At 48.4% G+C, this 43580-nt stretch carries 47 protein-coding genes (1 of these 47 only partly in view); 35 read left to right on the top strand and 12 right to left on the bottom strand.

The features are described 5' to 3' along the window. Nucleotides 1-397 precede the first annotated feature (397 nt). From ACFRAM_RS23405 to ACFRAM_RS23390, 4 genes are all read left to right on the top strand, one after another. Nucleotides 398-1795, top strand: a complete 1398-nt coding sequence (locus ACFRAM_RS23405) for an ATP-binding protein (protein WP_379468595.1) — start codon at nucleotides 398-400, stop codon at nucleotides 1793-1795. 118 nt (nucleotides 1796-1913) lie between these two features. Continuing rightward, the gene (locus ACFRAM_RS23400) at nucleotides 1914-3188 is read left to right on the top strand and encodes an MFS transporter (protein WP_379468591.1); all 1275 of its coding nucleotides are present in this window, start codon (nucleotides 1914-1916) and stop codon (nucleotides 3186-3188) included. Nucleotides 3189-3234: 46 nt separating this feature from the next. Then, a complete protein-coding gene (locus ACFRAM_RS23395) occupies nucleotides 3235-3900 on the top strand; it encodes an oxidoreductase (RefSeq protein ID WP_379468589.1) in 666 nt (221 codons plus the stop codon). Between the two features lie 104 nt (nucleotides 3901-4004). After that, nucleotides 4005-4385, top strand: a complete 381-nt coding sequence (locus ACFRAM_RS23390) for a RidA family protein (RefSeq protein WP_175372241.1) — start codon at nucleotides 4005-4007, stop codon at nucleotides 4383-4385. Nucleotides 4386-4578: 193 nt separating this feature from the next. On the opposite strand, the gene ACFRAM_RS23385 is transcribed toward ACFRAM_RS23390, so the two are convergent. Next, the gene (locus tag ACFRAM_RS23385; RefSeq protein ID WP_379468586.1) at nucleotides 4579-5214 is read right to left on the bottom strand and encodes a hypothetical protein; all 636 of its coding nucleotides are present in this window, start codon (nucleotides 5212-5214) and stop codon (nucleotides 4579-4581) included. A gap of 249 nt (nucleotides 5215-5463) precedes the next feature. On the opposite strand from ACFRAM_RS23385, the gene ACFRAM_RS23380 reads away from it, so the two are divergent. Then, nucleotides 5464-8544, top strand: coding sequence for a DEAD/DEAH box helicase (locus ACFRAM_RS23380; protein WP_379468584.1), 3081 nt, complete (start codon nucleotides 5464-5466; stop codon nucleotides 8542-8544). A gap of 27 nt (nucleotides 8545-8571) precedes the next feature. Next, nucleotides 8572-9291, top strand: coding sequence for a hypothetical protein (locus ACFRAM_RS23375; RefSeq protein WP_379468583.1), 720 nt, complete (start codon nucleotides 8572-8574; stop codon nucleotides 9289-9291). A gap of 680 nt (nucleotides 9292-9971) precedes the next feature. Here ACFRAM_RS23375 and ACFRAM_RS23370 read toward each other — a convergent pair. Together ACFRAM_RS23370 and ACFRAM_RS23365 are read right to left on the bottom strand one after the other, a co-directional pair. After that, nucleotides 9972-10673, bottom strand: a complete 702-nt coding sequence (locus ACFRAM_RS23370) for a GTP pyrophosphokinase (protein WP_379468609.1) — start codon at nucleotides 10671-10673, stop codon at nucleotides 9972-9974. 229 nt (nucleotides 10674-10902) lie between these two features. Beyond that, complete coding sequence (locus tag ACFRAM_RS23365) at nucleotides 10903-11280, bottom strand: hypothetical protein (protein ID WP_379468582.1); 378 nt, start codon at nucleotides 11278-11280, stop codon at nucleotides 10903-10905. 137 nt (nucleotides 11281-11417) lie between these two features. On the opposite strand from ACFRAM_RS23365, the gene ACFRAM_RS23360 reads away from it, so the two are divergent. The 4 genes from ACFRAM_RS23360 to ACFRAM_RS23345 are packed head-to-tail and all read left to right on the top strand — an operon-like array spanning nucleotide 11418 to nucleotide 14032. Continuing rightward, complete coding sequence (locus ACFRAM_RS23360) at nucleotides 11418-12200, top strand: zinc ribbon domain-containing protein (protein WP_379468580.1); 783 nt, start codon at nucleotides 11418-11420, stop codon at nucleotides 12198-12200. A gap of 29 nt (nucleotides 12201-12229) precedes the next feature. Further along, the gene (locus ACFRAM_RS23355; protein WP_379468578.1) at nucleotides 12230-13030 is read left to right on the top strand and encodes a TrmB family transcriptional regulator; all 801 of its coding nucleotides are present in this window, start codon (nucleotides 12230-12232) and stop codon (nucleotides 13028-13030) included. A 49-nt stretch (nucleotides 13031-13079) separates the two neighbouring features. Then, nucleotides 13080-13391 carry a hypothetical protein gene (locus tag ACFRAM_RS23350; protein ID WP_379468576.1) on the top strand — a complete coding sequence of 104 codons (312 nt, stop codon included), beginning with the start codon at nucleotides 13080-13082 and terminating at the stop codon, nucleotides 13389-13391. A 47-nt stretch (nucleotides 13392-13438) separates the two neighbouring features. Next, a complete protein-coding gene (locus tag ACFRAM_RS23345; RefSeq protein ID WP_175372233.1) occupies nucleotides 13439-14032 on the top strand; it encodes a xanthine phosphoribosyltransferase in 594 nt (197 codons plus the stop codon). A 173-nt stretch (nucleotides 14033-14205) separates the two neighbouring features. Here ACFRAM_RS23345 and ACFRAM_RS23340 read toward each other — a convergent pair whose 3' ends face one another. The 3 genes from ACFRAM_RS23340 to ACFRAM_RS23330 all read right to left on the bottom strand — a co-directional run bounded on the left by ACFRAM_RS23340 (nucleotide 14206) and on the right by ACFRAM_RS23330 (nucleotide 16662). Next, a complete protein-coding gene (locus ACFRAM_RS23340) occupies nucleotides 14206-15144 on the bottom strand; it encodes a diacylglycerol/lipid kinase family protein (protein WP_379468573.1) in 939 nt (312 codons plus the stop codon). A gap of 97 nt (nucleotides 15145-15241) precedes the next feature. Then, complete coding sequence (locus ACFRAM_RS23335; protein WP_379468571.1) at nucleotides 15242-15580, bottom strand: DUF4870 domain-containing protein; 339 nt, start codon at nucleotides 15578-15580, stop codon at nucleotides 15242-15244. Between the two features lie 62 nt (nucleotides 15581-15642). Next, nucleotides 15643-16662, bottom strand: coding sequence for a serine hydrolase domain-containing protein (locus ACFRAM_RS23330; RefSeq protein ID WP_379468569.1), 1020 nt, complete (start codon nucleotides 16660-16662; stop codon nucleotides 15643-15645). A 463-nt stretch (nucleotides 16663-17125) separates the two neighbouring features. On the opposite strand from ACFRAM_RS23330, the gene ACFRAM_RS23325 reads away from it, so the two are divergent. From ACFRAM_RS23325 to ACFRAM_RS23295, 7 genes are all read left to right on the top strand, one after another. Beyond that, a complete protein-coding gene (locus ACFRAM_RS23325) occupies nucleotides 17126-17314 on the top strand; it encodes a hypothetical protein (RefSeq protein ID WP_042123803.1) in 189 nt (62 codons plus the stop codon). Nucleotides 17315-17773: 459 nt separating this feature from the next. Then, entirely contained in the window at nucleotides 17774-18823 is a 1050-nt protein-coding gene (gene coxB, locus ACFRAM_RS23320) for a cytochrome c oxidase subunit II (RefSeq protein ID WP_379468567.1), read from the top strand. A 128-nt stretch (nucleotides 18824-18951) separates the two neighbouring features. Further along, nucleotides 18952-20790 carry a cytochrome c oxidase subunit I gene (gene ctaD / locus ACFRAM_RS23315; protein WP_175372271.1) on the top strand — a complete coding sequence of 613 codons (1839 nt, stop codon included), beginning with the start codon at nucleotides 18952-18954 and terminating at the stop codon, nucleotides 20788-20790. Between the two features lie 7 nt (nucleotides 20791-20797). Further along, a complete protein-coding gene (locus ACFRAM_RS23310) occupies nucleotides 20798-21424 on the top strand; it encodes a cytochrome (ubi)quinol oxidase subunit III (RefSeq protein ID WP_175372230.1) in 627 nt (208 codons plus the stop codon). A gap of 3 nt (nucleotides 21425-21427) precedes the next feature. After that, nucleotides 21428-21751, top strand: coding sequence for a cytochrome C oxidase subunit IV family protein (locus tag ACFRAM_RS23305; protein ID WP_175372229.1), 324 nt, complete (start codon nucleotides 21428-21430; stop codon nucleotides 21749-21751). A gap of 109 nt (nucleotides 21752-21860) precedes the next feature. Beyond that, on the top strand, nucleotides 21861-22769 hold the full coding sequence (gene ctaG, locus ACFRAM_RS23300; RefSeq protein WP_379468564.1) for a cytochrome c oxidase assembly factor CtaG: 909 nt from the start codon (nucleotides 21861-21863) through the stop codon (nucleotides 22767-22769). A 34-nt stretch (nucleotides 22770-22803) separates the two neighbouring features. After that, a complete protein-coding gene (locus ACFRAM_RS23295; protein ID WP_379468562.1) occupies nucleotides 22804-23268 on the top strand; it encodes a DUF420 domain-containing protein in 465 nt (154 codons plus the stop codon). A 134-nt stretch (nucleotides 23269-23402) separates the two neighbouring features. On the opposite strand, the gene ACFRAM_RS23290 is transcribed toward ACFRAM_RS23295, so the two are convergent. Then, a complete protein-coding gene (locus ACFRAM_RS23290; protein ID WP_246317119.1) occupies nucleotides 23403-24014 on the bottom strand; it encodes an HD-GYP domain-containing protein in 612 nt (203 codons plus the stop codon). A gap of 492 nt (nucleotides 24015-24506) precedes the next feature. Here ACFRAM_RS23290 and ACFRAM_RS28775 point away from each other — a divergent pair, with 492 nt between their 5' ends. The 8 genes from ACFRAM_RS28775 to ACFRAM_RS23250 all read left to right on the top strand — a co-directional run bounded on the left by ACFRAM_RS28775 (nucleotide 24507) and on the right by ACFRAM_RS23250 (nucleotide 29946). Next, complete coding sequence (locus tag ACFRAM_RS28775; protein ID WP_483875013.1) at nucleotides 24507-25235, top strand: ABC-2 transporter permease; 729 nt, start codon at nucleotides 24507-24509, stop codon at nucleotides 25233-25235. Between the two features lie 60 nt (nucleotides 25236-25295). Then, nucleotides 25296-25691 carry a GntR family transcriptional regulator gene (locus ACFRAM_RS23280; protein WP_379468558.1) on the top strand — a complete coding sequence of 132 codons (396 nt, stop codon included), beginning with the start codon at nucleotides 25296-25298 and terminating at the stop codon, nucleotides 25689-25691. A 17-nt stretch (nucleotides 25692-25708) separates the two neighbouring features. Next, nucleotides 25709-26638, top strand: coding sequence for an ATP-binding cassette domain-containing protein (locus ACFRAM_RS23275; RefSeq protein WP_379468556.1), 930 nt, complete (start codon nucleotides 25709-25711; stop codon nucleotides 26636-26638). A gap of 2 nt (nucleotides 26639-26640) precedes the next feature. Beyond that, nucleotides 26641-27543 (top strand): ABC transporter ATP-binding protein, encoded by a 903-nt coding sequence (locus ACFRAM_RS23270; protein ID WP_379468553.1) that lies wholly within the window; start codon nucleotides 26641-26643, stop codon nucleotides 27541-27543. Next, entirely contained in the window at nucleotides 27536-28825 is a 1290-nt protein-coding gene (locus tag ACFRAM_RS23265; protein WP_379468551.1) for an ABC transporter permease, read from the top strand. The genes ACFRAM_RS23270 and ACFRAM_RS23265 overlap by 8 nt, the downstream gene beginning before the upstream one ends. 37 nt (nucleotides 28826-28862) lie before the next feature. Then, nucleotides 28863-29081: a hypothetical protein gene (locus ACFRAM_RS23260; RefSeq protein ID WP_379468549.1), complete on the top strand. Its 219-nt coding sequence runs from the start codon at nucleotides 28863-28865 to the stop codon at nucleotides 29079-29081. A 296-nt stretch (nucleotides 29082-29377) separates the two neighbouring features. Next, a complete protein-coding gene (locus tag ACFRAM_RS23255; RefSeq protein ID WP_379468547.1) occupies nucleotides 29378-29599 on the top strand; it encodes a hypothetical protein in 222 nt (73 codons plus the stop codon). Nucleotides 29600-29616: 17 nt separating this feature from the next. After that, nucleotides 29617-29946 (top strand): hypothetical protein, encoded by a 330-nt coding sequence (locus ACFRAM_RS23250; RefSeq protein ID WP_379468545.1) that lies wholly within the window; start codon nucleotides 29617-29619, stop codon nucleotides 29944-29946. Between the two features lie 126 nt (nucleotides 29947-30072). On the opposite strand, the gene ACFRAM_RS23245 is transcribed toward ACFRAM_RS23250, so the two are convergent. The 3 genes from ACFRAM_RS23245 to ACFRAM_RS23235 form a co-directional block, all read right to left on the bottom strand. Then, a complete protein-coding gene (locus tag ACFRAM_RS23245) occupies nucleotides 30073-30567 on the bottom strand; it encodes a hypothetical protein (RefSeq protein WP_379468543.1) in 495 nt (164 codons plus the stop codon). A 119-nt stretch (nucleotides 30568-30686) separates the two neighbouring features. Beyond that, the gene (locus ACFRAM_RS23240) at nucleotides 30687-31493 is read right to left on the bottom strand and encodes a DUF6973 domain-containing protein (RefSeq protein WP_379468541.1); all 807 of its coding nucleotides are present in this window, start codon (nucleotides 31491-31493) and stop codon (nucleotides 30687-30689) included. 496 nt (nucleotides 31494-31989) lie between these two features. Next, nucleotides 31990-32883 carry a helix-turn-helix domain-containing protein gene (locus tag ACFRAM_RS23235; protein ID WP_379468539.1) on the bottom strand — a complete coding sequence of 298 codons (894 nt, stop codon included), beginning with the start codon at nucleotides 32881-32883 and terminating at the stop codon, nucleotides 31990-31992. Between the two features lie 125 nt (nucleotides 32884-33008). Between ACFRAM_RS23235 and ACFRAM_RS23230 the strand changes: the two genes are divergently transcribed. The 9 genes from ACFRAM_RS23230 (at nucleotide 33009) to ACFRAM_RS23190 (ending at nucleotide 42269) form a co-directional block, all read left to right on the top strand. Further along, complete coding sequence (locus ACFRAM_RS23230) at nucleotides 33009-34394, top strand: MATE family efflux transporter (RefSeq protein ID WP_379468537.1); 1386 nt, start codon at nucleotides 33009-33011, stop codon at nucleotides 34392-34394. 56 nt (nucleotides 34395-34450) lie between these two features. Next, on the top strand, nucleotides 34451-35080 hold the full coding sequence (locus ACFRAM_RS23225) for a sugar O-acetyltransferase (protein WP_379468535.1): 630 nt from the start codon (nucleotides 34451-34453) through the stop codon (nucleotides 35078-35080). Between the two features lie 41 nt (nucleotides 35081-35121). Continuing rightward, nucleotides 35122-35733 carry a sugar O-acetyltransferase gene (locus ACFRAM_RS23220; RefSeq protein ID WP_379468533.1) on the top strand — a complete coding sequence of 204 codons (612 nt, stop codon included), beginning with the start codon at nucleotides 35122-35124 and terminating at the stop codon, nucleotides 35731-35733. Beyond that, nucleotides 35717-36937 (top strand): MFS transporter, encoded by a 1221-nt coding sequence (locus ACFRAM_RS23215; RefSeq protein ID WP_379468531.1) that lies wholly within the window; start codon nucleotides 35717-35719, stop codon nucleotides 36935-36937. Before ACFRAM_RS23220 ends, ACFRAM_RS23215 begins: the two co-directional genes overlap by 17 nt. 7 nt (nucleotides 36938-36944) lie before the next feature. Further along, nucleotides 36945-37508, top strand: coding sequence for a sugar O-acetyltransferase (locus tag ACFRAM_RS23210; RefSeq protein ID WP_379468529.1), 564 nt, complete (start codon nucleotides 36945-36947; stop codon nucleotides 37506-37508). A 686-nt stretch (nucleotides 37509-38194) separates the two neighbouring features. Further along, nucleotides 38195-39697, top strand: coding sequence for a spore germination protein (locus ACFRAM_RS23205; RefSeq protein WP_379468527.1), 1503 nt, complete (start codon nucleotides 38195-38197; stop codon nucleotides 39695-39697). A gap of 23 nt (nucleotides 39698-39720) precedes the next feature. Continuing rightward, nucleotides 39721-40920 carry a Ger(x)C family spore germination protein gene (locus ACFRAM_RS23200; RefSeq protein ID WP_379468525.1) on the top strand — a complete coding sequence of 400 codons (1200 nt, stop codon included), beginning with the start codon at nucleotides 39721-39723 and terminating at the stop codon, nucleotides 40918-40920. Nucleotides 40921-40922: 2 nt separating this feature from the next. Further along, the gene (locus ACFRAM_RS23195; RefSeq protein ID WP_379468523.1) at nucleotides 40923-41171 is read left to right on the top strand and encodes a hypothetical protein; all 249 of its coding nucleotides are present in this window, start codon (nucleotides 40923-40925) and stop codon (nucleotides 41169-41171) included. A gap of 3 nt (nucleotides 41172-41174) precedes the next feature. Further along, complete coding sequence (locus ACFRAM_RS23190) at nucleotides 41175-42269, top strand: GerAB/ArcD/ProY family transporter (protein WP_379468521.1); 1095 nt, start codon at nucleotides 41175-41177, stop codon at nucleotides 42267-42269. Here ACFRAM_RS23190 and ACFRAM_RS23185 read toward each other — a convergent pair. Both ACFRAM_RS23185 and ACFRAM_RS23180 read right to left on the bottom strand, forming a co-directional pair. Continuing rightward, nucleotides 42258-42704 carry an RNA polymerase sigma factor gene (locus tag ACFRAM_RS23185; RefSeq protein WP_379468519.1) on the bottom strand — a complete coding sequence of 149 codons (447 nt, stop codon included), beginning with the start codon at nucleotides 42702-42704 and terminating at the stop codon, nucleotides 42258-42260. The genes ACFRAM_RS23190 and ACFRAM_RS23185 overlap by 12 nt on opposite strands. A 38-nt stretch (nucleotides 42705-42742) precedes the next feature. Beyond that, on the bottom strand, nucleotides 42743-43240 hold the full coding sequence (locus ACFRAM_RS23180) for a hypothetical protein (protein ID WP_379468517.1): 498 nt from the start codon (nucleotides 43238-43240) through the stop codon (nucleotides 42743-42745). 273 nt (nucleotides 43241-43513) lie between these two features. On the opposite strand from ACFRAM_RS23180, the gene ACFRAM_RS23175 reads away from it, so the two are divergent. Beyond that, on the top strand, nucleotides 43514-43580 hold the start of the coding sequence (locus ACFRAM_RS23175) for a hypothetical protein (protein WP_379468515.1). 233 nt of this gene lie beyond the right edge of the window; 67 of the gene's 300 nt are visible here — the first part of the coding sequence; its start codon is at nucleotides 43514-43516; its stop codon lies off the right edge, out of view.

Below are 43580 nucleotides of genomic sequence, written 5' to 3'. Positions count from 1 at the left end.
ATATATGTAGTATATCAAATTTTAGAAAATATTGAAAGCTATTTTAAAGATTATTATGTGACAAAAGATGACCTCTTTCTCCAAGGGTGAAGAAACAAGTTAGGATTCATGCTGTCAAATGAGGGGTAATAAGCCGTTGATGACATGTCTATATATGAAGGAAGCTGCGGAAGAAGAATAAAGAATCCGGGGACGTTCGTTCCGGGATTGATAGGCAACAATAGCATGGGAGAAGAGCGCAAATCGCATCTGGTTTGCGCTCTTCTGCTGCCGCTGAGAAGGGTTGCTTAATTACATACCGGAGGTTGTAGAAATAGCGCCTGTTATTCAATGAATCAGGTGGATTAATATGCTAGTATTACTGGTAGTTGCTAATATTTAGGCCAGGAGTGATGCTATGGAATATTTAAAAATATTTTTCGTGAACACGGCTGTGTTGATCACCATTGCCTATCTGGCCAATTTATTATACAAGCATCTCATCACGTATGCGCCAAAACGCGTGAAGCAGGTAAGCTGGGTATTGCTGGCGATTTTCGCCGGATGGATCAGCTCTTTTTTTGGATATAGACTGGATGATCATGTCATCTTTGATTTAAGGTTCGTGCCCATCATTATAACGACAATTGCTTTTCCGCAGCCCTTTCCCCTCATATTGATCGGATTTGGAACGGGGCTGACCCGGCTGACCTTCGGATGGAACGAAGCTGCGCTGGCGGGAATGCTCAATTTATCGATTCTTGGTTTCCTCTGCGCCGGGCTCAGCTTCTGGATTACCCGTTCGAATGCTTCCATAATAAAAAAAGGCTTCATCGTCATTCTGGCGGTCAATGTCATGAACGCACTGAATATCACCATATTTGGTGTAATCCCTGCAACAGAGTACATAACGGAAATTATGCCGATCACATTTCCTTCTGGATTGCTTCTCAGTATTTTATTTGCCCTCATCATCTGGGACTTCCAAATGGAGCTTTCGCGTAATGAGCAGATACGGCGTGCCAACGAGCTATTGTCCGCTCAAACAGAGGAACTGCACAAGAATGAAATCGTGCTGGAGGAAAGAGCGAAGCAATTGATGCTGGCCTCGCAATACAAGTCGGAGTTTCTGGCCAATATGTCACATGAACTGAGAACCCCTCTGAACAGTATAATCAATCTCTCGCAATTAATAGAAGAAAATGATAATTCCACTACCGGGGAAGAGATTGCTGAGTACGGCGGCATTATCCATCGTTCGGGCGAAGAACTGCTGATGCTCATCAATGATATCCTTGACTTGTCCAAGGTGGAGGCAGGCCGGCTGGATATTATCAAGGAACAGGTGAATGTAAGCGAGATTCCGGAGCTATTGTCTCTTCAGTTCAGTGTGATCGCGAAGCAAAAGGAGCTGGAATTTGTGGTCAGTGTAAGTGAAAATCTCGCGCCGACCATCATCTCAGATCCACAGCGGCTGCAGCAAATCTTGCGGAATCTGCTGTCCAATGCGTTTAAATTTACACAGATGGGCAGCGTAATGCTGAGCATCCGAGCGGAACAGCGTTGGGAAGACGGGCAGGATCTGAACTGGATGGTATTTGAAGTCAGGGACAGTGGCATCGGGATTGCCGAAGAGAAGCGAATGATCATTTTCGAAGCCTTCCGGCAGGCGGACGGGACGATTAGCCGCAAATACGGCGGAACAGGGCTGGGGTTGTCCATTAGTCATGATCTTGCCAGACTGCTCGGCGGCTTCATCACTGTTCAAAGCGAGGAGGGGAAGGGCAGTATCTTTTCACTGTATCTGCCTATTTAGGACAAGAGGAATTTCGGGAAAGGGGCTCCAATTTTATTTGTGATTTCGCCATATTGACAGGAGATTGATGCGGAGTAGAATGAAGCCAAAGCCGCATCAAAGGAGTGTTATCGTCCCCATGAGCATCATGAGAAACAGGCAACCGGTTCATCGTCCCAAGCGTATTCGCAAAGCCTCTGTACAGCGCAAGAATTTGCAGATAGCCACATTTGAGGGGATTCCTGCGACGATCTTCCAGGTCCTGCTTCAAGGGCAGTTTCTTACGGGCTTTCTGTTATATTTAGGAGCTACCTCCAGCCAAATCGGTTTTGTACTGGCGTTGACGACGCTGGTCAATATCGGCCAGATCGGTGTTGCGTTCTTGATTCAGAAGCTGCCCAGCCGCAAGTGGGCTATGGTCACTTTTGTTGCCCTTCACCGGATACTGTGGAGTTCTACCGGCCTGGTGCCGTTTATCTTCCCAAAAGAATACTGGGTAATAGCTTTTATAGCGTTATATACAACCGCTTTCATTGCAAATACAGCAGGCTCCGTGTTATGGAGCTCTGTTATCAGTGATCTGGTTCCGCCGAAGGTGCGCGGCCGTTATTTCGGAATCCGTAATACTTTTCTGAACGCTCTGGGCAGTCTGGTGATGTACGGCGGCGGCATCGTTCTCGACCGTTATCCCGGGGGCCATGGTTTTCTCATTTTGTACATTGTGGTATGGATTTTCTCAACGGCTAACATTATTGTTTACCTGTTCTACCCGGATGTACCGTTTGAGAAGTCTGAAGAAAACAAGTTTCTGCCGATGCTCAAGAAACCGCTTCACGATACACTGTTCATGAAGTCTACATTGTTCCTTGCTGGCTGGCTTTTGCTGCAAAACCTTGTTGTTCCACTGTATTCTTATGTGATGCTGCAACTGCTGAATATCAATTATCAAACTATGTCGTTGCTCAACGTATCACAGACGGTGTTCATGATGGCCAGCTTCTATGTCTGGGGGAACTTGAATGCGAAATATAGCAACAAACGATTGTTGCTTTGGACGCTTCCCATTATTGCTGTTTCCTCGCTGATCTGGGGTCTGCTCTCGGTGCTGCCGATGCTGGTGGTGCTGTTCGCCGCCCATATTGTCTTCGGGGTGGGAGTTGGTGGCTTCAATCAGCTGGCCTTCAACTTTATTATTGGCGATACACCTAAAAAAGAGCGGCCGATGTATATGGCTGTGTATGCAGCACTTACAGGGATTTCCTCGTTTTTTGGTCCGCTGATCGGCGGTAAAATCTATGAATGGATTGAGGATTGGCCGCGCTGGACACAGGTGTTCGGAACGCAGTTAGTCGTCGGATTACTGATGATCGTGCTGGCTGCAACGCTCGGGCGGAAAATTCTTAAAGATGCGTAAAGGTGATATGAGTTATGATGATTTTTTTGAAAAAGGAGGCTCTGCAATGTCACGAATAGCGATGGTGCTGGGAGCCACCGGTTTGGTAGGGAAGGCAGTGACCCAGGAGCTATTGCGCCGGGGAGCCTGGGATGAAATCAGGGTGCTGGTCAGGCGTCCCATCGGGATCAAGCATCCTTTACTCAAGCAGACCATAGTGGACTGGGAGCAGCTGTCCCGGTACAGAGAGCAGTTCCAGGGAGTGCAGGTCATGTTCTGCTGTCTTGGAACGACGATCAAAACCGCAGGCTCACAAAGCAGCTTCGAACGGGTCGATCTTGGATATCCATTGGAGGCTGCTGCTATAGCAAAGGAAGAGGGAGTGAGGCAGCTGCTGGCGGTCTCCTCGATAGGGGCCGACGCGAAGTCCCGCAATTTCTACAGCCGAACCAAGGGACGTGCTGAAGAGGGACTAATCGCGGCCGGCTTCCATGGTCTGCATCTGTTCCGCCCTTCCCTGTTGCTGGGACAGCGTAAGGAATTCAGGCTTGGGGAGCGGGTGGCGGCTCGCCTGATGACAGCGCTGGATTTTGCCATGGTTGGTAAAGCGGCCAAATACAAGGCCATCCCGGGAGAGACGGTAGCCCGGGCTATGGTGAATATTTCGCTGGCTGGTACCGCTGGTGTACATATCTATCCTAATGATGTGATACATGTAATCGGAAAGGGCTAAGACAGGCGGCTTCACGTCTTACGCAGATTGATGTTTGCATTAGATAGAGATCAGGACGTACAATGGGACCATAAATAATCCATGGATATGGGAGGAACACAATTATGAGTAAGAAACAAGTAGCAACATCCAAAGCGCCTGGTGCAATCGGGCCATACAGCCAAGCTATCGCTACGGGGAGTTGGGTACACACTTCCGGTCAACTCGGTTTGAATCCAGAGACGGGAGAACTGGCGGAAGGCGTACAGGAACAAACCCGTCAAGCTCTGAACAACGTCAAGGCTATTTTGGAAGAGGCAGGCGCTTCACTGGATCATGTAATTAAGACTACAGTGTTCCTTAAGGATATGAATGATTTTGTAGCGGTGAACGAAGTGTACAGCACGTTCTTCACAGAGCCTTACCCGGCACGCAGCGCGATTGAAGTAGCGCGTCTGCCGAAAGATGGGCTGGTTGAGATTGAAGCGATTGCCCGCAAGAAATAAACCGCACAAAAATTCCAGCAGTATAGGACAAGCTATCCTGCACCGCTGGGAGTCGACATGAAATGCAATAGAGAGTACACAAGTCAGGGAGTCGCGGCAGGAATGCTGCGACTCCTTTTTGCTGTTGTCCAGTTGTGGCCTGAATAAGCATCGGGCTTCAGCCTTCAGCTTGGGTTTCTGCTGATAGGGAATCCTATTGCTCCCAGGTGTGGCTGTGCTTTTTGTCAATAAGGGTGACCGAAAATCCTCTCAGCTGTCCGCTTTCCATGCTTGTAGTTCCTGTTGCAGGAAGCTGAAATTCAGCAGTGTAGCTACCGCTATCATGGGGCTTCAGCTCAAGGGAAGAGAGGGGAATGGAGGCCCCGGCTAGCGGGTGTCCTTCGAGCTCAGGCAATTGAAGGACTACTTTTGCCACGACTCCGTTGACACTGTAATTGCGCACAGGCAGCTGACATTGACCGTTGTAAGTTGCCCCCTCAAGCTTGTATGTACATATTATTTTTTCGGGTTTTAGTTCAAGTGCGTACACACCTGAAGCGAACATGCGCTGGTAGCTACTGACCAACCATTGAGGCACATTGGTTAGTAATATTATGAATACTATGAACAGGAGCAGCCGATGACGTGACAGAGACATGTTGAAAAAGGCAATTGAGGCTAGAAGCAAAATTAGTGATACTATACCGGAATAGTGCAGGCCGGTCCGGGTTGCTGGTGAGCTGTATAGCGGAATCCCGAAGGTATTCATCAGGATATCCAACCAGGAATCCGTCCCGGGGTAGCGGATGCTAAGCACAATAAGTGCACCGAGTAAGATCAAACCCGTCATGAATTGTCGTCGATTAAGGATTAATGGGACTTGCGATTTGATCCGTGCCACCTCCTGTTAAATAATCTCAATTATAGCATACGGACGGAATTGTCTCCGGTTGCAGAGGGGATTGCATGAAAATCTGCAGAAAAAAAGCAGAAAGGTTTTTAAATCGGCGCTTTTTCGTATATGATGATGAGATGAAGTCTTTTACTTCAAGGATATTTGATCCTTTATATATTTGAATTATTTATTAGGAGATCATCAATGAATAAGCATCTGTATGCAATATGGTTAGGAGACGTTTTATTTTGCTTCTCCGGCGAGACATCTGAGCCGAAGGTAGATGCGTGGACCCGGGTGGTCAAGCGTCTGGAGCTGCAGGGAGGACTGCGTCCTTTTGTGAGCGCAGCGCTGCGCTTGGCGGAAGTGAAATATCCAGTCTTGCCTGTGGAAGGGAAGCCGGCGCGCCGTGCGCTGCCGGGCCGTACCTTTGAAGGGCTGGCCTTGGCGCCCAAAGATGCTTTTGAATTGCTGCTCGCGTGGGACGCGGAGCAATGTCTAAGCCAGGGCGTGGAGCCAGGAGGCGAGCTGCGCTACTGGGCAGCCGCGGCCCGTTTCGCCCTGGAGCTGATGGGCACGGGCGGGTTTGTTCCCGGCGCCCAGCCGCTGCGTCCGGTAGGCTCACGCCGCCGGGGCGGCGAGCAGGCAGCTGCGGCCTGCTGGTCGCCAGTTTTTCGCAAACCGGAGGACAGGGAGTACTTTCTTCAGCTGGCAGCCTCAATGCCGGTATTGGCATTAGGAACGCACACAGCTGAAGCCAGCGAGGTCACGTCCCGCGAAGATGCGGGGGCGTATGTGCTGTATTCTTTCTTGCAGGCGATCATGACAGCCGAGATCAAGCGGGTTATCGCCGGGATGGAAGGGGAGCTGTCCCCCTTCAAAGCTAATTATCGGCGCGGCACCTCGCCACTGACGGAGCTGTGGTGGGACAGTCTACTGACCGGCAGCCGTGACATTCCGGTACAGGGGACCCAGGCCGAGGTTGATGAATTGCTGGCTGGTGTGAATGAAACCGCGGGAAGCGGAGTTCCGCATACCGCGGCCGAAGAGGAGCAGAGCGGGCAGCTTGGACTGGGTCTGCGACTGGAGCCACCGGTAGAAGACGCAGAAGTCTGGCGATTGTCTTTTTGGGCAGAGAATCGGGAAGAGGGAGAGTTCTGGCTTCCCGCTCAAGCTATCTGGGGCAGTAGAGAACAGGAATTTACGCTGTGGGGCAGGCGCTACCGCAACATCCAGCAGCAGTTTCTGACGGCGCTCGGAAGTGCGGGCAAGATATCGCCTGACATCCAGGCGGGGCTTAATCATCCCGCCCCTGAAGGCGTAGATTTAGAGCCGCATCGTCTGCATTTCTTCCTGAAGGAGACCGTGCAGCAGCTGACCGCCCGGGGAATAACGGTGCAGATGCCTTCACGCTGGAGCCGTGAGGGGCGCCGGCGTGTAGGTATGAAGATGAAGATGCAGCCTCCTGGAGGATTAGACGGTCCGCCAGCAGTTGCCCTCGGCATGGAGGAGCTGATCTCCTTCCGCATTGAGGCTTCGTTAGGAGATACCTCTATCACTGAAGAGGAATTGCAGGCACTGGTAGAGGCAGGGGTTCCTTTTGTCCGTTTTCGGGGTGAGTGGGTCGAGGTGGATCCGAAGGAGATTCGCCAGGTTCTAAGATATATGAAGCGTCATGAGAGTGGTGAGATGACTGCTGCGGACTGGATGAGGCTGGAAGCGGAAGATGGCGAAGATAGGCTTTGGAAAGGCATGTCCGTTACGGGCATGGAAACTTCCGGTCTGCTGGCTTCGATCATGCACGGCGATGTGCTGCGGGGTGAAAGCCATCCCGTCCCGCATGTCCTTCAGGGCACGCTACGGCCTTATCAGGAGCGGGGCTATCAATGGCTGGCTGCTTTGGGCAATCTCGGCTTTGGGGTCTGTCTGGCCGACGATATGGGTCTTGGGAAGACGGTGCAGGTGATTACCTGCCTACTGGATCGCGCACTTACAGCTCCTGAGGGGGAAAAGAAGGGGCCGGTGCTGATTCTGTGCCCGACCTCGCTCCTCGGCAACTGGCAGCGTGAGCTGCAGCGGTTTGCACCTTCGCTATCGCTGCACATCCATCACGGCAGTCGCCGGGTCCGCGGCGAGGGCTTTCTGGATCTGGCGGACAGCCACGACATTGTGCTGACGACGTATCACCTGGCAGGCCGGGACAGTGAGGATCTTGCAAGCGTGCAGTGGTCAACGGTTGTGCTTGATGAAGCGCAGTATATCAAGAACCACCGTACCAAGCAGGCGCAGAGCGTGATGAAGCTCTCCGCACCACATCGGATCGCGATGACGGGGACACCGGTAGAGAATAGACTTGGCGAGCTGTGGTCTATTTTCCACTTTTTAAATCCCGGCTATCTCGGCACCTATCATTCCTTCCGCCAGCGTTATGTATCCGGCGAAGGTGGAGAGCGGCTGCGCGAGCTGCATCGTTTGGTATCGCCCTTTCTACTAAGACGGCTTAAGAGCGACCCGGACATTTCCAAAGATCTTCCGGAGAAGCTGGAGCTCAAATCGTATTGTCCGCTTACGGATACCCAGGCAGCGCTCTATCAAGGGGTTGTGGATGAAATGCTTGGGGTGATCGGCGAACGCTCCGGCATGGCCCGGCGTGGTCTCGTACTGTCCTCCCTTACGAAGCTGAAGCAGATCTGCAATCATCCTCAGCTGTTCCGTCGGGATGAAGGCCGGGGTCTACGAAGTGAGCAATCCGGCAAAATGGAGGTCATGTTCGAGGTACTGGACAGTATTGCGGAGCTGGGCGAATCAGCGCTGATCTTTACTCAGTATGTTGCGATGGGCGAATTGCTGGTCAGCAGGTTATCGCGTCGTTACGGAAGAGCGCCGTTGTTCCTGCATGGCGGGATTTCGAAACGCGAGCGTGACGAGATGGTACATGATTTCCAGAATGGAGACCAGCCGACATTCTTCGTGCTTTCCTTGAAGGCCGGCGGGGTTGGGCTCAATCTGACGCGGGCGAACCATGTGGTGCATTATGATCGCTGGTGGAACCCGGCCGTGGAAAACCAGGCGACAGACCGGGCCTTCCGCATTGGCCAGCACAAAAATGTGCAGGTTCACAAGCTAATCTGTCAGGGGACGCTTGAAGAACGGATTGACGAACTGATTGAACGCAAAAAAAGCCTTTCCGAGCAGGTGGTTGGTTCTGGCGAAACATGGCTGACTGAGATGTCCAATCATGAATTGAAGGAGCTTATTGAGCTGCAGGGTCAGGACTGGATGTAGAACGGGAAGGGGAACAGGAGGGATCACATGAGTGAGTTATCAGAGCCAAAGCTGAAGTTGGAAGTCTCCCCCGGCAAAATAAATGCAGTATGGGACGTTGATGACAGGGTCAGTCTGGAGGTTCCACTCTGGGCGGCGGATGCCAAGAGAGGTATCATACGTATGCTGGCGGACCAGGCCGGTGAAGTGTATGGGCTGCTTCAGGGGCGTATAGCCGATGCGATTCTTGAAACCTATCTTTTGCCGTCTGCGGCTGAATTGGAGGGAGGGAGCTATAGCCTCCTCCATGAAGGCAAGAAGACCGAACTGCTTAAGCTGCTGAAGAACCAGTTGGCTCATGATCCATGGCTGGCTTTTGCGCTGCGGGGGATGACCCAGGTGGAGCTGCTAAACGGAGTATTTGCGCTTTGGGCAGAGGAGAAGGGGCAGGAAGCTGTCGAGGACGAACCGGTAAAGCCTAGTGATTTGGCATCCGAGCTGGCCCGGCTCGAGCGGAAAGGACCGCCGATCACCTCTGGAGAGTGGCTGGCCGAGGCGGCGGCCGAGGGCTCCCTGCATCAGCCAGGTACGTTATTCCATGAAATCGCAGAACGTGCTCTCCCCTCCGCACCGGTGACTGCGGATACGAAGGAAGAGTGGGAACGGCTTCTGCCCCAGACTCCGAAAGCCCGCGAGGGACTGCATCTGGTCATGCGGCGGGTGTCCGAAGCTGCTGTTAAGCGGGCGCAAAACATTCGCAAGGCTTGATATCGAGTTGTGGAATAACGCGGGAGATTTTGTGATGTGTAGTGCTGTAAAGTAGAGGGAAGTACGATGAAGTATAACGAGTACAGCAAAGGTTTTGCCTGTGTGGAACAGGTGAGGTAGGGGTTTAACGGGAATTTCTCACGTTAATTTGCTGAATTGGCGAGTTATCCGCTAATTATCAGGAAAAACTCCTGTTAATATTGTCATTGGGCCGGATAGTGGGGGATATTAAGCGAATTAGCTGGAGAATTTCCAGTTAAATGAAGGGTGATTGAGTTTTAGCTCTGAATAACTGGAGATAATCCTGTTATTTTTAATGGATAGGGTGCAGGTAATAAGCAGGAAGTAGAAAGTAAGCAGTGAGTGATAAGCAGTGAGTGATAAGTAGAGAGAAGTAAGTGGTAAACAGTGAGAAGTACGTGCTAAGTAGTGCAGTGGCGATAAGTAGTGACGGATTATTAGTGATAATTGGTAAGAAGTAAGCAATGAGTATAAACCAAAAGAACCCTCACCCCGCTACTCAAGCTCGGGAACGAAGGTTCTTTTTAGATAGCGCAGAAGTTGTTCAATCAATACTGTATAGGAAGCAGCCTATTGAGCCATTGAATTAATTCTTCACATCGGTTTGAAATTCTGTTCAACTACTCTGTGTATGTTAGTCTGCTCAAACAGAGCAGTTCTTAAGTATTACGCAGGCCGCTACTGCTCCCGCTGCTGTCTCCTTCGGTTAGTTCCAGGATCTCTCTGCGCAGGCGGAGCATTTTTTGATCGAGTTCATCTGCGGCGCGGGCGGCTTCTTTGAGTTCGTCCGCAACATGTGTCGGAAGCTGTTTATCGAATTTATAATACAGGATGTGTTCCATGCTTGCCCAAAAATCCATAGCAAGGGTACGAAGCTGAATTTCTGCCTTCACCCAGCGTGTCCCTTCGAGCAGGATCAGCGGGATAGCGACGATAACATGCAGGCTCTGATAGCCGTTCGGCTTAGGATGGGCGATATAGTCCTTGATCTCCAGAACGCGCATATCCTCACGCCTGCTTAAATGATCCACTAAACGGTAGATATCTTTGACAAATGCACAAACAATTCGCATACCGGCAATATCATGAATATAGTTCTCCATATTCTCAAGGCAAAGATCGTATCCCTTGCGCTCCATCTTTTGGATGATACTCTTAGGTTCCTTGATCCGGGATTTGACATGCTCGATCGGACTAAAGCCGTCCCGAACCTGCCATTCTGTTCTGATGATATCAATTTTATTCTGAAGCTCATTAAGAGCATGACGGTAAAGGGCCGGTAATGCCTTGAATTCCTCAATCTGTCTGGCAAAATCCTCATTGGCCTTCCATTGCTGAAGATCCTTTACGTGTACCTGCAACTGACTCAGCGTAAGCTGACGGCTTTCTTGTTCGTCTTCCACTGCTTCTCTCCCGATTTCGTTATGTGTGACTGACTCTATTTTAACCGATCTATATCCCCGGAAGCAAAAAAACGAACCCCGGAGGATTCCCCTCCGGTGTCCGGTCAGCGGCTGTTCAAGGATTCTTCACAAACATTCCGGGCTAAATTACGTATTACTGTTCATACAACCGCTGCATCATGAGTATCTATTTGTTCAGGGGTGTGCCCCCGCCATAACCTTTGTCTTGATAAGCGGTGTTCTCCAGCTTAGTTAGAACATTAAGGGACTTAATCATTTGTCTGGTGTCGTTGCTGCCATGTTCGTACAAATATTGGTATAAGGCAATGGTCTGATCGTCAAACTCCTCGGCGGCGTCATCGTGATCGGCGGATTTAAACGGAACAAAGGCACGGCGGAACGTATAATCATCGTCGTTCTCCAGATTAGTTAACAGATCCTGCAGGATTGTAAGCTCCTCATCATTCAGGTGCACTTCAAACTCATTGGACTCGTTGCGGATATTCTGTATTACACCATGGGCTGCAGAGACAAAATAACGTTTTTTCTGGTCATTGGCCGGCATCGTGAATCCCTCCGTTTTCCGTTATATTGCCCTAGGGTTCATTTTTTACTATTATACACAGAACGGTAAATAATGAATCTGTGCGGTACATTTGGTATGATAGAAGCACGTTTCACTGTGGAGAAGGAGGAGCATCGATGAACTTATTGCAGCGTATCAAGGACGGTGCCAGCCGGGTTACCGAAAAAGCACAAGGTTCTGTGGAAATCGGTAAGCTGAATAGCCAGATTTCAGATATCGAGCGTGAGATGGAAGTTGAATTTATGAAAATGGGCCGGCTTTTCTATGAAGGATATCGTTTGAGAGATATGTCAGAGGCCGAAGGGAAAATGGTGGAGCTGTCGCGTGTCTGTTCAAGACACCAGGAGAGAATTGACGTATTGCGTTCCCGCATAGCTGAGCTGAAAAATGAACGGCTGTGTGCCTGTGGCCAGGTTGTGGCCCTGGACGCCAATTTTTGCCCGCACTGCGGACGCAAGCAGGAAGAACCGGCTTTTACGTATAAGGCGCCTGCCCCGCCAGAGCCGGTGTACACCGTGCATGAGGAAGAGGATGAGCATCAATACTATGGTGCTGAGGACCTGACCGATGAGGAGCGGGAGATCGCGCTGAAGATGAGTCCGGCTGGCGTGTATCCCGAAGCAGGGCTTGCAGAGGATGAACTTCCACTCGAAGAGAATGATGAGAGCAACCCGGATGTTGACAAGGAACGTCGTCATGCCGATGAATTGGAACGTGAACGGTTGCGGCAGCTTGAATTGGATCGGCGCATCCGTGATTGGAAATCGGGAGAACAACAAGATCCGGCAGCGACTAGCGAGGAGCATGGTGTGCGGGATATGGTGAAATGCCAGATCTGCCGCACAGATCTTCCAAAAGGCTCCATGTGGTGCCCGCGCTGCGGTTCGGAGCAAATCTAGTTTTACAGTCAGCTTAGGGGGACATAAGAATGGAACAGTTGCTGCTGCATCTGCGCAATCTGGGCTTCACAGAGATGGAGTCCAAAATTATGGTGGAGCTGGCGACCAAAGGTCAAGCTTCGGGCTATGAAGTAGCCAAACAGCTCGGAGTATCGAGATCTAACGTATATGCTGCGTTGCAGCGCCTGACACAACAAGGATATGTGCGATGCGGGGAAGGAGAGCCTGCACGGTATAGTGTGCTTAATCCGGAGGAACTGTCGACGATGATCTCCGGGCGGATTCAGACCTCCCTCGCTTATATGGAGAATGAAATGCCGCGCGGCGGACCGGTAACCCCGTCATTTTACAATGTTGAGGGAGACCGCAACGTGCTTGGCGCACTGATACATCAGCTGAATCTGGCCGAGCAGGAGATCGTGGTTGACGTATGGCGGGAGGAAGCAACACTGCTGCGCAGCGAGCTGGAACAAGCTGAGCTGCGGGGAGTTAGGCTCCTGTGGGCGTTTGACGGCGACAATGCCGTTGCAGCTCCACCAGCCTGGACGCCGCTGGGCGGAAAGCCGCCGCGCAGTGATGGCCGCAAATTCTCGTTTGTGATCGATCGGAGCTGGTGCATGCTTGGTATGCGTTACAGTGACGGTACGGCACAGGCTGTCGTCACTGAACATCCGGTGATGGTGGAACTGCTGTTGAATCATTTTACACAAGAAATGGTACTTTTCGAGCTGGAGCAGGATATGGGCGCCGAACTTGAACAGCGGTACGGTGATCGCTATAGCAGCATCTATAGCAAATATGTAATGCACAGCGAGAATGGGCAAGAATAAGGCTGAGCCTTTCAGCCCGAAACGAAATTATTTCAGGGAGGTGAAATGTATGGAATGCATCGTTCATTTTGAAGTTGTGCATCCGGAAGGTCCAAAGCCACTGCGCGGACTGTTATTTTTGGATGAAGGTGCCACTCCGGGTGAGGCTGAGCTGATTGGCATGTTCAAGGACATGAAATTCGAGGTGCGGCTGGCGGACCGGGAGAAGCTGATTTTCAAACCGGTGAATGCAGGGGCTAACTATTCGGAGATCCGGATTACGGGATATGACACGGGTAATGCCAAGGATCAGCATAAGGAAGACCATGATTTGAAATCCATTGTAGGCAACCTTTTGCCTCAGAAGCCGACCGGGCTGTAGCCTGTGAGGAGGTAAGGGTCCATTTTGTGGGAGAAGGAGGAGTACATATGGAGTTGTTGAGGCGAAAAGTAATCGATGAAGGCATCGTTCTCGGCCAAGGTGTGCTCAAGGTAGATTCTTTCTTGAATCACCAGATGGACCCGGTTCTGATGCGGGAGATCGGGCGCGAGTTTACCCGCCGCTTTAACGGGGAAGAGATCACGAAAGTGCTGACCATCGAGTCCTCTGGTATTGCGCCAGGCATCATGACGGCTTTGGAGCTGGATGTGCCGCTGATTTTTGCCCGCAAGCAGAAGTCATTGACACTGACAGAGGATATCTATGTGGAGAAGGTATACTCTTTTACGAAAAAAGAGACCAATGAAATCACCGTCTCCAAGAAATTCATCGCTCCAGGAGAGCGGGTTCTGATCGTCGATGATTTTCTGGCGAACGGCGAAGCCGCCTTCGGGCTGGCGAGGATTGTGGAACAGGCCGGAGGCAGCGTGGCCGGGATTGGTATTGTGATTGAAAAATCCTTCCAGCCGGGTCACCGGCTGCTGCAGGAAGCGGGCTATCGTGTGGAATCGCTCGTGCGAATCGCTTCGCTGACGGAAGGGCAGATTGCATTTGTGGAAGACGATGAGGTGCTGCCGGGTTAGACGGCAGCACCTCGGAGTAACAAGCCGGAAACCCGGGCAGCTGCCCATGGTTTCCGGCTTGTTTCGCTGCGGCTACTCTGCGCCGCAGCACAAGAAAGGCCAGCACGCGTGGTAGAGCGCGTGCTGGCCTTATTGGTCGTGCCGTCCTATCCGGCACGACGGGAATCCCCTGCCTAGCCGCTGGCTTGGCAGGATCTCTGCGCCGCGGCTGTGCCCTGCGGCGACAGCACGCGCAGCGCGCCAGGCACGCAGCGCACGGCGAGCGGCGCGAGGCCGAGGCTCTCGCCGTCGCCGATGGCCTGCCGGGGCTGCTCGAAGGTCACAGCTACGCTGCGTCCTCGCAGCATGGTGACGAAGGGCAGAGACACGTGCCTGCCCTTCAGCACCGTAGGGAACAGCCGCAGGAGCTGTCCGCGGCTGCACCCGTGTACAACGCAGACGTCGAGCTGGCCGTCCCCGGCCTCCGCCTGCGGGCAGATCTGTAGCCCGCCGCCATAGCCCGGCAGGTTGCAGACCGAGACGAGCCAGGCCGTCTCGAAGGAATGCTCCTTGCCATCGCAGGCTACGTTGACCCGGCAAGGCTTGAAGGTCAGCAGCGTATGCAGGATGCCGATAATATACGCCAACTGTCCGGCGCCGATGGCGTTGCAAAAACGCTTGTAGCGGCTGGTATTCACATTAACCGCTACTTGGGCGTCAAAGCCGCTAGCGACAGCGGTCAAAGTGAATTCGTCCCTACCGGAGAGCAGGTCGCTGTCCAGCCAGCGACCACCGGTGGCTGTCGCCAGTGCCGTCTCCGGATCCAGAGGGATGCCGAACCCGCGGGCTGTATCATTGCCGGAGCCGGCCGGAATTACCGCAAGCCGGATTCCGGTCTGATGAAGAGCGCCGAGCACGCTGTGAATCGTGCCGTCGCCTCCGACAACGACAGCAGCTTCCCAATGCTCCCGCCGGGCCAAGGCCTCCAGCACGGCACGTTCCGCGCTTGCAGCATCCTTAGTGAACAGGGTCTCGTAAGAAATGAGCCGCTGCTTCAGCAGCTTCTCTACGATCCGCCATGTTCGCTGCCCTGTGCCTCCCCCGGAACGTGGATTTATGATAAATAAGTACATTTCTTTTCCCCCAGCTTCAAAGATCCAGTGTAATCTATTCTCCATTGTAAGGAGTGGAAGAGTGAAAGGGAATCTTTTTTACGCAAGAGGTCGGAGATTAAATGTGGCGAAGCTGTTGTTCCGCGAAAGTTCCCGCCCAGGGCAGCCGATACCATCGGCCACCCAGCGCGTGATAAACCATCAGGAGCCAGATCGCCAGGCCGCAAAGGGAGAGAATGGCGGCAATGAGCGGACCAATAAGCGGCAGCAGGCCGCTAATTACATGTCCGACCATCAGCGCGCCGAAGGCGATCAGCGATTGCAAGGCATGGAAAAGCACAAAGCGGCTTTTTTTCTCCAGAGCCAGAAAGACGATGCCGCCTGCAAAAGGGAAGAAATAGCATAGCGCACCCGCGATATTGTCGGGCAGGCCTGTAGATGATCTGAAAGGGGACAAAGGGATCACACTCCTTCTCCCCATCATTCTATGAGGGCGGTGGACAAAGTATGTGATCCTCATCAGCCCATAGCAGGGATCAGATATTGCTCCACTAGTCTCCGTGGATTCTTCCACTGCCTGACTTTAGTCTCTGCGGTGAAGATCACAGCAGCATCCAAACTTGGCAGCAGTAGAATCTGCTGTCCGCCATGGCCGTGCGCAAGCTTAAAGGGTTGTCCGCTCATCGTCCCGTTCCAGAACTGGTACCCATAGTCGCCGAAGGAGGGATAGCCGGATGTCTGAGGTTCGAGAGCTTCCTGTAACCATGCCTGCGGGACAATCTCTTCGCCCACCCAGAGACCGCCGCTCAGGAGGCAGATGGCTGTCTTGGCCATATCCCTGGCGGTCATGAATAAACCGATATGGCCCATGCTATGCCCTTCGGGGCTTGAGTTCCAGGTAACATGAGTAATTCCCAGTGGAGTGAAGAAATGCTGGCGGGTATAGCTGAAGGCATCTAGACCTGTGGACTCCGAGAGCATCATAGAGATCAGATGGGTATCGGTACTGCGATACTGAAAGGTCCCGATACTGCCAGGAAGAATCGGCAGACTTAGGGCAAAGGTTCCCCAGCGTCGGCTATTGTGGAACTTGCGAATGAGTGGCTCCCCCAGCTTCTTTCCCGTGATCCAACTGAAGCCGGCGGTCATGGTCAGCAAATGGCGGAGGGTGAGCTCTTCGAGCTGGGGCGAAGGCTGGGAGGGCATATGACGATGCAGCACTTCGCAGACCGGGGTTTCAACACAAGGGATGTCCCCGCGCTTGATCGCAATCCCTGTTATTAGTGAGACGAAGCTTTTGGTGGCTGAACGCAGATCATTTAGCGACCCAGCTTGATAATCGCCATAATAACGCTCAAAGATGAGCTTTCCTTGGCGTACTAATAGCATACTGTGCATTTTGGGATAGCTCTGCAGGATGGTCTGATGTGCTTGCTCCAACAGGAAGCTGTCAGTGTTTGTGTCTTCAGGGAGCGCTGTTTCGATGAAGGAGACGGGGCTATGGGGTGAATGAAGTAAATTCAATGGATGATTCATCATAGAGGTCCTCTTTTCTTGATCCAGACAGGCATGCTAGCCGAGTTGAAATATGAGTGTATTTTACCCGGAATCCGGAAAGCTCACCCCAATTACATGCCATAAAATAAAAATATTTCCCATAAGCACATTTTACATGGAAAGGTGGAAGTTGCGCCGGAATATGATACAATATAACGATAAGGCCCGAAAGGAGTGATTCAGTAAGTGGCTCTTCGGGTAATTAAAGTGTCGAGGTGCTTTCATTACAGGCATCTCAAGCTCTCAGCCCAAATCACGACGAACCTGCTTCTCCTGCAAGATGATGTATCCACTTCAATAAGTTATTGGAGCAGCGTCAAGCGGATAGTGCGAGCTACGTATGTGTAACGGATACTGACTTGCATTTCGGAGTTACGGCGGACTTTTCATCATGCATTCTCTACAACGGAGCATTCATTTTCAATGTTTTGGGAGGGAACTGATCATGGCAAGTAAAGGTCATAACGAAGTTAAGGAAAGTCTACGGGAAATGACACGTATTTTCCGGCCCAAAGATCCCAAGAAATTCGTAAAGGAGTACGTCCGAAAGTATCGGATCACGGGAGGCTATGAAGAAGAGCTGACCATGGTCGTAGAGCATGAACTGGTAAAGATGAATTCATCCGTCTCCTAATTACAAGAGAGGATCATCACCCAGACGTTCTTACGACAACATTCTGAGTAACTACATCCATGAGGATTCTCATAAACCGTGTCCGGCGGCGTGCCGCTTCAGGAAGCGGTTTTTTTTGCGTTCCAACACTGGTGAAAAGTGGAAGAAAATCCGTTGAAAGCAAGCCCCGCAATGAATACGCGAATTTTTCATTAAACAATCAGAGAATAAATTAGTCAAATGAATTAATAGACACATTTTAAAATGCAATCGCTTTCATTATATAATTGTGTTTGTATACGTTTTCAGAAAACGTTATTAAATTCAGTAATGACAGGCTTTTTGGCCTTCTGAAAAGACTTTGTGAACTAGCTGTGAACGATTGACAAAACCCACCCTTAAACTTATATTAATAGTGATTGTTATAATTGACAGGGAAAATACGGTAAATTATGAAATCGGGAAAAGCGGGGTAGATCTATGATGAAAACGTGGCAAGCTGTAAGGCGACTCCTTCCCATGATCGCAGTTTTTGGACTCATTCTTCTTACCGGTTGCGGACGCGCGGACTTGTCGGCACTCAGGCCGCAGGGACCGGCGGCAGAAACCTCGTACGGACTCATGAAACTGTCGATTACCATTATGGTTATCGTGCTGCTGATTGTCTTCTCCATCGCGGCATTTGTGATGATCCGGTTCCGCAGAAAGCCGGGACAGAGCGAGATTCCTGAACAGGTGGAGGGCAGCATCAAGCTGGAGATTCTATGGACCGTGATTCCGCTGATTTTAGTAGTTGTTCTGGCGGTTCCAACGGTAAAAGCGGTGTTTGCTGCTGGTAATGATCATTGGAATGACAAAAATGCAATTAAAGTAAAGGTAACAGGTCACCAATACTGGTGGGAGTTTGAGTACCCTGATTACGGCATAACTACGGCGCAGGATCTGGTGATTCCTAAGGGAAAGGATATCGCCTTTGAATTGAAGACTGCCGATGTAATACACTCCTTCTGGGTGCCATCGCTCTCTGGTAAGCTGGATACGAACCCGGCGGGTACCATTAACCGCTTCAGCTTCAGTGCGCCAAATGAAGGCGTTTACCGAGGCAAGTGCGCGGAGCTGTGCGGACCTTCTCACGGCCTGATGGAATTTAAGGTCAAGTCCGTCAGTGAAGAAGCATTTCAGAAATGGATCGACGGTATGAAGAAACCGGCAGCGGTGCTTCCTGAAGATCCGGCCCTGGCCAAGACCTTCAAGGACCAATGTCTGAAATGCCATGCGGTAGGTGATCAGGGGATATCCGTTGGACCGAACCTGACGGGGATTGGCTCACGGGAAGCTATAGCCGGGATCTTGATCAATGATGATTCAGGAGTAGAGGGTGCTTCTGTTGAGGAGAACTTGAAGACCTGGCTGCATGATCCTAAGAGCGTGAAGCCGAACAATCTGATGCCAAGCCCCAAGGATTTGGGACTGACCGATGAAGAGATTGACGGCATTGCCCATTATCTGGCTAATTACAAATTGAACTAGTCCTTTCAACCATTAAACCAAGCAGCAATTTTGAAAAGGGGGTACGAATCTTGGCTCAAGCAGCTCCTGTCCTGAACCATTCCAAGCCGTTGAAGCATGGTCATACCGTCAAACGGCACACCGGACTGATGGATTGGATCACCACCGTCGATCACAAGAAAATTGCAATTCTGTATTTATGGGCCGGAGGTTTGTTTTTTGGCATTGGCGGTCTGGAAGCGATCCTGATCCGAATTCAGCTCATCAAGCCGATGAATACCTTTCTAAACGCTCAGCTCTTCAATGAGTTGATTACGATGCACGGAACCACGATGATCTTCCTTGGCGTTATGCCGATTATCTTCGCCCTAATGAATGCGGTCATTCCGCTCCAGATCGGGGCACGCGACGTTGCTTTTCCTTTTCTTAATGCGCTTGGCTTTTGGACCTTCCTGTTCGGCGGCCTGCTGCTCAACCTCAGCTGGGTTATGGGTGGTGCACCTGATGCCGGCTGGACAGCCTACGCGCCATTGTCTACCAGCACTTATAGTACGACACACGGAGTAGACTTTTATACCATCGGCTTGCAGATCGCGGGCTTAGGTACCCTGATTGGGGGCATTAACTTTCTGGCAACCATTATCACAATGCGTGCGCCGGGGATGTCCTACATGCGGATGCCGATGTTCGCCTGGACCACATTTATTACTTCCGCTATTATTCTCTTCGCTTTTCCGGCCATTACGGTGGGCCTGGTACTACTGACCTTTGACCGAATCCTTGGAGCTAACTTTTTCGAGGTTGGTGCCGGGGGTAACCCCGTGCTTTGGCAGCATATCTTCTGGATTTTCGGACATCCCGAAGTGTATATCCTGATCCTGCCTGCGTTCGGGATCATCTCCGAGATTATTCCGACCTTCTCGCGCAAGCGTCTGTTCGGGTACAGCTCGATGGTCTTCGCTACGATCTTGATCGCCTTTCTCGGCTTCATGGTCTGGGCGCATCATATGTTCACAACGGGTCTTGGACCGGTCGCGAACGCGTTGTTCTCGGTTTCGACGATGCTTATTGCCGTACCTACCGGAATCAAAATCTTCAACTGGCTGTTCACGATGTGGGGTGGACAGGTGCGTTTTACCACGCCGAATCTGTTCGCAGCCGGTTTCATTCCAACCTTTACAATGGGCGGTGTCACCGGGGTCATGTTGGCCTCTGCACCAGCAGACTTTCAGTTCCATGACACGTATTTTGTCGTCGCCCACTTTCACTACGTTATCGTAGGCGGCCTGGTGCTTGGTCTATTCGGAGGGCTGCATTACTGGTGGCCGAAGATGTTCGGACGCATGCTGAGCGAGAAACTCGGCAAGTGGACCTTCTGGACCTTCATCCTTGGGTTCCACATGACATTCTTTGTGCAGCATTTCCTTGGACTGATGGGTATGCAGCGCCGTGTCTTCACGTATCTGCCGAACCAGCAGTTTGATCTCCTGAACTTGATTAGTACGATCGGTGCGGGTCTGATGGGCGTGGGAACGATTATCTTCCTGACCAACGTATTCCTGACTTCCAGAAAGCCTGTGGGTGCGTTAGATGATCCTTGGGAAGACGGCCGGACATTGGAGTGGAGTATCCCTTCTCCTCCACCGGAGTATAACTTCAAGCAAACGCCACTAGTGCGCGGTATTGATGCCCTCTGGAAAGAAAAAACAGCCGGAAATAAAGGGATGACGCCTGCGGAGCCAGTCGGTTCCATCCACATGCCTTCCGCTACGGCATTGCCGTTCGTCATGTCCGTGGGAATCTTCATAGCGGGACTTGGGTTTATGTTCAGCAGGGATGATTTCGGCAACGCGTTTATGAGCTTTATTTTCAATAATTACATTGTAACGGCAATCGGGCTTCTCATTACATTTGGGTCGATGGTGCTGCGTTCCGTGTTCGATGATCACGGCTGGCATATTGAACCTGAAGAGCTGGAAGAGGGGTGAGGATGGAATGACAACGGCACACGCAGAAGCAGCTAACGGCACGCTTCCACACGAACCGGAAAAAGCGACCCTGGAGGGACGCAATAAAGTGCTCGCCTTCTGGCTATTTCTGGGCGGGGAAGCGGTGCTCTTCGGCACCCTGTTCGCCACCTTCCTGGCCCTGCGCAATCAGACCAATGAAGGCCCGACGGCTAATGAACTATTTCATCTGCCATTGGTTGCAGCGGCAACCTTCATCCTGCTAGTGAGTAGTCTGACGAGTGTATTCGCCATCCAGGCGATGCACCGGAATCGTCCGGCTGTGCTGCGAAACTGGCTGCTTATTACAGTCGTTCTGGGACTCGGCTTTCTTGGACTGGAAATCTATGAGTTCAGTGAGTATATAAGACATGAAGAATTCGGAATGACTACAAGCGCATTCAGCTCCGCGTTCTACACGCTAGTCGGGTTCCACGGCGCACACGTTGCCTTCGGGATAGTCTGGATCGGAATTCTGATCGCTCAGTTGTCTCGCAAGGGACTGAACGTTATCACTGCGCCGAAGATTTATGTCTCAGCCATGTACTGGCACTTTATCGACGTGGTCTGGGTATTCATCTTCACAGTGGTATACCTGCTTGGAAAGGTGGGCTAGATCATGACGACGGATCAACAAACACCACAAGGCGGAGTTAAGCACCGCTACCGGCATGAAGGACCGCAAAAGCATATTGTCGTATTCATCTTCTCGATTGTGCTGACCTTGATCGCTTTCGCTGCAGTTGCGGCAGGCGGAGTGAATGCATCGTTCGCTGTGATTCTGCTGTTGGTAATGGCTGTACTGCAAGTGTTTGTGCAGATGGGGTACTGGATGCACTTGAAGGATAAAGGGCATATGCTGCCCATCCTGTTCATGATCGGTGGATTTTTTGTAGCAGGTACTTGTATTATCATGTCACTCTACTGGGTATGGTGGGATTAAAGGTGATTTGCGGAAGAGGAGGGCAGTTCATGCCCCCTCTTTTTGGCATTATGGCTGCGTGAACAATCACCTTATACCCGCCTTCCTACCAAGGAGGCATAAATAAAATATGCTGGGATTACAATATTTTAGCTTCGCCGATTTATGGAGCCCGCTATTTTTGGCGGGGATGCTGCTGGTTACAGCGGCCTATTTTGTGTTGATCGGACCGTTGTCGTCACGGTTCTCGGGTGCTGCCCCTGTATCGTTCTTCCGCAGAACACTATTTGTGTGCGGGATGGTGGCGCTGTATTTGGCACAGGGAGGACCGGTTAGCTTACTGGGGCATATCATGTTCTCTTTTCATATGCTGAGTATGGCCTTGTCCTATCTCGTCGCGGTGCCTCTGATTATGTTAGGTATTCCCGACTGGATTTGGCGTGCTGCCCTGAAGGTTAACCCTTTGCGGCGTTTGTCGTTTTTGGCTCATCCGGTAGTGGCGGCGCTGCTGTTTAACGGATTATTCTCGCTGTACCACGTGCCGGTGATTCATGATTATGTTATGCTGCATTTTACGGTTCACCGTCTCTATTATATGATTCTCTTCCTGACAGCTGCTTTGATGTGGTGGACGCTGATTAACCCGTTACCGGAACGTAAGATGGCCTCGGGACTCGGCAAGATCGGCTTTATCTTCCTCAACATGGTATTGCTGACACCGGCTTGCGGACTGATTATTTTTGCTGGCCAACCACTCTACGCCACCTACAGTGATCCTGATGCATGGGCCAAAGCTATGGGCTATTGTGTGTCCGGTGATCCTGCTGCACTCTTGAAGGCATTTGGGGGTCCAACGTTCTTCGGATGGCTGTCGCCAAAGGTGGATCAGCAGGTAGGAGGCATCGCGATGAAGTTCATTCAGGAATTTATTTTCGCCTCTATGCTTGCTTATGTGTTCTATCATTGGTATAAAAAAGAGAACGGGCAAGACGCCAGGGAAGATTCCGGAGACTCTTCCGGTCTGGAAGGTGTCGTTTGATCCGTGATAGCTGGGAATGCCAAGGGGGATAATCATGGATATTTTTACGCTGTTTCCAACGATCAGTACATCGTTCATCGTAATTAGTGCGGTGCTGGTGGCGATTGGCTGGGGACTCATCATTAAGGGCAAACGTGAGGCGCACAAGAACACGATGATTGCTGCCGCTGTCGCTGCTCTGCTGTTCTTTATCGTGTATGTATCAAGAACGCTGTTTGTGGGGAACACCTCATGGGGCGGACCGGACGAACTGAAGACCATTTATCAAGTATTTCTGATCTTCCATATTGTACTGGCCACTGTGGCTGCTGTATTCGGGTTAACTACGCTTACGCTAGGGTTCAAGGCAAAGTATGCCAAGCACCGCAAATGGGGCAGAGTGACCTCTGTAATCTGGTTCATTACCGCCATTACAGGCGTAATGGTGTATGTGCTGTTGTACATGCTGTATCCGGGCGGACATACGAAGCCGGTATGGGAAGTCATTATGGGCGCATAGACGCCAGCGGAACAGGCCTAGTGGATTTGTATGTCTCCTGCCCGGAAGCATGCAGCCACAGGCCTGTTTTTTATCAGGAAAGTGAGGAATATGTATACTCTTTATGAGGCCGCTTTCCTGCTGGGAAGTCTCTGCTATACCGACAACTGCAGATCTGTGAGTAGCAGAAACTGATCTACGATCTGACTGTCAAACTGTGTGCCGGCATGAGCGCGGAGTTCATCCTTGGCCTGCTGGATGGAGGTTCGTTCCCGATAGGGGCGGAAGGATTGCATGGCGTCATAGGCGTCAATGACAGAACAGACCCGAGCAAGAAAGGGGATGTCCTCTCCCTTCAGTCCGTAGGGATAACCCGTGCCATCCCATCGTTCATGGTGATAGCGGATTACGTCGTTTACTTCGCTGTCTATACCTGGGAAATCTTTGGCAAGCTCGGCTCCGAGCAACGGGTGCAGCTTCAAGATATTCCACTGTTCCTCCGTTAAGGGCTCTTGCTGGTCAAGAATCTCCACGGGAATTAGAGACTTGCCGATGTCGTGCAAAAAGCATCCTCGCACCAGAATGTTTTTCTCTTTCTCTATTAGTTTCATGGAGCCTGCCAGTTCCTCTGCCATCATGGCTACTCTAATGGAGTGCCTGTGCGTTTCCGGGTGTTTGTCCCGCAGAAAATTCATCCAAACGCTCACATGGGCCTCTTCCGTTAGAGCAATGTGCACCTTTTTGACTAGTGCGGCTAATTCCCCCAACCTATTCTCCCTCCTCAATCTCTTGGCAAAACCCTCACCTGATCAAGCAGTAAGCGTGCAAACTGTACGAAAATAGAAGAAAGACAGCAGAAAAATGTCGTACAATATGGCTTATGCGACATTTTTAGTGCCAAATATAGGTCTGTTTCGCATTTATGCATACACACAATACTATGTAAGTATTATAGGCCATTTGTATATTACTGTATAGTTATTATAAGAGAATTATTCTATTTTTTGTCTGAATTTGTCGTAATCTATAACATCTCGCAGACAATGCTTTATCAGATAATGAAAGTGCGGACCGGACACGGGGGTGTCTGGTTTTTTTATATGGTCATGGAGATTGGCTGTAAATTATTTTGAATTAAATATTGACGATGGAAAATAAAGGACATATACTGTGTATATAGATATATACAGTAAGCACAGGTAACACAGTGCATAACTCATTGTTTTTCAAATTGAGATGCTAAAGCGAGGTAACTGTTTATGAAGATGTTCAAGCAGTCTTGGTTCATTATTCGGGGTGACTTTCGCGGGTCTAAGTTAAGGATCCTGTTCCCGGTAGCGTTTTCACTTCTTTTTATGGCATATCTGGGCGGGTTAGCAACACTAGTTCTGAATGACTCGTTGGGTGGGAAGGATCGGAATGTCATATCAGATTTCTTGCTACTTTCTATAGTTCCGATACTAGGATTCACATATTCCCGCAGGACCATGAAATATTGGAGCGAGGATTCCTACACCAAGATGCTCATGTATCTGAAGAGTCTCCCTATCCCGATGGAGGTTATTGTGAACAAAAGAAAGATCCAGTCCTTCCTGTCCTTCGGCATGAATGGTATCCTGTTCTTCGGACTTATCTATGCCTTTGGTGAACATGTTCAAGCGAACTTGAACTGGATCGAATATCTTTCCTTCGCCTTCACTTGGATTGGTTATGGTTTGATGATTGCAGGTCTGTACATCTACATTGAGTTCTTGTTCAGTGGAAAAGCCTACGGCTGGCTTACCCTGCTCATCATGGGCCTCTCGCTGGCGACAGCGGCGATCATCAGGATATCAGGTGGGAATGTATTCATCTTTACCATAGAAAGCTCGAAGGAATGGGGCTTGTTATCTCCGGTGATGTGGGGGATGCTGCTGGTGGGTTTAGCCGCCTTACAGGTAATCTCAAAATGGACAATACACCGGCTGAAAAGACGGAACTTCATATGAAGAGTCTAAAATTGCAAGGAAGCATTTCGGCTCGCCGGAATGAAAAGCGGGGTGTAAATCGTGTGGATACCGGTGCAAATTGATGAGAACAGCGCAGAGCCGCTGTATCACCAGATAGAGACACAGCTAAGATCGCTGATTATTAGCGGGGTGATCGCAGAGGGAACATTGCTTCCCTCGATACGTGAATTTGCCGGAGATTTGAAATGTAGTGTCATTACCGTTCGCAGGGTCTATCAGGACTTGGAAAATGAAGGGCTGCTGCGGACGCGGCAGGGTACAGGCACCTTCGTCTCTAATGTCGGGGAAGGTGCGAGAGAGGATTATAAGCGTGATGCTGTGACAAAAGCGCTGGAGACCGCGGTGGATGTTGCGCATTCGGTCCAGTGCACGAGGGAAGAGCTTGTCGAGCTGTTTAAAGAAATCGTGGAGCGCAAATATACAGGTCAGGAATGAAAGGTGGAGGTACTGAAATGGCACAATTGGCAATCGAGCTGCGAAATGTAAGCAAAAAAAGGCGCAACAAAACGATTGGTCCACTTAATTTGGGCCTGCCGAAGGGGCATATCATTGCACTTGTCGGCCAAAATGGCTCCGGCAAAAGTACATTGCTGCAAATGCTCCTCCAGCTGACACATCCCGAGGAGGGCGAAATTCTCTGGTTCGACAAAGCCCATAGCGATGGCATCCCGGTAGAGGTGCGACAGACTATGGCCTATGTACCAGAAAACTCGCTTACCGAAGAGAATCACTGGAGTGCCGAGGAGGCCGCAGCCTTCCGCAGCCATTGGTACCCGCAGTGGGATCAGCCTTACTTTCAGGAACTGATGCATACCTTTGAGGTTCCACGGGATATCAAGCTGGGCAAAATGTCCAAGGGGGAGCGCCGCAAGTTCGAGATAGCTGCAACTCTGGCTGCAAAGCCGCAGCTGTTGTTGCTCGATGAGCCCTCTTCCGGGCTGGACCCTTTTGCGTGGAAAGCTATGATAGAGGCCTTGCGCAAATATATGGATCAGCATAATGCGACGATCCTGATCTCCACCCACATCGTGGATGAGGTGAGAAGGCTCGCCGATTATATTGTGCTTATGCACAAGGGCCAACTGCTGGGCATGGCTGATAAAGACAGCCTGTTCGGGGCTTGGAGCGAGGTTTGGGTGAATGTGGCGGATCAGGAGGAGCTTACCGAGCTTGCGGCGGAACTTCCGGGTACGCTGAACCACACAATGGATGGCAAAGGAGTGGCCTCGTTCGTTACCGGTCAATTTGAACAAATTGAGAAACGCTTGCACCATATGGGCGTAAAGGTAGTTAAGAGCCGCGTGTTGGAGCTGGATGAGATTTTGGGCTTATGGACACAGGGATATCGTCCAATTCTGGTTGATGACAAGAAAGGGGACTGAAGATGGAAGCTTTGAAGCTGGAGCAAGTAGTGAAGCAGTATGGAGAGAAAACCGCTGTAAATCAAATTAGCCTGAAGGTAAATGAAGGGGAGATTTATGGATTGCTTGGCGCCAATGGTGCGGGCAAGACAACAACCATGCGTATGGTGCTGGGGTTGATTTATCCCGATGAAGGCAAGATTCTCTACAATGGAAAATCATTTAACAGTGAGCTTCAGCGCATTATGGGCTACCTACCAGAGGAGCGCGGATTGTATCCGAAGGTAAAGATTAGTGACCAGATCACTTATTTGGCCCAGCTTCGCGGCATGTCAAGGAGCGAGGCCGACAAGAGCCTGCGTTACTGGTTGGACCGCTTCGAAGTTCCTGAGTATTACAACAAGAAGATTGAAGAGCTTTCCAAGGGAAATCAGCAAAAAATGGGCTTTATCGCTGCGGTTGTCCATAAACCTCAAATCCTCATTCTCGATGAGGCTTTCAGTGGCCTGGACCCTGTAAATGTCGAACTGCTCAAGGACACAGTCAAGGAATTACGTGATCAAGGTACGAGTATCCTGTTCTCCACACACCGGATGGAACACGTCGAAGAGCTCTGCCGGAATATCACCATTCTCGATCGCTCCAATACCGTGGTGCAAGGTGAGATCCGTGAGATCAAGAAGGGGTATCCACGCGAGCAGGTGCTGCTTCGCACCCCTGGTGAAGTTTCCGGACTGGAGTCTATTGCAGGCGTAACAGCTGTGAAACGACAGGAACGGGGTTATTTGCTGACAATCAGCGAGATTGAAGCCGCACAGCGCATTTTACAGCAGGCAATCGGACAGGGTGAAGTGGAGCATTTTGAAATTAAGGAACCGACATTAAACCAAATCTTTATCCGGGCGGTGGGTGAATCTCATGAATAAGATGGGGACAATTATCGGCTTTACCTTTAGGAATAAAGTAAGAACGAAATCATTCATGATTACTACGTTGATTATCGTATTGCTGCTCAGTATCGGGATGAACATCCCGTACATGATTAAAGTGTTCAAGGGTGATGATACCGCTAGTGGTACGGCAGGAAGCACCGCAGTGATCGGACTTGTAGCTGACAGCGGAAATCCGGCAGCTGAACTGCTTAAGGCTTACAATCCTCCAGCAGGAATCCCGAAAATTACGCTGAATTCTTATGCCGCAAGTGATGATCCCGAGCTAAAAAAGGCGCTGGATGACGAGAAGGTGCAGGGCTACCTCTCTCTGGGAACAGCATCCGCTTCAGGTCTGCAGGAAGTGACCTACTTCAGTCGCGATGGCAAGCTTAAAGGGGAAGTGCAGTCCTATCTGCAAGTGGCATTGCAGCAGGTTAACGCACAGCTTATCGCCGGAGATAAGCTGACGTCAGAGCAGATCAGCGCGATGAATACGCCGGTAGCGATTGGTACCAAACAGCTCAGCACGACAGGTGAGGTAGAAGCAGAACCATCCCATCCTGCTATCAATTACGTGATTGTATATGTGCTTTTAATTCTGTTCTTTATGTCGATTATGATGACAGGCAATATGATCGCAGCAGAAATTACTTCAGAGAAGAGCTCTCGTATTATGGAGATTCTGATCACAAGCGCTTCGCCACTGGCGCAGATGTTCGGTAAAGTTATCGGGATCTTCCTGGTTGGATTAACGCAAATTGTAATTATCGCTGCGGCAATTGCCGCCAACCTGAAACTGCCGCATAATGCGACAATTATGAGCGACTTTGATCTGAATTTCAGTCAGTTTAATGTTGGTTTACTGACATATGGCATCATCTTGTATATCCTGGGCTACTTCCTCTTCGCTCTTATGTACGCAGCCGTTGGCTCCATTGTCAGCCGTACTGAGGATCTCGGACAGGCGATTATGCCGATCATGATGCTGGGCTTTGCAGCTTTCTACATCCCGTTATTCAGCATCGCTAGTCCAGATACCCTGTTGGTCAAGGTGGCAAGCTTTGTACCATTCACCTCTCCATTGACTCTGTTGCTGCGAATTGGTGTGGGTAGTATAGCGTTGTGGGAAATTATCGTCTCGCTGGCGATTCTCCTGGTAACGACGTTCTTCTTCGGCTGGCTCGCCGCGAAGATCTACCGCACCGGTGTCCTGATGTACGGTAAACGCCCGAGCATTAAGGAAATCAGAAAAGCAATGAAAGCTTACAAAATTTGATTTGGTTTCACCCATATCCGAAAGGGGATTGATAATAATGAATGCAAATAACGTTCAGAAAACCAATGAAGAGAAAAACCAGATCGGTGCGTTTCTATTCTTCTCCTCCATGTTCTGTTTTTTCGGTGCTTGGATGGACCCCGGTGATTCCGGGCTACGGCTGGGAATCAAGATCGGAGTGGGAGTTTTGGGTGCGGTAGGCGCGGTATGGGGACTATACCAGTATGGGAAGCTGCGTCAGAAGGAGAAAAAATAAAGATGTGAAAGAACAAAAACCTTGTTGGCCGCTCATCCGGTCAACAAGGTTTTTTGCTATGCTTGAAGGCGTTATAGCAATATTCTATCAACCTTACATCTGCCGTACAGGCTCTGAAAAAGACTAGAAACATATTTGAGAGAAGAGAGGTTATTGAGCACTGCTATTAGTAGTATATTGTAAATACTCAGGCCGAACCCATCATTTTTCCAGAACAAACGTCATTCTCTTTAAGTCGTGCGTGGGATTACAAGTCAGTTCATGCTGATAATAAACCAATCATTTTGGGGGATAAAGTGCTTAGTATTGTTCCTATGGCGATGATAGATAAAAAATCTGGGCAGAGAAAATGGTTCAGCCCGCATTATCCTGATAACGTCATTATTGAAAATGAGAGAATTATTTTTTGCGAAGGCGACAGTGTATTTGCGGTAGACATTAATACTGGTAAAGATGAATGGTTTTTTAAAATGAAGCATGACAACATGAACATTCCTGCAGTTCATAGGGGGAAGTAAGGAAAGAGTATCAAGTAATGATATCGTTGATATTGCCAGTAAAAAATCAAAATTTATTCTGGTTAAGCAGGGATGGCATACTCTCGATAATGAATGTTAAATCAAAACAAATAAATGTGAACGCTGTGCTGGATATTGAAACAGGTGATTATATTACCAAGAGGTTTTATGAAAGAAATGGAGTAGTGTATTTGTTCAGCCTTGATTTAAACGGTGATGATTTGAAGAACTATCCCGACGAATTATTAAGTGGCGATCGGCAAAACAGTAGCTTTGAGTTTTCTGAAAATGAGATTTTTGTTTCAACATCGGATAGTCATTTATCCAAATATGTAATCTCCAACTAAGAGTTAGAATGAATAGCAAAGGTTAGCTAGGAGCTCCGTAAACTTAAGGGGCTTCTAGTTAAAAGATCAAGTTTAGTGTTTTGCTATAAGAAAAAAGATAATCCAAGCGGATTAGGTGCTACGTATTTATTGTGCTATTGGTTTAAACTCTAAATATCTAAGACTGTCCCGTAAATTTACATGGAGCTTATGTTTGTCGTCATTTTCTATGGATAAATAGTCTTGGTTCTTTCTTTCAATGGAAAATCCCAACCTATAATCCATGTCTTGAACATAACACACGATCTTTCTATTTTTAACGAATATTATTTGTTGCATGGCTTCAGAATCAGACATACGAACTCTGCTACTTTCAAATCCAATGACCTTCTCAATGTGCGATTCATCAGTATACTCAGGGAATACATAGATTTGATCCCATTTAAAAGGAATAATATCTGATAAACGATATTCTTTTCCGTCCTCTAATGAATTAATCGAGTTTATAAATGCGTTGGAATTTTCATTTTGAAGTTTGCGTTGTGGATCAAGACGGTCGGACATAATAATAAAAACAATGGCTATAATCGGTAGAAGGATTAGCAAAAACACAAACATTGGTCTTTGTTTCTTGTTTTTCATTAATTCAACTCCCGCTTCTGATAGTGAAATGATTATAATTTTTAACCGATTAATTTGAAGGAAGACCGCTTATTAAAAAGCGGTCTTCTTAATGCGAAATTTAATAACTTACCTAATGATTAATTGTATTTTAGAATTAACATTTCACCAGCTCTAAATTTTGCTATTACTCGATCTTTCAAATCCTGATCAGATGTCCATAAAATTGAGTCTTTGAGCACACTCCAACAATCTCTACCTTTCTGATTGTTGTGGTAATCCATTCTCGTATGTTCACTGTTCTTAATACCGTCAGTGTATCGATCGTAATACCCGGGGTCATCTTGCTCTTCATGGGCATTTGCCCATAATTCTGCAGCTTGTTTGCTGATATATTTACTCATTAATGCATTCCAAATGGCATGCCGATATGCATCCTTTGCAGTACCATTTCCTTTCTGATCTTTGTAAATGCTTTCAGCAGCATATGTGTTTGCTTTGTTTCTGCAGGTGTTTACTACGAGCGCTTGAGCAGGACTGGCAATTGCTAATCCTTTTTCAAAACTTGTTAACTGAGCCCATTGTTCAGCATATCCATCGCCTATGGCTAGTAGAAAAAAAGTATTAGATTCTTTATCAAGTTTATTATCAAATTCAGCAACAATAGATAGGTCAGATAAGGTAGGATTAGCTTTTTTAAAATCTTCTATTTCCTTAAAGAGCATAACGTCATTATAGTCGAAATCAAGCGTACTATATAGAGGGTTAGATAGAACTTCATTAATGGTTAGCTGTGTTAGATCTACGATCTCTTTTGATGAAGGAGCAGTGGCATCTGTAAAAGATTGTGTATTGCTTTCGGAACTTGCCGAAATAACAGAACTGCCCATTGTAGAGACAATGGCTGTTGCTAAAGTCATCACTAAAAACTTCTTCGTTTTTCTCATGTGATAAGTCCTCTTCTCAAAATAGAATTTTTAAAATACTTAAGTAAATTTCGGAATAAATACCATATATTTCAGTAGCTTCCATAGAATAATATACATTATGTTATTTTGCAATAAAAATATGGAAAAAATAATTTATTAATATTTTATTAGTTTATTTTGTGAAATATTAAATGGGATATTTAAAAGCTAAAGAATTTTGATTTGATTTTACAATTTCAGAATGGTGATAGTGATGAAAAAACTTCATGTTCTGTTTTTTCGATGCTTGGATGGCCCCCGGCGACTTTACGCTGCTGCTGGGGTTCAAGATCGGACTGGCGGTTTTGTGTGCAGCGGGCGCGGTATGGGACTATACCTGTATGGGAAGTTACGTCAGAAAGAGAAAAAATAATGATGTGAAAGAAAAAACCTTGTTGGCCGCTCATCCGGTAACAAGGTTTTTTGCTGTGTTAGAAGGGAGTATGGTCCCCTAGATATTTTCGAATATAGTTAATTAACCCTGCTCCTTAATGATTTGTTTCCGGTAATCCTGCGGAACTAAACCCATTTGTTTCCGGAAAATAAATGTGAAATAACTTGCGCTTTGAAAACCACATGCGATGGAAATCTCGCAAATCGATCGTTTCGTTTCCTTTAACATTTCACAGCCTTTTTGAATGCGGTATCTTGTCAGGTACACGGTTGGAGTTTGGCCTACATATTTATTAAATAATGTACAGCAGCGGCTTCTACATACAGCTCCTGCGGCTGCTATATCATCAAGAGTGATTTTATACTCATAATTTTGATGGATGAAGCTCGTCATCTGCTGGACATTTGTCCATAATTGAACGTCCTCAGAATGCCCCGATTTTTGCTGCACCTGATCTCCAATGCAAGCGCACAGTGCTAAAGCCCGTGATATTAAGCGAAGGGGATTGGGCGCGGAATCCGTATGCATCTCATCATATATTTCTTGCAGGGAAGTGAGAACTTCCCGGTGCCAGCCTATTTGATTTGTAAGCAATATAAAGTCTTCCATCATGGCGCTGAACTTGTCTTCCCAGTACGTTTTTGCCAGAGATGAACCTTCGCCAAGAAGCGAGGGATGAATCACGACGACGATAAATGAGCAATCGGTATGATCGTGGGAAAATCCAAAATGCAAACGACTGCTATTCACGAAAATTCCCTCTCCTTGATCAATACGTATTGTACATCCATTAACAAAATAGTCCATAGATCCTTCAAGAACGTAAATGAACTCCAAGTCGACATGCCAATGGGCTGTAGCTGCATAATTGTGAAACTGATCCAAGCTTCCTTTTCGAATATATAAGGGTAAATCAGGGAAATTATAATTCAAACGTTCAGATAAATCAGAAAAAATCTCCAATGGATTTTTCAAAATGAAGTACTCCTTTAAACTAAATACGATTTTTATAGGATTATATTCGATATTGGTGGAAAAGAACAATGAATTTATTCTATCTTGATAGTGTGAATCATTAAATGAGGGGGAAGGGTTGTGGAGTGAACGAAAACAAACAAATCACAACAACTGTGAATCGTTCTTTCAATCGTGAGTTGATGACTTTGGTCATTCCCATTGCATTGCAGAATCTAATTTCAGCAACGGTTGTATCAGCGGATATCGTCATGCTGGGTATGATTAGTCAATCTGCGATGTCGGCTGTATCGCTTGCAGGACAGATCACTTTTGTATTGACCTTGTTTTATATGGGGCTCTCTACAGGGGCTGGTATCCTGACTGCACAGTATTGGGGGAAGAAGGACCAACAAACCATACAGCGTATCCTAAGCATTGCATGCCTGTTCTCGTTCATTATTTCTGTGTTGTTTTTTTCGTCTTCCTTTTTATATCCGGAGACATTAATGCGAATTTTTACAGATGATGGCGATTTGATTATGTATGGTGCGAGGTTTTTGCAATTAAATGCGTTCTCTTATCTTGCAATGGGCATCTCGCAGATGTATCTCAGCGTGATCAGAAGTATGGAAAATGCCAAACTTAGTGCCTGGATTAGTGCCGTATGCCTGATCTTAAACATCATCTTCAACGCTCTTTGCATATTTGTATTCTTTCCGGGTAAGCCGGAACTGGCTATCACGGCGGTTGCTCTCGCTACAGTTACCGCGCGTTCCATTGAACTGGGTTGTTGCCTTGTTCACTCCTTTACGCGGGGCCCCATCCATTTCCGCTTGCCTGTACGCGATAGTATTCAACGAAAACTATTAAGGGATTTCTTTAAGTATACCCTGCCTGTGCTGGGCAATTATATCGTTTGGGGTGGAGCTTTGACTGCGACGGCAGCGATTATCGGTCATGTTAGTGCTGATATGGTGGCAGCAAATTCAGTTGCGTCGGTGGTTAAGAATCTGGCCATTGTGTTATGTGGAGGTATTGCCAGCGGTGGAGCTGTACTTATTGGAAAATACCTGGGGAATGGACAGATTGAGAAAGCAAAGCAAGCGGGCAAGAGGATGAATCTCTATGCTCTAATATTTGGTGTGCTGGCAGGATGTACTATTTTGATGATAAAACCGCTGGTATTCTACATGGTGAATTTAAATGAAGTTGCGCAAAATCAATTGAATGGAATGCTTTATATCTGTGCTTATTATTGTATTGCAAAGTCCTTTAATTCTAATACCATTGCAGGTATCTTCACCGCTGGAGGAGATTCCAAATTTGGTTTTTGGTGCGATACTGTCGTGATGTGGGGCATTATATTGCCACTTGCTTATCTCTGTGCTTTTGTCTGGCAAGTGTCTCCCCTTGTGTTGTACGTCGTTATTAGCCTGGATGAAATCATTAAGCTGCCTGTGGCGTATATTCGATTTCGCCAATACAAATGGCTAAACAATATTACTAGGGATTTTGCGGAAGTCGGATAAGAATTGGATCCATGGCTTCTAAAAGAAAAATATGAATTATAAAGGGAGAATAACCTATGAATATTCAAGAACGAATGGCAAGCTGCCAGCTATTTACTGACCATGATCATAATTATCCCGAGGAAGCTGAAGCTCTGGCACGTGCACGTCAGCGCGGCAAAGCAATCTGTTATGAAATCAACCGCTTGCATCCGGATGATTTGGAAGGACGCAAGTCTTTAATGAAACAACTCTTTGGGAGCATGGGCGATAATGTATGGATGGAACCTCCAATTCGCATGTCGTATGGTTCAAATACTACCGTAGGTAACAATGTGTATATCAACTTTAACTTAACCGTTGTAGACGATTATAAAGTTACCATTGGAAACGATGTGATGTTTGGTCCAAATGTAACGATCGCTGTGACCAGTCATCCCGTACATCCTGAAAAGCGCAAAGAAGGAGCGATGTTTGCTCTGCCCGTAGTTATCGAGGATGGGGCTTGGATTGGTAGCGGTGCAATTATTGTTCCAGGAGTCACAATTGGAGCGGGCAGCGTGATTGGAGCCGGGAGTGTCGTAACTAAGGATATTCCCGCCAATGTAATAGCCGTCGGTAATCCCTGCAAGGTACTCCGTGAAATCACGGATAACGATAGAATATATTATCACAAAAACATGCGCTTCGATCAGGTTGAGTGGTGACTCATCATTCCTAAAATCAGTATGTAAAAGGAGTTCGACAAATGAACATTAAAGATAAACTTCACAATGGTAGTTTATACTTGCCTGGCGATGAGCAACTCAGTAAAGAGCAGACGATTTGCCTAGAACGACTTTATGATTTTAATATGACCCGACCATTAGAATTTGAGAAAAGAGTAGCTCTGCTTCAAGATATGTTTGCAGAAATAGGTGAAGGCTGCTATATTGAACCGCCATTCCACTCGAATTGGGGTGGTAAGCATGTACATTTTGGCAGTAATATTTATGCAAATTTTAATTTGACTTTAGTAGACGACACCCATATACATGTTGGTGATTACACGATGTTTGGACCAAATGTAACTGTAGCAACAGCAGGGCATCCAATTCTACCTGAACTTCGAGAACAAATATATCAATTCAATGCCCCTGTCTACATTGGGAGAAACTGCTGGATAGGAGCTGGCGCGGTTATACTTCCAGGTACTTCTATTGGGGATAATACGGTAATTGGCGCAGGGAGTGTTGTTACCAAGGATATTCCTGCAAATGTTGTAGCCGTGGGTAATCCATGCAGAGTTCTTCGTGAAATTAATGAACGCGATAAAATGTATTATTTCAAGGATCGCAGAATAAATGAAGACTATTTATAACCAAAACGCCCGAATTGTTCGTAACTTCTTATTTCTCTTATTTGCTCTACCGGGGGTAATCTTTGCTTCGTGGGTGTCTAGGACTCCTGATGTTCGAGATTTACTGCAAGTATCAACTGCAGGTATGGGTATCCTTATATTTGCACTAGCAGCAGGTTCGCTTGCTGCTTTGCTTTTGGCCGGTTCGATTATTGCCCGTAAAGGTGCACGGTTTGTTATATTAATTAGTTCTTTCATGATTGCCACAGGTTTTATAACGATTGGAATCGGTGCGGCTACGGCAATAGCAGCTGTTGTTACAGGCGGACTGCTGTTATTTGGTTTCGGTTATGGAACTGCGGAGGTGGCATTAAATGTTGAGGGTGCTGCAATCGAAAAGAAAATGGATCGAACACTCTTACCGGCGTTTCATGGTTTTTTTAGTGTCGGGACACTTATTGGAGCTCTGCTGGGAGTAGTAGCGCTTGCCATTCAACTGCCGATTCTGCTCCACTTTTCAATCCTCGCCTTGCTGATGGCGGTTATAGTTGTGTATTCCATTCGTTACTTACCAGAAGGAACTGGGAGAGAACAGAAGGAAACTACAGATCAAAAAAGATTCAATATAAAGTCACAGTTTGAGGTGTGGAAAGAAAAACGGACCTTGCTCATTGGTATTATGGTTTTAGGTATGGCGTTTGCTGAAGGTTCTGCTAATGACTGGTTGCCACTTATCATGGTAGATGGTTATAGTGTCAGTTCATTGGAAGGCTCCTTTATTTATGGCTTGTTTGTTACAGCTATGACCATAGGACGCTTTGTAGGGGGATCGCTATTAGATCGTTATGGAAGAGTTCGTGTTCTGTCGGGATGTGCAATTTCGGCCATTTTGGGATTGGTTTTTGTAATCTGGGGACAGCATTATTGGGTTGCTTCGGCTGGTGTACTCTTATGGGGATTCGGCGTTTCACTTGGCTTTCCAGTAGGTTTGTCTGCTGCAGGAGATGAATCCCGAGGTGCTGCTGCAAGAGTGAGCGCTGTGGCTACAATGGGTTATCTTGCATCTTTGGTAGGTCCACCAGTACTAGGTTTTCTCGGAGAGCATTTTGGGTTATTACGTGCAATGATTGTAGTTCTACTGGGGATTGTTGTCTCAGGATTTCTGACCCGCTCCGCAAAGCCGGTACGAAATTCAGAAAATTCACTTTACGATATTAGGGGATAGGAAATATATGAAAACAGAAAAACAAAAGATGCTGGATGGAGAACTATATGAAGCTTGGGATCCTGAACTGGTGCGTGAGCGGGCCTATGCCAGAAGGATGACACGGATATACAATCAGACAACTGAAGCAGATGATGAAATGAGAGTTCAGATGCTTAAAGAACTGCTTGGGTCGACTGGGAAAAACATAGGTATGGAGGCGAATATCCGATTTGACTATGGCTATAACATTCATGTAGGTGAAAACTTCTTTTCAAACTTTGATTGTACGATTCTCGATGTCTGTGAAGTGCGCATAGGAGACAACTGCATGTTTGGCCCGGGTGTTCATGTGTATACAGCCACACACCCTGTGGATCCTTACGAACGGATTAAGGGACCCGAATACGCCAAACCTGTGAGGATCGGCAATAATGTATGGGTTGGCGGACGAGCTGTTATTAATCCGGGAGTGAAAATTGGAAATAATGTCGTTGTTGCCTCAGGAGCAGTAGTAACTAAGGATGTTCCAGACAATGTGGTAGTTGGCGGTAATCCTGCAAGAGTCATTAAAAATATCGACATTGGATAATAAATGATATCGTTGTCCACCCATTCACTGTAAAATTCCATGAGAAACAAGAGTAGCTCAATCAAGCTTAAGGGGCTTAACTTTTAAAATATCAGAACTGATTTAAAACGATAATAAAATAATAATTCTCATAAATAGTTTATAAGTGTAATTAACGGCATTTTTGTACCTTAAATCGTCTGCAGCGACCGTTTCGTCGAGATTAAGTGCAATATTGTACCTTAAATCTTTCAGAATACCCCGTTCAGCGCGCTTCTTAGGAAAATAAGATACGATAATGCCCTTATTTCCCTCTTTCGCCTATATTAAAGGGAAATAAGGTACAAAAATGCTTTTAGTTGAGGAGGCGACCCCTCTTTTCCACTGTTAAGGCGGCTGGCTGATGGTGGATTTACCGCTTCTAGTGGTTGAAATCTGTCGACAGTCTATGTTCCGGTGCTAGCTGTCCTATGGGAAGTCTTCAGGCGAACGCTTTGCGCCAGCAGTTCCAAACATCCCCATTCTGAAGAGGGAGCAGTTTGTTAAATGCAATGAATAGCATGAACCGGAGCCTACAATGTGGCTCCGGTTTTTTATTTACCTCAAAACCATCACTATACTGCTCACCCCCTTTATTGGCGTATACTCCCTTGCCGCACGGGTCACAATAAGTACAACCTAATTTTGCTAAATGAGAGGTGGCTTCCATGCAACTGGTATCGGATTCCGGAAAATTGCTGGACGCTGATCTACACAATAATATTCGGTCGATACGGGAAGCATTGGGGGGCAGTCCGGATCTAATTGTGCGAGAGATGGTGCTGGCCGATCAGTGGGGAGTGGCCTTGCTGTTCATGAACGGTCTGGCTGATCGCACCATGATCCAGACATCTGTACTGAAATCACTGACTAACCTGGGGGCGCTAAAGCCTGAGCAGGAGTCATCCTTCAGGGAGGCCCCGCTGGCCTATCTGAAGGAAAAAGCCCTTACCGTGGGAGACATCGGCTATGTCGATGGGATAGACGCTCTGTTCACACATCTCCTGTCAGGAGATGCCATTCTTCTGCTCGACGGATATGCGGAGGGGCTCCGAATCGGGGTGACCGGACGCGAAGACCGGACCGTGGGCGAGCCGACCTCCCAGCCGAGCATTCGCGGGCCGATGGATGCTTTTACAGAGAATATTCAGACTAATATCTCGCTCATCCGCCGCAGGATCAAGGACCCGCAGCTATGGCTTGAAATCCACCCCATTGGCACAATAACGAAGACTAGTGTCGCTATTATGTACCAGAAAAATATTGTGAGCGGGCAGATCCTTCAAGAAGTGCGCACCCGGCTGGATGCTATCGATATTGATAGCATTCTGGAGAGCGGCTATATCGAGGAGTTCATTCAGGACAAGACGTCGACTCCATTTCCTACCGTATACAACAGTGAACGTCCAGATACCATCGTGGCGGGAATCCTCGAGGGGAAAGTGGCGATCATCATAGATGGTACGCCGTTTGTCCTGCTCGTTCCAGCGCTCTTTGTACATTTCTTGCAGACTCCAGAAGACTACTACCAGCGCTCAGACATTAGCACCCTGATTCGGATGATCCGCTTTATGTCCTTTTTGATTGTTCTACTTGCCCCGTCATTCTACATCGCTATTACAACCTTTCATCAGGAGATGCTGCCCACGAATTTGCTGCTAAATCTGGCCGCGCAGCGGGAAGGCGTCCCTTTTCCGGCTTTTATTGAGGCGTTGATGATGGAGATTGTTTATGAAATTTTGCGGGAAGCCGGCATACGGATGCCAAGAACGGTAGGCCAGGCCGTGTCCATTGTAGGCACACTAGTCATCGGGCAGTCTGCGGTAGAAGCGGGCATTATCTCCGCGGCGATGGTCATCATCGTGTCTATTACGGCGATTTCAAGTTACGTCATTCCGGCGAATACAATGTCTATTTCTGTGCGAATGATCCGGTTTGTATTGATGGGGCTGGCCGCTTCATTTGGCCTGTTCGGTATTCTGGTGGGGGTTATCATCCTGGTGCTGCACCTGAATACGCTCCGCTCCTTCGGCGTTCCTTATCTGAGCCCGCTCGCTCCGTTTAATCTGGACGCTCAGAAGGATTCACTGTTCCGCTTGCCTTGGCCAGCTATGCGCAATCGGCCGAAGATGTACAACCGCAAGAACCCGGTGCGGCAATCACGCAAATAAATAGCTATCGTTGAGGTGCATCCATGAAACGTATTACAGGGGGGATTTTAGCGGCAGTAGTGATCCTTGTGCTGTTGACAGGGTGCTGGAGCCGCCGGGAATTGAATGAGCTGGGCATTGTGTCGGGCATCGCAATCGATAAATCCGGGGATCAATACCATTTGACCGTACAGGTGGTTATACCGGATCAGGTGAATAGCCGGACGGGCAAGCAAGATATTCCGGTGGCGGTTTATAAGACGGTGGCACCGACCCTCTTTGAAGCTTTCCGCAAGCTGACAGAGACAAGCCCCCGAAAGATCTATACTGCCCACATCCGTACACTGGTTCTAAGTGAAGAGGTGGCTCGGGACGGCATTGCCAAAGTGATAGATATTCTGGTACGGAATCCGGAGACAAGACCGGATTATTACGTATTGATCGCTAGGGATGCTTCAGCAGAGGATATTCTGAAAGTCCTGACACCGCTGGAGAAAATCCCTGCGGAGGCGTTATTCTATTCGCTGGATACTTCAACCAAGGTCTGGGCACCAGTGGCTGCAGTGACCGTTGACACGTTGATGGACCAGCTCATGACTACGGGAATGAGTCCTGTGCTGCCGGGGATCTCCATTTTGGAGAATGATAGTTCGGATACTAAAACTGAGGATATGAGACTTATCGATCATCCGGTAAAACTGGGGTATTCAGGCATGGCAGTCTTCCGTAATGACAAGCTGATTGGATGGATGACCAAGGACGAAGGTAAAGGCTATAACTATATCAGAAACACGGTTAGCAGCACGGCAGGGCATTTGAAATGTCCGGATGGCAAGTATATTAGTCTGGAAATTATCCGCTCAAACACGGAAATGAAAAGTCGCCTGGAGGCGGGTAGACCTATCATTGAGATCAGCGCCAAAATGGAGGGCAACATCGGGGAATTGGAGTGCAGTCTGAACATTAATGATCCAATGGTGCTGGAACAGCTACAAGCTGCTGGAGAACAGGACCTGGAAGATTTGATGAGGAAATCGGTTGAGGTGGTCCAGCGCCGTTATAAAGTCGATGTTTTCGGGTTTGGACAGGCGATTAATAACGCATACCCCAGGCTGTGGAAGAAGATGGAACCGCGATGGAATGATGAATTTCCCCATCTGAAAGTGGTGTATAAGGTGGATGCTCATATTCGTAACACAGGCATGATCAGCAATTCGATTGAGCGTCGGATGAAGGAGAAATAGACATGACACTTACGATCATTGTCGTCAGTTGTTGGTCCCTCGCCATCGCTGCCTTCGAGCTCCCTCCCTTGATCAGGAAAGGCTGGGCGCGAGAAACGCTAATTTTCACAGTTATGCTGGTTGCCGGGGCAATCTTCAGTATTGTGGCTTTACAAGGAATCCAGACACCCAGTCCAATGAGGGTTCCTGAGCTGATCTACAAACCACTGTATCAATGGATGCAGCACATTCTACAGGTAAAGGATGATTAAGGCATGGAAAATGGGAGAATCAGCTCCAGACAACTTGCTGTGCTGGTCATCTACTTTATTATTGGGGATATGCTGTTGATTCTGCCCTCGCTCACGATATCGGCGGCCAAGCAAGATGGATGGATCTCCGGAGGAATGGGCCTTTTGATCGGATGGCCCATCGCCTGGTTTCTGTACCGGTTCAGCCGCTTGTTTCCCAAGCTGACGATTATTCAATATAATCGGCGTCTATTGGGGAGATGGATCGGTGGGCTGATTTCTTTATTTTACCTGTACTATTATTTGGTTACTACAGCGATGCTGCTCCGGGAAGCCGGTGATTTTCTCACTACGCAGATTTTTACGGAGACGCCGATCAACGCGATTCACTTCATGATGATCATTACGTTGGTGTGGGGGACGAAGAGTGGATTGGAAGCTATAGCCCGGTCGGGAGAGACTTTTTTTCCTCTATATATCTTCCTGTTTCTGGCCCTGTTCGTTCTGTTGCTGCCTCAAGCCGAATTGTCCAGACTTCAGCCTGTAATGGGTGAGGGACTTCGGGCGATTACACATGGTTCATTATACAGCAGCACCTTTACGTTCTGTGAGCTCAATGCTGTGCTTATGTTCCTACCCTATGTGGTTACCAGCAAGACTACGGAAAGGGATTATTTAATCGGGGTTTTCCTTGGAGGGATGGCTATCTGTTCTATTATCTTGCTTACCCTTCTCGTGATTGGACCTAACCTGGCCTCTAGTTATCTCTACGCTACCTATGCCGCCGCACAAAAAATCAACGTGGGGAACTTTCTGCAGCGGGTGGAGGCCATACTGGCTATCAATTGGATTTTATCTACATTTTTCAAAACAATCCTGGACTTCTATGCTTTCCTGCTCGGGACCGCGCAACTCTTCAAGCTACGTGATTATCGTCCGTTGTCTATTCCTGGGGGCATGCTTGTCTTTGGGTTGGCGTTCGCGATCACGACCAATACCGTTTATTTCGATTATATCGTTGATTATTATATCTTCTGGGATTTCACCTGTGCGTTTGTCCTTCCGCTGATGCTATATATGGTGTACAAGTTCAGGAGCCAGACGATGTTAAGCAAGTAGTGAGGAAGAATCGTGGGCCGTGCGCATGTCTTCGCGCAGGGCTCTTAGCTGTATCTTCAGCTCCGGGACGGGGAGATGCAGAATGGTGCTGATATCTGCCAAGGGAAGGCCCAAGCCGTAGCGCAGTGCGGAGAGGACGAGCCGGTTGCCCGCCGGCTGTCCAGGCTCGCCCGCCAGGCGTGCGGCGGGCGTAAGTGAGCATTGCGACAGGCAGGTCTGGTAGACCTGGATGGAGCCGGGCAGGGAAGAACCAGGCGTTAGCCGGGAGGACCTGCCCAGCGCTGTGAAGGTGTGGACCGCAGCCTGCTCAGCGAGCTGCGGGTCCTTCAGCAGCAGGATACACAGAGTGTAGACGCTGTCTGCGTATTGCTCCACCAGCCCGCGGAAGGCGGGCAGGGAGCGGCGGGCTGATTTTGCGGGTAAAGGGGCGGACATCGTGCGCACCTTCCTTTCGAAGTGGAAGAATGTTGACATTACAGAATGGAATAATAGGCGACGGAGTGTTCCACCAGCCAGTCTGTGTCCATGCTGATCCATGCTGGCGGCGATGAGGAAGCTCCAGGAAGTTGTTCCACGGATAGATGGAGCAGCTTAGACTTTCGATTCTCCTGCCGGAACATTCCGGCAAGGACAGGCGGGTACAGAGTTGCCTGCAAATCCTGCAAGGCGGTCTGTACCATTGCAAACTGGCTCGGTTGCCAGCTCTGGCTGGTAACCTGCGTAACCCCGACAGCTTCACTCAGGCTACATTGCCGGATACACCGCAGAAAGTTACCCCATCTTACCAGGTCGACCCCTTTTCCCTCGGCTAGGATGCTGCACAACCCCCAGCCGCAGTCTCTCTGACAGGATAACTTCAGGATGATGTACAATGGTTTTTCACAATCGGCTGTGGAGCCATGGATAGCCGCGGAAGCAGGGACAGCAAAGAGTTCTATTCGTGTCAGCTTATGATGTTGTTCTATGTCCACTTTGAATCCTCCCCGAAGCGGTAGCCCATTTAATAACTATGGCCGCCGTCATCGCAACACAATACGCCAAAGTACACCCGCGTCAGGCTCTTCGGATCCAGAAGTTCTGGATGTGTACCAAAATAATAGTTGTTCATTTCCTTTTAGCTAATGATGTGATCGTAATCCGAATCATACGCCGCACCGCTTTCTTTTGTAAAAAGAGAAAATCTTTCATAGTAACGTCTATCCGCGGAATTTCAGCAACCAAGGGAGAGAAAGGGGACTAAAAGCATGTTTATTGCCCGTTATGAGGCCTCTATCTTCCTCAAGCACCGCTTTTCATATTTACACGGAAAAC

Source organism: Paenibacillus sp. NPDC056722 (assembly GCF_042790635.1).
GTDB classification, from domain to species: Bacteria; Bacillota; Bacilli; order Paenibacillales; family Paenibacillaceae; genus Paenibacillus_AQ; species Paenibacillus_AQ agri.
This window is presented reverse-complemented; position numbering and strand designations above follow the sequence as displayed.

What these genes read in the sequence shown, in the direction of transcription:
- ACFRAM_RS23360 (WP_379468580.1), top strand. Translation starts at nt 11,418, where the DNA reads ATGAACTTATTGCAGCGTATCAAGGACGGTGCCAGCCGGGTTACCGAA.
- ACFRAM_RS23265 (WP_379468551.1), top strand. Translation starts at nt 27,536, where the DNA reads ATGAATAAGATGGGGACAATTATCGGCTTTACCTTTAGGAATAAAGTA.
- ACFRAM_RS23345 (WP_175372233.1), top strand. Translation starts at nt 13,439, where the DNA reads ATGGAGTTGTTGAGGCGAAAAGTAATCGATGAAGGCATCGTTCTCGGC.
- ACFRAM_RS23210 (WP_379468529.1), top strand. Translation starts at nt 36,945, where the DNA reads ATGAAAACAGAAAAACAAAAGATGCTGGATGGAGAACTATATGAAGCT.
- ACFRAM_RS23325 (WP_042123803.1), top strand. Translation starts at nt 17,126, where the DNA reads ATGGCAAGTAAAGGTCATAACGAAGTTAAGGAAAGTCTACGGGAAATG.
- ACFRAM_RS23205 (WP_379468527.1), top strand. Translation starts at nt 38,195, where the DNA reads ATGCAACTGGTATCGGATTCCGGAAAATTGCTGGACGCTGATCTACAC.
- ACFRAM_RS23375 (WP_379468583.1), top strand. Translation starts at nt 8,572, where the DNA reads ATGAGTGAGTTATCAGAGCCAAAGCTGAAGTTGGAAGTCTCCCCCGGC.
- ACFRAM_RS28775 (WP_483875013.1), top strand. Translation starts at nt 24,507, where the DNA reads ATGAAGATGTTCAAGCAGTCTTGGTTCATTATTCGGGGTGACTTTCGC.
- ACFRAM_RS23350 (WP_379468576.1), top strand. Translation starts at nt 13,080, where the DNA reads ATGGAATGCATCGTTCATTTTGAAGTTGTGCATCCGGAAGGTCCAAAG.
- ACFRAM_RS23215 (WP_379468531.1), top strand. Translation starts at nt 35,717, where the DNA reads ATGAAGACTATTTATAACCAAAACGCCCGAATTGTTCGTAACTTCTTA.
- ACFRAM_RS23365 (WP_379468582.1), bottom strand. Translation starts at nt 11,280, where the DNA reads ATGCCGGCCAATGACCAGAAAAAACGTTATTTTGTCTCTGCAGCCCAT.
- ACFRAM_RS23190 (WP_379468521.1), top strand. Translation starts at nt 41,175, where the DNA reads ATGGAAAATGGGAGAATCAGCTCCAGACAACTTGCTGTGCTGGTCATC.
- coxB (WP_379468567.1), top strand. Translation starts at nt 17,774, where the DNA reads ATGATGAAAACGTGGCAAGCTGTAAGGCGACTCCTTCCCATGATCGCA.
- ACFRAM_RS23220 (WP_379468533.1), top strand. Translation starts at nt 35,122, where the DNA reads ATGAACATTAAAGATAAACTTCACAATGGTAGTTTATACTTGCCTGGC.
- ACFRAM_RS23405 (WP_379468595.1), top strand. Translation starts at nt 398, where the DNA reads ATGGAATATTTAAAAATATTTTTCGTGAACACGGCTGTGTTGATCACC.
- ACFRAM_RS23225 (WP_379468535.1), top strand. Translation starts at nt 34,451, where the DNA reads ATGAATATTCAAGAACGAATGGCAAGCTGCCAGCTATTTACTGACCAT.
- ACFRAM_RS23340 (WP_379468573.1), bottom strand. Translation starts at nt 15,144, where the DNA reads ATGTACTTATTTATCATAAATCCACGTTCCGGGGGAGGCACAGGGCAG.
- ACFRAM_RS23310 (WP_175372230.1), top strand. Translation starts at nt 20,798, where the DNA reads ATGACAACGGCACACGCAGAAGCAGCTAACGGCACGCTTCCACACGAA.
- ACFRAM_RS23200 (WP_379468525.1), top strand. Translation starts at nt 39,721, where the DNA reads ATGAAACGTATTACAGGGGGGATTTTAGCGGCAGTAGTGATCCTTGTG.
- ACFRAM_RS23330 (WP_379468569.1), bottom strand. Translation starts at nt 16,662, where the DNA reads ATGATGAATCATCCATTGAATTTACTTCATTCACCCCATAGCCCCGTC.
- ACFRAM_RS23275 (WP_379468556.1), top strand. Translation starts at nt 25,709, where the DNA reads ATGGCACAATTGGCAATCGAGCTGCGAAATGTAAGCAAAAAAAGGCGC.
- ACFRAM_RS23385 (WP_379468586.1), bottom strand. Translation starts at nt 5,214, where the DNA reads ATGACGGGTTTGATCTTACTCGGTGCACTTATTGTGCTTAGCATCCGC.
- ACFRAM_RS23355 (WP_379468578.1), top strand. Translation starts at nt 12,230, where the DNA reads ATGGAACAGTTGCTGCTGCATCTGCGCAATCTGGGCTTCACAGAGATG.
- ACFRAM_RS23185 (WP_379468519.1), bottom strand. Translation starts at nt 42,704, where the DNA reads ATGTCCGCCCCTTTACCCGCAAAATCAGCCCGCCGCTCCCTGCCCGCC.
- ACFRAM_RS23250 (WP_379468545.1), top strand. Translation starts at nt 29,617, where the DNA reads ATGATATCGTTGATATTGCCAGTAAAAAATCAAAATTTATTCTGGTTA.
- ACFRAM_RS23390 (WP_175372241.1), top strand. Translation starts at nt 4,005, where the DNA reads ATGAGTAAGAAACAAGTAGCAACATCCAAAGCGCCTGGTGCAATCGGG.
- ACFRAM_RS23195 (WP_379468523.1), top strand. Translation starts at nt 40,923, where the DNA reads ATGACACTTACGATCATTGTCGTCAGTTGTTGGTCCCTCGCCATCGCT.
- ACFRAM_RS23380 (WP_379468584.1), top strand. Translation starts at nt 5,464, where the DNA reads ATGAATAAGCATCTGTATGCAATATGGTTAGGAGACGTTTTATTTTGC.
- ACFRAM_RS23245 (WP_379468543.1), bottom strand. Translation starts at nt 30,567, where the DNA reads ATGAAAAACAAGAAACAAAGACCAATGTTTGTGTTTTTGCTAATCCTT.
- ACFRAM_RS23305 (WP_175372229.1), top strand. Translation starts at nt 21,428, where the DNA reads ATGACGACGGATCAACAAACACCACAAGGCGGAGTTAAGCACCGCTAC.
- ctaD (WP_175372271.1), top strand. Translation starts at nt 18,952, where the DNA reads ATGGATTGGATCACCACCGTCGATCACAAGAAAATTGCAATTCTGTAT.
- ACFRAM_RS23270 (WP_379468553.1), top strand. Translation starts at nt 26,641, where the DNA reads ATGGAAGCTTTGAAGCTGGAGCAAGTAGTGAAGCAGTATGGAGAGAAA.
- ctaG (WP_379468564.1), top strand. Translation starts at nt 21,861, where the DNA reads ATGCTGGGATTACAATATTTTAGCTTCGCCGATTTATGGAGCCCGCTA.
- ACFRAM_RS23240 (WP_379468541.1), bottom strand. Translation starts at nt 31,493, where the DNA reads ATGAGAAAAACGAAGAAGTTTTTAGTGATGACTTTAGCAACAGCCATT.
- ACFRAM_RS23260 (WP_379468549.1), top strand. Translation starts at nt 28,863, where the DNA reads ATGAATGCAAATAACGTTCAGAAAACCAATGAAGAGAAAAACCAGATC.
- ACFRAM_RS23395 (WP_379468589.1), top strand. Translation starts at nt 3,235, where the DNA reads ATGTCACGAATAGCGATGGTGCTGGGAGCCACCGGTTTGGTAGGGAAG.
- ACFRAM_RS23400 (WP_379468591.1), top strand. Translation starts at nt 1,914, where the DNA reads ATGAGCATCATGAGAAACAGGCAACCGGTTCATCGTCCCAAGCGTATT.
- ACFRAM_RS23295 (WP_379468562.1), top strand. Translation starts at nt 22,804, where the DNA reads ATGGATATTTTTACGCTGTTTCCAACGATCAGTACATCGTTCATCGTA.